The following is a 55,697-nucleotide window of genomic DNA, read 5'->3' on the forward strand; positions in this document are numbered from 1 at the left end:
TTGCGCAATCACCATTGAGCCAGCGGTAGCCAAGCCTGGTTGAGGTGCTGATCGTGGTACCAGCGACATCGGTGTTAACGATGCTGCTTTCTCCATCACGATCACCAAAGTTGGCATTGGCTAAGGCATCAAGGAAGAAGACGCTGTTCTCACCAACAGCAATCGGCAGAAACGCGCCAATACCTGCCTGGTAAGGCGTTCCAACTCCTTACAGTGCTCCTTGAAAACCCCAGCTGAAGCGCACAGCATCTTTGAGGTTGACTTCCTTCACGCCGAGATCTGCTGCACAGCCGTCCTCTTGAGCACTGACAGGCTGGAGGGGAGAGTTGGCTAGCGCTAGTGTCGCAGCGCCAGTCAGTGATAAGGAGAGACGAAGGGAGCGCTGCACTGGGATTGAACGCTTAAAAAGTTATTCAATATCTGGGATGTTTCTGGTTGTAGCTATCAGTCCACATCAACTGCGGCAACTCATCTATTTAAGGGCTTTTTCTTATTTATTTTCTCCCCCTAGAGCGGTGGCGACTTTTTGTTTTCACCCTTCACCGCTATCCATAGATTCACTCAACCACTTTAAAAACGCAGTGACCCTGTTCAACGCCAGTAGTGAGTTTGAGCACAAGCATCAAGAAAATATCCGTTTGATGCAATCAGAGATTATCTAAAACCACAATTGGAGAATGATTATCATTTTAATAATAAGCTTGATTGCACTCGGCTCTGAAAATAATTGACCGATTGACTTGGCAATGCATTTACTCTTGAAAGCCTTGGAAAGTTCCCATGCACTGGAAGATTGCCTGCACGTAATAATCGTTCAGCTGTCGATTTTCTGGCGGTATACTCCCTTGGAAGAGATCAGCAATTCATTAAATGGGGCGGTCTTATTGCTGCAGTGATCACATTGATTGCTGGCTTTACGCATTGATCCCAGCCGCCTTAAGCCCCCTTCACGGCTCCGGTTCAAAGCGCCAGTAAAAAGCCCCCGCCAAAGCAGAGGCCGCTGTGGTAAAAGCTCCTGGTCGCTCTAGGGATAATCTGAGGATGCAGAGTGGACAATTGTCCACTCTGCTTGGCGCCTTCCATCCATGAAAAAGACTGGCCACGTAAGGCAAAGCTTCTACTAAGTGCCACTGGGGTAGTCGCATGCTCAAACGACTGATGAGCAGTGCAAGAGCTAGAAGCAAGAAACACAAGATCTCAACAGGCCAGCTTTGATTGCCATGGGGTTGGGAAGTTAAGGATATTGGATAGAGATGAATAGTTAATGGCTGCTTTTGTGGCGACGATTAATCCCCTCAGAGATACTTTGGCAAGCAGCTCAGCTTTGTAAGTATTAAAAATAGCAAGAAAGAAAAGGTGCGCAATGATTAAATTCATAGCACTGAATAGCAGTGCAACAATTGCAATGCTATTTTTCAAGTATGTCGTCGAATCGATCATTAACTACTGTCTAGAATGTATAGCGGTTCGCGCAATCCTTGACGTTGCAATATTTAATCATTTCACCCCCTCTTGTTTGTCTTGTTTCCGTTTGCAATTCTATTACACCATTTTCCGGCATTCCTTTGTATACCAGAATCCCATCTATTTTAACTTCTATCTCTTCTTGGGCCCTTAAAGAAAGAAATGGAGAACTCGCCAGGACAAGAACTGCAGTACTGGAAAGGACTAATGGAAGGAGCTTTAGGTGTCGCATTGAGATCGTAATAACTGAGCATGCGGTCTAATGGAACTAATTAAATGCAGCCACTAGACCAGATGAAATCAAATCATATAGGATAACGTGTTTCCATTCAAGTGATCATTTAAAGTATGACTCTAAATTTTCATTCGAGCAAGATTACTAGAAAGAATATTCAGCATAAAATTGATAAAGTGTACGACATCAATCTAGAGTTGGCTCTGTGAAAAGCTAGCAATCCTCTCGATCAACAATTAGAGACGGATTCCACCTATAATTTCGTTCTAAGGAAGATTGCTTGATAATTAGATATCCTGGCAAATAAAAAGGTGTTTTTAGTCTGCCAGGGTGAAAAGCAGCGAATGTTTACTACCAGCTTACAGGTTTCCAATCACCGCTGAGCTGGAAGGCAGCCCATATATATGGATTACGCCAAACAACTTTAGCGTGCTGACGGAATTCCTTCTGAGTCGCTGCTAAAGCATCAGCACGGCCAACTCCAGCTTTAAGCCTTTGATAAAAACTCTGCATAAATGCAGCAGTTCCAATATCATCAACTTGCCACAAACTCAAAAGGCTGCTGCGAGCTCCAGCAACAGCAATCGCTCGCTTAAGGCCATAAACCCCCTCCCCAAATTCGATGTCTCCTTTTCCAGATTCACAAGCAGATATAACAACCATTTCTGTACCTAACCAATCAAGTTTGGCGACTTCAAGCGCCGTTAGATAACCATCATCTTTGCTATTAGTTTCAGGTTGGTTAGCACCTGCAAGAACAATCCCACTACGCAATAGTGGGTTCTCAATCTGAAGGTGCTTTTTTCTAGCTCTGTTATCGCTAATAGACTGTTCTGATCTCTGCTCATTGATATTAGCGTTTTTTTGATCAGCCAAATAATAAGCATGACTTGCTAGGTGCAAGACCTTTGGTGCAACTTGCTGCTGCACCGCTAATGCTGTTGCCTGTTCCTCAATCAACAACTTCGCATCAATCAGCTTGGCGATGGCATTACCTTCCTTTCGTGTGCCTAACAATTCTTGCCAATAGCGTGATTTAAGATCACCTGATCGCTGTTGGATTGAATCGGAGTTTGCTGAAGAAAGTGAACGAGTAGAGCCAAGCCTTTCCCTTCCATAATCAAATTTTGGATTCGCCACAACCAAAGATTCTTGAGCTACTCGATCATTGCGTTTAGCCAGATCTAAAAGCTCCCGTCCGGTGGTTAATAAGCGCAGTTGCACTGCTTCTCCAAGCAACGCATCTCCTGTTGGTGCAGACAGTGCCGCAAATGGAATTCTATTGAGTTCCCCATCAGGAGAGATAAACCAGGTTTTAGCTCCTGCTGTTCCTTGGGCTAATGGCTTAATTAGTAATTCACCAAGCTCAAGCCAAAGTTCTTGTGCATTTAACGAGCCATATTCTGAAGCACGTAAGGCGACATGAATCTTTCTCTCAAGCGATTTAGCGAGACCTAAATCAAAATGTTCTATTTCGCCATTTGGCCTAAGAAGCAGAGCCATATAACGAGTATCCGCCCACTGCTGATCAAGATCTTTTTTTCCATCGAACGGTTGATAACGTTGAAATTCAATCAACACAGAATCGTCAGGCAATACAGCAGCTACCTGATCAACTTCAACAAGACGCGGCTTTAGTTTGGGTAGTAGGCGATATAGCTGTGTCTCCAACTTCTCTTTTAGTATAATTAAACTCTTACGATGTTTCTCGCTAAGGCTTACAGATGCCAATTTTTGAGTTAGAGCACGCAAGTCATTAGCTATCTCCTGTTGAGGACCAGGCAAAGATGCAAGCTGTGCTTGTCGCTTCTCAATTTCAGCCAATAAACCCTGGCGATTCAGCCTGGAATATAAGGACAGTTTTGCTCCAGAGTCTCCACTATCTACTGCTGAGAAGACTCTTTCATAGGTATTGCCTAGAGAGTTAATAAAGCTCTGACGATCAGAAAGTGTAAGATAAGGAACCTCTCGTTGTATTAGTGTGAACTGAATCGCAAGCGTACGCCTAGTATACGAGTTAGATTTATTGGACAATCCTTGCACTCGATAAAGAGAGCTCAAATTATCAAGAGTATTTAGTGTCTCAGGGTGCAAAAAACCCAAGACATTTTCTCTGATGGCAAGAGCTCTTAGAAACAGAGGCTCCGCATTGGAATATTTATGCTGCTCGTAATAAACCTTGGCCAAGTTATTTAAGGCATTTGCGGTATTCCTGTGTAACGGTCCAAGAGACTTTAGCCATATATCTAGCGCGCGTTTAAAATACAATTCCGCCTTTCCATATCTGCCGGTGGCGTGATAAATCAAGGCCAAATTATTTAGTGGTGTAGCAATTCTTGGATGATTAGAGCCAAATATCTTTTCCCTTATTGATAGGACTCTTCCGTAGATCTGCTCTGCCTTCTCAAAAAGTCCTTGCTTGTAAAACATCAAAGCCAAGTTATTGAGACTTATTGATGTTCTTAGATGGTCAGCCCCGATGGTCTTCTCCTTAATCAAGATAGAGCGTCGATAGAGAGGCTTGGCTTTGTTGTATAAACCCTGTTTGCTATATAGAGCCGCAAGGTTGTTAATACTGGTTGAAGTCTCAGGGTGATCTGGGCCGAGAATCTTCTCTCGAATAGCCAATGCTCTCTCGTAAAGAGGTAATGCTTGCTTATACTGACCCCGCTGCTTGTACAATAAGCCAATGCTATTGAGGCTACTAGCTATATCCGGATGATTTGGATCAAGTATCTTATTTCTGATGGTCAATACATTTTCGTAATGAGTTTTTGCTTTTGCATATAATCCCTTCATCCTATATATAGAAGCCAATTCTCCAAGAGAGCTAGCAGTTTCTGCATCAACCAATCCATGCAATTTTTTATTGATTGATAGTGCCCTCAATGCTAGTGGCAATGCCTTGGAAAATAAGCCTTGAGCTTTATAAATTATTGCAAGGTTCTTAATGGTAATTGCCGTATCTGGATCATCGAGTCCTAACAATTCCTTTCGGATAGCCAATGCTCGTAGCATGTGCTTCTCTGCCTGGCTATACAGGCCTTTCTTGTAGTATATAAAAGCAAGATCATTAAGAATGCTAGCTGTGTCTAGATGTTTTACTCCTGAGATTCTCTCACTTATTGCTAAAGAACGCCGATATAGTTGCTCTGCCTTGCTATATAGACCATGAATGTCATAAGCCTTAGCCAGCGCATTGAACCTTCTTACATTGCCTGAGTGATCTTTTGCTAGTATCTTTTCCTCCATCAGTAAAATCTTCTTCGCTATTTCCGCAGACTGTTGATAATCACCAAGCTCCTTCGCCTGAATCCCATCTTCAATTAGTCGATCAACATCATCAATAGTTAAATGCAACTTGTCTGTTGTTTGTGTCTCAGCAGCAAGTACTTCTAAGTTAGATTGCGAGATCCTTGGAGCCGCTACGCTATCAATTCTTCCCGGGATTAGCAATGCTGCTGCCAGAACCAGGTATTTCATCTAGGTATTGAGGCTTTAATAACCATTGCACAAATCTCCTTGGCCATAGCTGCATAGACGAGGTGGTGAAGCTGGCACATAGCTGGAACGGGTTAGGGCGGAGTAGTGGTCTTAACCATCAAATAAGCCTTAATTAGACTCATACCTTGATCCAAAAGGGGATCGTCAAAGCCAATACGGAGAACTCAAACCGTGTAAACGATGCCTTTTATAGCTATAGGCATTGTTCGAAGGGTATGCGAAGCTGCGATCAATTGCCATTGGCATAGTCGCATGCTCAAAAGGCTTGTGAGCAGTGCAAGAACTAGAAGGAAGAAAAATAAGATCTCACCAGGCCAACAAAGACTTCCTTGGGATTGGGATGTTCGCCTCAATCAAATTCCAGAAGAGTGGCATCAAGTTGCCATCAAGTTCCGTAGGGCCGATGGCATTCAAAATTGTAATCTTCAGTTCAACATTTGATGGTTAATTGAGAAAGTATAGGCATTTATTAGAGGTGAGAAATTGATTGCTCTTACAATGCCAAGGGGCTTAGATCAAGTGAAACATCAAGCAATTGACCACCTCGCTGAGTCATGAAAAATTTTTGCGGTTTTGATCTGTCTCAAGGCAATAAAAGCAAAATTATTGACAGCCAATCCAATATTGAAGCCATCGGCTATTGATCACAAACAGATTCCTATTTTGCTCTCAGTGCAATCACTGCCTCGGCTACGGTGAGATCAAACGGAGTTGTGACTTTGATATTGGCAGGGCTGGCCTCCAACACCTGCACCGGCCATCCCAGGCGTTCATAAAGCGAGGCATCGTCAGTCACTGTCCAACCCTTGGCCTGAGCCTCAGCATGTCCTTGCTTGAGCTGCTCAACAGCAAAGCCCTGCGGAGTCTGGGCTGCCCATAGTTCCGCACGATCTGGTGTGTCCGTAATGATCCCTTGACCATCAACGCGCTTGATCGTGTCGGTAACAGGAGTTGCCGCAATCACAGCTGCGCCAGCCACCACCGCCTCAGCGCAGCGATTGATCAAAGCCGGTTCAGCTAAACATCTAGCCCCATCATGAATAAGAACATGCTGCGCAACTGAAGGCAACGCCTGTAATCCACGCTCTACAGATTCCTGCCTTGTGCTGCCCCCCTCAATCCAAACAACGGGTTTGGCTGCCTCAGACAACAACTCCATGATCATTGCTCGGTCTACAGGTTGGCCAACAATGCCAACCCAAGTGATCGAATCGGCTTCCATCACTGCATCAATCGTCCAAGCAAGAACAGGGCGTCCTGCCAGAGGCAAAAGCAATTTGTTGCGATCCGCTCCCATACGGCTTCCGCTGCCTGCAGCGACAATCAACAGATGCATATGCGCCTCCTGCCGCAAGCAGGCTGAAACCTCCTCCATACAATCAGCTCGCAACGCCTCTGCCTCTGGATCGATGCGTGTTCTCGCCCTCAGTCCGGGTCCTTTAATCCAACAGCTTCAGAGGCTTCCCGCCCTAGCAGCCGCAGCCAACCAGCTGCAAAGCAAACTGCAGCTGGCCTGCGATCCCACCCATCAAGCTTTGTGGAATCTGTTGCCAGCGATAGAAAAGGTAATCCCAATCGCCTTTGACTCCAGCCCATCCCTCGCCGACTGGACCAATCTGCTCGGATCTGTAAGAGAAGGCGACTTTCAAGTTTGCTTCAACTTCGCCCAAGGGCAACAAGTGAATTTGATGCTCTCAATGAGCCACATCCCCATCAGGATTGCCGAACAAGGCTTTGCAAGTACAGCCCTCGTTGAGCCCAGCAAAGATTGGCCTGCCCAACAATTCGACTGCTACCTCCAAGCGATTGGCCTCACTCTTGACGCCGACAGCTTCCGGCTGTTCCTGCCAGACGACAGCCTTCAGAAGGTTCGTGATCAACACCCCACTGGAGAGGGCCCCCTCCTACTGCTGGCTCCAAATGGCAACGATGGAGACTGGCCAACTCAGCAATGGTTAACGCTGCCGAATGCAATCAAAGGCAAATTACCCAATCTCAGGAGCATCACGCTGCCTTTAAAAACACCCCTAATCCATCGCGCTGCCGAAGTGGCCTGCGCCGATGTCGTACTCAGCAGCTGTCCAATCACCCAACTACTTGCCGTTTATACAGGCGTTCCCTTAGTTGCCCTAGGCACTCCAGCCGACGCCTTTCCTAAGCGAGATGAAATCCGTTGCCTGGGTGCCAGTCATGCAGACATCAACTCAATCAACCAGCAGGAGGTTCTCAACGCACTGGGCTTCCAATGAAAAGTTGGTGGCACCAATTAAGACCAAGACCGCTTGCAAGCCTGCCGTTGCGAGTGCTCGCCAAACCCTGGCTGGGGCCAATCCTGGCCCTGGCCGTGGTGATCTTTGCAGGAGCCTTGGGCTATCGCCTCACCGAAGGATGGGACTGGGGAGATTGTCTCTGGATGGTGCTCATCACCATCAGCACCATCGGTTATGGGGAGGTGGAGCCGCTCTCGCAAGCTGGGCGACTGGTCACTGTGCTGATCATTGCCGGGGGGGTGGTCGTGGTTCAGCTCACGATTCAACGGGCACTACGGCTGACAGAATCCGGCTACTTCCGCCAGCTGCGGGAGCTGAGGTTTCGCAGGGTCTTGCGGCGTATGCGTGATCACGTCATCGTCTGCGGTTACGGCCGCATCGGCCAAGAAATCGCCTCAAAACTGCAACTCGAGCAGGTCCCAGTGCTTGTCGTGGAAATAGATCCAGCCAACAAACAAGCAGCAGAAGAACAAGGCCTGAACGTTTTACAAGCTGATGCCACCTTGGATGAGACGTTGCTTGAAGCTGGCTTAGACCATTGCCGCAGCCTGGTAGCTGCTTTACCCAGCAATGCAGCAAACCTCTATGTGGTCTTAAGTGCCAAAAGCATGCGACCCCACTGTCGACTGATCTCACGGGCCGATAGTGAAGAAGCTGCCGTCAAGCTGAAACTGGCAGGTGCCAGCGTGGTGGTGAGCCCCTATGTCGCCGCAGGCCGCACTATGGCTGCCACAGCTCTGCGCCCCCTAGCTGTGGACTTCATGGATCTGTTGGCTGGATCGGAGTATGAAATCGAAGAATTTCAACTCAGCCAAGACCCACTGAAGTTCAGCAAACTGAGCCAGCGCAGCCTGGCAAAACTTCAACTGGGCCGACGCAGTGGAGCAATGGTGCTGGCCATCCGAGACGGCGAATCCTTGATGGCCAACCCTAGTGGCGAAGTCGAACTGGCCCCAGGTCAATTACTTGTCGTACTAGGCAGCAAAGCTCAACTCATCCGCTTACGTGAATTACTCGGCGAAGCATTGGACACCATCGAAAGAATGGCTAGTTGAGAAGAACTGCAATGGGTCCGTACGATCCTGCGAGAACGAATCACGCCATGACCTCTCCTACTCCCCTCACTGGCCAAACCGCCCTGATCACAGGAGCCAGTCGCGGGATCGGTCGTGCTGTAGCCCTTGCCCTCGCAGAGGCAGGCGCAGAAGTAGTCGTGAACTACTCAAGCTCAGCTGATGCAGCAGAAGAAGTGGTTAAAGCGATCACCAGCAACGGTGGCTCTGCCTATGCCATCAAAGCCAACGTGGCAGAAGAAGACGCCGTAGACCAACTGATCAAAACCGTGCTTGAACGCAGCAGCAGCCTCGATATTTTGATCAACAATGCAGGCATAACTCGCGATGGCCTGTTGATGCGAATGAAAACAGAAGACTGGCAAGCCGTGGTCAATCTCAACCTCACAGGTGTGTTTCTATGCACGCGGGCTGTTGCTCGCACGATGCTTAAGCAAAAAAGCGGCAGAATTATCAATATCACCTCCGTGGTGGGCCTGATGGGCAATGCAGGCCAAGCCAATTACGCAGCAGCCAAAGCTGGAGTGGTGGGCCTCACGAAAAGTACAGCCAAAGAATTTGCCAGCCGGGGAATCACTGTCAATGCAGTAGCCCCTGGTTTCATCACAACAGATATGACTAAAGAGTTGGATTCGGAACCGATTCTTGCCGCTATCCCCTTGGGATCCTTTGGCACCCCAGAGCAAGTCGCTGGGGCTGTGCGCTTCTTGGCAGCCGACCCTGCAGCGGCTTACATCACTGGACAAGTGCTACAAGTTGATGGCGGCATGCTGATGGGCTGAAAAGCCACTGCTGGATCAGAAGCTCATGATTCCAGCGGCTGTCCCAGTTCATCTCGCAAGCGCCGGATGCGCTGAAGCAGCCTTAAACGTCTGCTCCTGGCAGTGGCTGTCAGGAAGAGACGCAAGGGCACATACACCAAAGCCATCATTCCGGCCAAGCCGGCCATGATCACGAAAAACAGCGCCCCAGTGTCATTCATAGCTGGACCATACCCAGCCAATCCCCTGCAAGCACACCCAAAACAGCAAGGATTCGGCTTTCCCCACTTATGCCCCCTCGCCCGCAGTGAACGTCCTATGGGACATTGACGGACGGGTACCAGCAGACCATGGCCAAACTCCTCAGTTTTTCGGATGACTCCCGCAGCGCCCTTGAGCGCGGTGTCAATTCCCTAGCCGATGCCGTGCGCGTCACCATCGGCCCCCGTGGCCGCAACGTGGTGCTCGAGAAAAAATTTGGCGCCCCAGACATCGTTAATGACGGCGTCACCATCGCCAAAGAGATCGAACTTGACGATCCATTTGAAAACCTTGGTGCCAAGCTGATTCAACAGGTCGCATCCAAGACAAAAGACAAGGCAGGGGATGGCACCACAACCGCCACCGTGCTTGCCCAAGCGATGGTGCATGAAGGCTTACGCAATGTGGCCGCTGGCGCGAGTCCAATCGAACTGCGTCGTGGCATGGAAAAGGCCGTGGCCCAATTGGTAGAAGAGCTTGCCCGGCTAAGTCAAGCTGTCGGAGGTAATGCCATCCATCAGGTCGCCACTGTTAGCTCAGGGGGAGACCAGGAAGTGGGCCGAATGGTATCTGAAGCCATGGACAAAGTGAGCGCCGATGGTGTGATCACCGTTGAGGAATCGAAATCTCTCGCCACCGAACTAGAAGTCACTGAAGGCATGGCCTTCGACCGCGGTTACAGCTCCCCTTACTTTGTTACCGATGCAGACCGTCAAATCTGCGAATTTGAGAATGCCCTGCTGTTGCTCACAGACCGCAAGATCAGTTCAGTTTCCGATCTTGTGCCCATCTTGGAAAGCCTGCAGAAAAGTGGCTCCCCTCTCGTCATCATTGCTGAGGAGGTAGAGGGTGAGGCCCTTGCCACCCTGGTCGTCAACAAAAACCGAGGTGTCTTGCAGGTAGCAGCTGTTCGTGCACCATCCTTCGGAGATCGCCGCAAAGCTGCCCTGGCCGACATCGCAGTTCTAACTGGGGCAACTGTCATCAGTGAAGACCGCGCCATGACCCTTGAGAAAGTCAGCCAAGACGATCTAGGGCAGGTCCGACGAATCACAATCAGCAAAGACAACACAACCATTGTCGCCAAGGATGAGAACCGCGATGCCGTTAACGCCCGCGTGGCCTCTATCAAAAGAGAATTAGATGAAACTGACTCCGAATACGACCGAGAGAAACTCAATGAACGCATTGCCAAGCTGGCCGGTGGGGTAGCCGTCATCAAGGTTGGGGCCCCTACCGAAACGGAGCTCAAAAACCGCAAGCTGCGAATTGAGGATGCGCTCAACGCCACCCGTGCTGCAGTTGAAGAGGGGATTGTGGCAGGTGGTGGCACCACGCTCCTGCGATTAAGCAAAGGGCTGAGCAAACTTGCCGAACAGCTCAACGGCGATCAACGCACCGGCGTAGAAATTGTGCAGAGAGCACTCTCCGCACCTGCACGCCAGATTGCCATCAATGCTGGCGAGAATGGTGATGTAGTGATCTCTGAGATGCAACGCCTTGACAAGGGCTTTAATGCCATCTCCAGCACCTACGAAGACCTTTTGGAAGCAGGCATTCTCGATGCCACCAAAGTGGTGCGCCTGGCACTTCAAGACGCAGTCTCAATCGCTTCGATGATGGTGACCACAGAGGTCGTGATTGCAGACAAACCCGAGCCCCCTGCTCCAGCCGGCGATGGCGGTGGCGACCCAATGGGTGGAATGGGTGGAATGGGTGGAATGGGTGGAATGGGTGGAATGGGTGGAATGGGAATGCCAGGCATGATGTAGTCCAGCCCCAAAGCTTTTCCCTAGGGCTAGAAAAAGAACGCCGCCACAACGCATGGACAAGTCTCATGCGTTGTGCATCAGCATCTGCCTGGACAAGTCACGTCCCACAGTTCGGTTGATGCCAAAAGCTTTGGAAGTTAAGCCGCCAATGTTCGGCAATAGTTTTCCACCTGCAGGTCGACACCGGTAATCGCTGTACCGACTACCACCATGTCTGCACCTGAAGCGAGTGCTTCTAGTGCTATCTGAGGAGAATCAAGCCCGCCTTCGCAGATGAGCTTGACATCTGAATCAAGCTGCTGCCTCAACGGCCCCAATAAACACAAACCTGGAGGCCGCTTAACAGCAGTCACTTCGGTATAGCCATAAAGAGTGGTGCCTACAAAGCTGCAACCAAGCTCTGCTGCACGTAAACCATTCTCGATCGTATCGACATCTGCCATCAGAGGGGCTCCCAAATCTTCCCGAACCCGACTCACAAGCTGCTCAAGAGTGATCCCACCTGGCCGATGACGCTGCGTAGCATCGAGAGCCACGACATCTGCTCCCGCCGACCAAACAGCCTGAACCTCCTCCCATCCTGGCGTGATGTAGACAGCACTATCAGGGAAAGAACGCTTCCAAAGCCCAATAATCAAAGCGTCCGGACAACGGCGTCGAACAGCACCAATGTGTTCCGGACTTTCCAAACGCACCCCAACTGCGCCATTGCAAAGACTGGCTTCAGCCATGGCCGCAATCACCTGAGGATGACGCATAGGTGAACCCTCGGGCGCCTGAACAGAGACAATCAACCCCCGTCTGAGAGTTTCAAAAGCAGGCAAAGACATGCTCAGGATGCCTTCGACAGCTCTGCATGAGTGATTAGCGAGCAATGATGCGGCAAATGGTTTAGAGCAAAAGCAGGCGAAGGTACTACTGACAACGAGTTCAGCACCGTCGGAGCTTGCTCCGACAGAGGCTCCTGCCCTTGAACGAAAACCTCTAAAGAGGCCTGAAAATCAAAGAACCATTGCATCTGCCAAAGGCTCAGCAATGTCGTGACGCAATAGCGATACACCTGCTGGACTTCAAGCATGGCAAGCAGTGGAGTGGTGCACTAAATCAGGCGAGTTTACGGTTCAACAAAGGACGAATCATCAGGAACAAGCCAACGGTGACCACCATCAACACGGTCAAACATCCATAACCACTCACAGTCCCGTAAGGAGCATCAAGCAGAACGGCACCAAGATCAAGCGGACCGGCATAGGCAGCTCGTATGGGCTCAATCGCAAAAGTAAGAGGATTTAGGGCCGCAAGCCAGCCAAGCCAATCAGGCATAAAAGAAAGCGGCGCCAGAGCCGTGCTCGCAAACAACAAAGGCAAATTGGCCACAAAGATCACCGCAATCAATTCAATGTGACCTGGCAGAGCAAAAGCCAGGCCAAGGCTCAAGGCAGTGAACGCAAAAACCAGCAACAACAAGGTGAACAACACCAAGACCAGTCCCGTAACACCTGGCCAGCCATAACCAAGCAAGGCAGCCGTTGCCATGATCGCCAGGCTCTGAAGAAGACTTAGAGATGTGATGTAGATCACAGAAGCAAGCACGATCGAGCTGCGACTGCGCAGCGGAGCCACCAGAAGACGGTTTAAAAACCCAAATTCACGATCAAACATCACTGGCAACCCAGCATTGAGTGCACCACTGAACGCGGTGAACACAATCACACCAGCCCCTAAGAACCGCCCGTAGGTCATGCCTCCTGGCAATAAACCATCCGGAGCATTAGAGAACAAAGCACCAAACAACACCAACCAGATCAAGGGCTGAAGGATGCCAGCAATCAAGGTCGAAGGGCGTCGCAACAGCTGCAAGAAAAGTCTGCGCGTGAGGGCCAAAGTTTCCTGCACAAGATCAGCCAATGGCCCCTGCTCTGCAGCACGGGTAGTAACAGCGGCAACAGGGCTAGTCATGGAGTGACTGTCAACAGAACGAATGAGAAAAGGGTGGATTAAGGCAGATCCAACTCAATAAAACGAACGAAAGGGATCAACGCATCGCTTTTTTGCGCTCCAGCTTTGAGTCTCGTTGACCAGCTACAGCTAACTCAGCGTCCATCAGGGTTCGGCCAGTGGCCTGCAAATAAACATCATCCAAGCTCGGGCGACTGTGAGCGAGGGCAAAGACAGGCAACTGAGCCCCATCAAGTTGCTCACGCAAACGAGGCACAACCTCTTCATTCTCTACAACAAGGTTGAGGGAAAAACCCTGTACCCGATTGACCACCACCTGGCGCACACCATCCACACCTTGGAGAAGCTGCCTGACCTGCTCGGCCTCACGATCATCGCTGAATTCCTTCACACGCAGAGTCACCCGATCACCTCCAAGTTGCTGCTTGAGCTGATCAGGAGTTCCCTCTGCGATCACTCGCCCGTCATCAATGATCGCCATCCGATCAGCAAGGGCCTCAACCTCCTCAAGGTAATGACTACTAAGGAGCACGGTGGTGCCTTGGGCCCTCAACTCACGCAACAATTGCCAGATCGCTGAACGACTCTCGATGTCCAAACCAACGGTGGGCTCATCCAACACCAGCAACTGTGGTTGATGCAACAAACCTGAGGCCAGGTCTATCCGGCGACGCATGCCGCCCGAATAGGTGCCGCAACGTCGATCAATCCAATCCTGCATGCCAAGGCAATCAATCAATTCAGCAATGCGTCCATCCCTATCGCTAGAGCGCAAGTGATACAAATCCCCCTGCAACTGCAACAACTCCCGACCTGTGAGGATCTTGTCGATAGCAACCTCTTGTGCCACATAGCCCAATTCGAGCCGCACAGCACGAGGATCACTTAAAGCATCGAGGCCAGCCACGCTGACCGTGCCTGAATCAGGAGCGAGAAGGGTGCAGAGAATCCTGAGCGTGGTTGTTTTGCCTGCACCATTTGGACCAAGCAAACCATAAAGACATCCCCGAGGCACCTTGAGGCTGAGGCCTTTTAGGGCTTGAACCGTTCCATAGGACTTCTCAAGCTGCTTCAGTTCAATCATCGGCATCAAGAGGGAACGTCGTACAAGTCTTAGAAAATCTAGGCAGCTCTATAGAGCTACCAGACCCTCCTGGGGGTCTCTAGTGACTTCTGTTTAGATGAACTGCCCGCCGCTCGCCATCTGCTGCAGCAAAGACCAGGCCTGAAGATCAAAATTAGCCGCCATGGGCAAACGACTAACCACCAGAAGAAGGCAAATACCAAACATATAGAAGATCGACCAACGGAAGAGCCCCTTCGCTCGATCAACATTCTCCGGAGAAGCACCTAGCTGATGCACCATTTGCAGCAGACGAGCATTGAAAGGAATTAGCAAAAGTCCGTAGAGCAAGCCCCCCTCCGGCAAGGCCCAGACACCAAAACCGCTGAGTAGAACAGTGGCCCAGCCATAACGAGAAATGGCTCTGGCGGTGACCACAGGGCCCTTAACAACAGGAAGCATGGGTATCCCAACAGCCCTGTAGTCGTCTCGCAGCAACAGGGCCAGTGCCCAAAAATGCGCTGGGGTCCAAAGCATTACAAGGGCGAACAACCACCATCCACTAAGGCCCACATGCCCGCTGGCCGCAGCCGCACCCACGAGAGGGGGGATCGCTCCAGCAACCCCTCCGATCACAATGTTCTGGGGAGTGCGGGGCTTCAAGATCGCCGTGTAAAGCAGCACGTAACTGCACAGACCAAGCAAAGACAGGCCAGCCGCAAGACAGTTCACACCACTCACCAACAGAGCCGCTGCCGCCAAGGTGCAAGAGATGGCACCGATGAACGCCGCAGTTGGAGACAAGCGTCCTGAAGGCAAAGCCCTACCACTTGTGCGTTGCATGCGCCCATCAAGATCCTGTTCCCAAATGCAGTTGAGAACACCAGCAGCAGCAGCAGCCAGAGCCCCTCCGCCTAGGGTGCAAGCCAGCCTGAGAGAAGGTAGGGGCCAACCTTCAGATAGCGCCATCCCACCAAGGGTTGTTGCCAAAAGCAGTGGAATTAAGCGTGGTTTGGCAATCTCCAACCAAGCGGGCAGCTTGATCCGCTTGCGAGAAGGCACGATCTGCTCCCGGGTCACCCCCCCCTGGAGCATCTCTGGAGTTGAACTAACCATGACAGTGGTCTATCGAGGATGCATCACCAACGGCAGACACCGCCAAAGTTGATTCTTCCGGGTTGCGGAAGGTAAGGGCAGCGAGCAAGGCCACAAGCAGAGTTGCAACCAGCTGATGGCAAACCGTCACTGCAGGCTGGGATAGTCCAAGCTGCAAGGTAAGAAATCCAAGGCCTACCTGGGTCACAACAAGTCCTAAAGCAGATATCAAAAAAGGCCACTGGCGTCGAGGCCAGCCACCGACCAAGAGAGCAGTGCCAACAAAGATCACTACGCATGCTGCAACGGGTGTGGCAGACATACGGTGCCAATCCAGCCATTGACAGGCCTGTCCGCCATTCAGGCAACGCTGGGCCGCCCAGGCCGTGGCCATACGACCACCAAGCAGACACTGGCCTATCACTGCCAACAAGGAGGCTCCACCCATCAGGCGCCACCACAAAGGCGGTGACTCAACAGAAGAGGACAACAAGCCCTGAGCTAGAGCACTCACCGCCGCTACAAGTGTGAGAGCAAATGCCAGATGCGCCGTCACCACACCAGAAGGCAAAAGCTGCAAGACAGTCAGAGCTCCAAGAGCTCCCTGGACTAAAACTAAAATCACCAGGCCGCCGCAGACCCAGGGAAGCCAAGCGGGCAACTGAGAACGCCAAAAAAAAGCAGCCCCTAATTGCGCTAACAGGGCAATGCCCACCACAAAGGCATCAAGGCGATGAAACCACTCAAGAAAAACCTGGATATTCATCTGACGCCCAGGCAGAAGAGAGCCATAACAGAGAGGCCAATCCGGACAAGCCAACCCTGCCTCCATCACACGCGTTGCTCCTCCGATCACAACCAGCGCAATAAGGGCAACAACAAGATGAACAGCCAACTGAGCAAGACGCCAGCGAACCCTAGGCAGAGACGACATCATGCTACTATGCTACAATGAAAAAGTGTAAATCGATGGAGAGGCTTTAATCCCAAGGATCGGGCTTGTTATCTCTGAGAATGTAGCGATTGAATCATTAGATTCACCTTGTCTAGACGACTGCAACAGCACCACTGGTCGCCAAATCACCCATCCCTGACAGAAGCGCTCAGGCAAAAAAACCTAACCTCATCAGACACCTTGCAAAATAAGGATTTCTTGCAAAATTTGCGACGGCTTAATAATCACTGCATGTTGCTTTGGAGCGATCTCCATAGCCTTAAAAGATCCAAATAGATTCCGTGCCGACTCCCTTTGCCATCCTGACGCTGGCGTTGGTCATAGCCCTTGTACTTGGAGGCCTATGGATTGGCCAGAACGTCAATCTGCTCCCTATTGATGCAAGTGCGAATGCACCTGTATACGACGAACTCTTCCGAGTCCTTTTCAGCATCGGAGCAATCCTTTTTCTCGGCATTGTTGGGTTGGTTGTATTCAGCCTGATTAAGTTCCGTCGACGTCCTGGCCAATTGGATGACGGCCTCGCCATTGAAGGCAATCTCCCCCTTGAAATCTTTTGGACAGCTGTACCTGCTGTGGTCGTGCTGTTTGTTGGGCTTTACAGCTTCGACATCTACGACCGCATGGGCGGAATGGTTCCATTAGCCCATGACGCCCATGACCATCAAATGATGGACATGAAGGAACAAATCTGGGGAGGGATCGGTTCTGTTGCTGATGCCTCCAGCGCTGACAACGGCCTCGCCGCACTAGCGGTGGAAGTCACCGCAATGCAGTATGCCTTCCTGTTCCACTATCCCCAAGGCGACATCATTTCAGGCGAGTTGCACGTGCCTCTAGGCCAACCTGTGACACTGCGCATGGAATCCAAGGATGTCATCCATGCCTTCTGGGTACCCGAATTCCGCATCAAGCAAGACATCATTCCTGGTCAGCCCACTCTCTTGAACTTCACAGCAACCAAGCCAGGCCGCTATCCAATCATCTGCGCCGAACTCTGTGGTCCATACCACGGGAACATGCATTCGAAAGTGATTGTCGAAGCGCCCGGTGACTACGACACCTGGTTCAGCAACAACGCCAAAACAACGGTTTCAGAAGCATGACGGTTGCTATCTCTCCTCCTAGCAAAAAGCAATCAGATGGTCTTCAACCAACTGGCTGGTTGCGTTACTTCAGCTTCAGCCTTGACCACAAGGTCATCGGTCTGCAGTACTTGGTTTGCGGATTCATCTTCTACCTAATCGGCGGAGTGCTTGGTGGCGCCATCCGCATCGAACTAGCCAGCCCAATCGCCGACTTCATGGCCAGGGATGTCTACAACCAGGTGCTAACGCTGCACGGCACGGTGATGATCTTCCTATGGATCGTGCCGGTCGTGAACGGTGCCTTCGGAAACTATCTGATTCCGTTTTACGTGGGGGCCCGTGATATGGCCTTCCCTCGACTCAATGCCGTGGCGTTCTGGATGATCCCTCCAGCTGGCCTGCTGCTGATCAGCAGCTACTTCATTACCGGTGCTGCTCAATCCGGCTGGACGGCCTATCCACCGCTGAGTATCACCACCCCCGCCGCAGGACAGATCATATGGATTCTCAGTGTTCTCTTGCTTGGCGGTAGCTCAATCTTTGGTGGCATCAACTTCATCGCCACCATTCTCAAGCTGCGGCAGCCGGGGCTCAAGCTGATGCAACTACCCATGTACTGCTGGGCGATGCTCGGCACAAGCATCCTGGTGGTGCTCTCCACGCCAGTCCTGGCTGGAACACTGGTTCTTTTAAGTTTCGACATCGTTGCCCACACAGGATTCTTCAACCCCAGCCTGGGCGGCAACGCAGTCGTCTACCAACATCTTTTCTGGTTTTATTCCCACCCAGCTGTATACATCATGGTGCTGCCAGCCTTCGGATTGGTCAGCGAAATCCTTCCTGTTCACTGCCGCAAACCACTTTTTGGCTACACCTCAATGGTGTATTCAATCATGACCATCGTGATCCTTGGCCTCGTGGTTTGGGCACATCACATGTTCACCAGTGGAACACCTCCTTGGATGCGCCTCTTTTTCACCATTGCCACATCCTTCATTGCTGTACCCACAGGAATTAAGTTCTTCAACTGGCTGGCAACACTCTGGGGAGGGCGCATCTCTCTAAACAGTGCTGTGCTTTTCTCCTGTGGATTCATCATCAACTTTGTGCTTGGCGGCATTACTGGCGTAGCACTTGCACAAGTTCCATTCGATATTCACGTGCATGATACCTACTTTGTTGTTGCCCATTTTCATTACATCGTCTATGGAGGTTCGGTGTTTGTGATCTTTGCCTCTATTTATCACTGGTATCCAAAATTTACTGGGCGCATGCTCAATGAGTCTCTGGGGCGTTTTCATTTTCTAATCACCTTCATCGGCTTCAATCTCTGCTTTGCCCCCCAGCATTGGCTAGGCCTCAACGGCATGCCTCGCCGTGTGGCGGAATACGACCCGCAATTCACCTTGATCAATCAAATCAGCAGTGTTGGGGCATTGCTAATGGCCATCAGCACGCTGCCCTTTCTCTGGAACGTCGTGCAGAGTGCATTGAGCGGCCCCATTGCCGGAGACAACCCCTGGAGGGCGCTCACTCCTGAATGGCTCACCAGCTCCCCACCACCAGTGGAAAACTGGAGCGGCAAAGCCCCTCTGGTAACAGAGCCCTATGGCTATGGCGTACCTGGGGAGCAGCTCAACCTAGAAAAAACCAGCAACAGTGATAGTGATCTAGGGAGCAAAAGCCAATGACATCCCTTCCAACAATCGACCATGACTCTGAGCAGCAGGCTGATCTAGCAGATGAACATGCTGAGCTTGAAGAGGAACATGCTGATCACCGCATGTTCGGCCTAGCCACCTTCCTAGTGGCTGATGGCATGACCTTCGCGGGCTTTTTTGTCGCCTATCTCACCTTTCGGGCTGTCAATCCCCTGCTGCCTGATGCGGTTTATGAATTAGAGCTGCCCCTCCCGACCTTGAATACGGTGTTACTGCTGGTGAGCAGCGCCACCTTCCATCGAGCTGGACAAGCTCTGAAGCGCAACCAATCAGGCCAGTGTCAACGTTGGCTGTTCATCACTGCTGGCCTTGGGCTGGCCTTTCTCGCCAGCCAAATGGTCGAGTACTTCACACTGCCATTTGGCCTCACAGACAACCTTTACGCCAGTACCTTCTATGCCGTTACAGGCTTTCACGGGCTACACGTCACCCTAGGGACGATCATGATATTGATCGTGTGGTGGCAGGCTCGTTCACCAGGCGGTCGTGTCACCAGTGAAAACCATTTCCCCCTCGAAGCAGCTGAGCTCTATTGGCACTTCGTAGACGGCATCTGGGTGATCTTATTCATCATCTTCTACCTTCTCTAAAGCCAAGGCCCTACATCTCAATCAAGAGAAGTTCGAGCAATAACTTGCCACGGCCGGAAGAATTCGTCAGAATCAACACGAATAAACCTGGCGAAATGCTCGTCGGAAAAGAACTTCTAGACAAGGCCAGGTCACTCAGCAACCGTCCTGAGGATGAGATTGCTCGTGGCTGCGGATACGTGGGGCCAAGTGGACGTGTCTTGCGCAAGAGTTTCTATCGAGCTCTCGTGGAAGCCAAGGGTTACAAGCTTCCCTCCAGCAGTGGAGGACCAGCGGCTTCCCGCGGTCGTCAGGCCGAGTTTCGCACTCGGGTCCACGGCAATGGCAACCTGCTTATTGGGCACGCCTATACACGCAGACTCGGCCTAGAGCCTGGTCAAGAGTTCCGAATCGAAATCCACCGAGAATCAGGTGCTATCTGGTTGCTACCACTAGAAAATGAGGGTGACAAGAAGTAATTTGCCCCCTCCTTAATGCTTTGGTCTCTCCATCATCAACATCGCCTTAGAGACACCCGAAAATTAGCAATTGGCACAACTGAATAGATCTTTTTTAGCCATTTCAGGTGACAGCAGGGTGCTGGTTGTCATCGTGCAGGGTTGAGCTAAAGGCAATCAAGTCAATGCCACTAAACAGAAAGCTGATTCCCACCAATACTCCGAGTACCCACGACAGCTGCCAAAACTTCATTGTCACAATCAACAAGCCAAGAATAAAAGTGATCACCCCATTAGCAATTGCCCAGCCAGACCCAGCACGTTTTGCGTGTGCCAATCCAGTACAGAAAGCCACGACACCCTCTACCAAAAACACGATGCCAATCGCCAGGGCAAATGTCGCCACCTGAACAGCCGCTTCAGCAGGGTTCTTCATATTGGAGATCATCGATGCGCCTGCTACCAAGAACAGTGTTGATACCACTAGACGCCAAAAACAAACCCAACGGGCCATACGGGAAGAGCGAGCAAGGTTGCTAATCCAGCCAACGATGCCGCCCACCAAAAACAACACAGCAATCAAACCGGTCGTCCAACTTGCAGCGACCACCGGAAAGATCAAAGCCAACACACCAAGCACGATCAACACGATGCCTTCAGCAATCGCAAAGGCCTTGAAAGTGACCAAGGAATCCTGACGTTCATCAACGGTCATGAAATGTTCAAAATGAACAGCATCTGAACGCTATTGAGGGTCTCTTGATCCGGCCATGCTTTGTAAGATCCCTGTGCAAAAGACTTAGCGACTCAGCTCCACCCATGGCTGGCAAGCCACTCCGTTGACATCTCTTGAGCGTTCCGGTTGCTTGCCATTGGCAAATGAGGCGCTCCTGCCAAAAGACGCTCGGTGTATTTGGCCAACAGATCGGCCTCCAGGTTCACCACCGCTCCAACGTTCAACTGTTGTAAAGACGTGCTCGTCCAGGTATGAGCTATCACCGCTATCCAGAACCGGCTGCCGTCTTCAACGCATCCCGCAACAGTGAGACTGATGCCATCTAAAGCAATGCTGGCTTTTTCGCAGACATAGCGTCCGAAGGCAGGATCCTGCCAGCAGACCTCCAGATACCAGGACGTTGAGCGAGCATCCAGGGCCACCACCTCTCCAGATCCATCAACATGGCCACTGACCAGATGGCCTCCGAGACGGTCGCAGAGGCGAAGGGCTGGTTCAAGGTTCACAACCCCACCCCGATCCGCCTTGGCCCCAAGGGTGGTTCGACGAAGCGTCTCCTCACTGACATCTGCACAAAAACCATCCGCGATCAATTCAGCCACCGTCAGGCAGACCCCATCCACAGCCACACTGTCTCCCTCTGCCAGAGGTGCTAATGGGGAACAGCCTTGCACCAACACGCCCGTCGCTCGACGCTGCACCCTTCCCACCGCCTGAACTAGCCCCGTGAACATGGCAGGCCGTATGTGGCAACATCACTGGCCATAATCGGACAAAAGGGGGATGGGGGGTCAGTGGTCGAGATGAGCGTTGCCGGTCTCGCACTCGACGCGTCCAGCCGCAGCCCAATTGTGCTGCTCAGGGATCCATCCGGACGAAGACAGGTGCCGATCTGGATCGATCAAGCCCAGGCGCACAACATCATGGCCGGAATTCAGGACTCGCCTATACCAAGACCACTGAGCCACGACCTCATGGTGGCCCTGCTCAAAGCAGGAAATCTTCAACTTGAGAGGGTCATCATCCACGCGATAGAAGACAACACATTCCAGGCTGTACTCAAACTTCGGCTCAAGGCATCAGAGGAAGAACCGGAGGAAGAGAAGACTCCTGAGAAATCAACCCTGCTGCTTGAAATTGATGCTCGTCCTAGTGATGCCATCGCCCTTGCAGTCCGCACAAAAAGCAGCATCTGGATGCTCGAGGAGGTTGTAGCAGAAGCCTCAATTCCTGTAGATGCCGAGGCTGACGCAGAAGATCAGAACGAATTCCGCCGCTTCCTTGATGAAGTGAGTCCTGCGGCTCTGGTCCGTCACCTGCAAACCCGTGAAAGCGAAACAGACGAACCCTTCAATTCTCCAGATCCCGATCCCGATCCCGACCACCAGGAATGATGCCAATACGACGCCCCTTTGGTCGCGGACCGGCAGTGAGCCTGTTCACCCTGGGGACGATGAGGGCAATCGGCTCAGCCGAGCAAATGTATGGGGTTGTTAAAGCTGCCCAGGCCGCTGGCATTAACCACATCGAAACCTCCCCGGCCTATGGCCAGGCAGAAAGTTTTCTTGGTACTGCTCTGCGACAGCTGCAACAAAACCAAGCTGAACCTTCTGGAGGCTGGGTCATCACCAGCAAACTTCTGCCAGGGCTAAGCCTGAAAGAAGGGCAGTGCGAATTGCACAACCTTTTGGCGCGACTTGGACGACCCAAGCTTGAAAACCTTGCAGTTCATGGCCTAAATCGCCCTGAACACCTGGAGTGGGCCCTAAGGGGAGACGGCGCAGCGCTACTGCGTTGGGCTGAGGAAGAGGCTCTTGTTGTCCAAGTGGGATTCTCTAGCCATGGCTCATTCCCCCTCATCAAGGAAGCCTTAGCAAGCGGCCGTTTTCAATTCTGCAGCCTGCATCTGCACCTACTAGATCCCGAACGTATTCCACTGGCGTGGGAGGCCCTTGCCGCAGGCATGGGTGTCATGGCGATCTCCCCTGCTGATAAAGGAGGACGGCTTCAGGACCCAAGCCCAACCCTGGTTGAGGACTGCAGCCCACTCTCACCTCTCCAACTTGCCTATCGCTTCCTTCTGGCTGCAAAGATCAGCACCCTCAGCCTTGGTGCTGCTCAGCCAGAGGATCTGACCCTTGCTGCGCAGTTGGCCAACGCCGATGGGCCACTCAATCAACGCGAGCAAAGAGCCCTCAACCAACTTCGCCAACAAGGTGAACGCCGCCTAGGCAAAAACCGCTGCGGCCAGTGCAAAGCCTGCCTGCCCTGCCCAAATTCTGTACCCATACCAGATCTACTGCGACTACGAAATCTGGCCGTAGGCCACAACCTTCAAGCCTTTACAGAAGAGCGTTACAACCTGATCGGACGAGCAGGACACTGGTGGGAACGTCTTGATGGCAGTGCCTGCGAGCGCTGTGGCGAATGCCTACCCCGCTGCCCCCATCACCTGCCGATCCCGGATCTCCTCGCTGACACGCACCAACTCCTAGCGGCAGCTCCCAGGCGCAGGCTATGGGGTTGATTGGCTCCAACGCTGATCCAGCTCAATCTGCTGAACAGCTGTAAGCACTGGTAAGGACCAACAACGCGACCAGACCTCCTTAGATGGCAACACAATCGACTGATATGCCTTAGGAATCGCTCTTAAGGCAAGACGCAACTCTGCACGTGGCAAGGGAGGGATCCAACCACCGGCAAGTAATTGCCCCAGCAGAGGCTCCTGCCAAGACTGCTCGACCCATTGCTGTGGCAATGGCTCCCGAGTCAAGGCAGACCGTACAAGAACAGTCCAGTTCAATGGGGCTCCACTGTTGGGGAGTACAACGCTGAGCCTTGGGTCCCGACGCAGGCTGGGCAAGCAGCGCTGTAGCGGCAATACCGCGACCCGAGCTTTCCCTTGAATTAACCAGTTGAGACCCTGCCGATCATCAAAGGTGTAGGCCTGAGCACGCAGCTGCCGCAATCCATCAGCAACCTGCATCCGCTCAGCCAGAGACATCACAAGACGGGGGCTCTGGGGTAACACCACCCGCCCCTTAAGAGCCGGGTCTAACAAAACCTGCCAGCCAGACCTTGCCTGTAATACCCAAGGATCACCCTGACGAAAGAGCAACACCCAGGGGCTGACCCCGACAGGCAGAACCCGAGACTGAAGGGCTGGTCCCAGGCTCGCTTCAAAGGCCCTCGCCTGACCATCGAGCCGGTCTTGAAGTCCAGGCGCTTCGATCCGCTGCAAGGCTTTTTCGGGCAAGCTCGTCAGCCAGCCATCACCAAGAGCCAACAGGTCATTGCCCTGCTCGAGTGCGGCGGTGAAAGGGTTTCTACCTGCATCAACTTCAATCGGTTGATAGCTCCAAGGCACGGGCAAACTGCGCCGCCATTTCTTTGGCAACGTTTCCGGAGTTGCTCTCAACAAAGGGGCTGCTGAGGCACGTCCACAGCTCGCTAAGCCCATCAGCCCAGCCATCAAGCCCAGTTTTAGCAGCTCTCTTCGTCCAAGCTGCCTTTGTTCAAGCATGACGCCACTCATCGATCAGACCCTACGGGGCGGAGAAAATCTCATGAGCAAGAAGTCCCCAACAATTGGTTCATAGCTTGATCACACGCCTCCAACAGCTGCTCACAAGAAGCCCCTTGAAGCTGAGCCAATAGCGCCAGGGCTCCAGCACCAACACCTTCTTTGACATATCCAAGCTCGTAATCCTGAAGAGCTCGATGGCGACTGTCATGAAAACGCAGCCCTGTGGCCAACCCCAAAAGGCGAACACCGAAATACTCCCCTACACAATCGATCAGACACTCAAGTGCACCTGGCCTGCCATCTGAACGCTTAGCCTCCTCTGCCAGCCAAGACGTGGTACCAAGCACAAGCCCATCAACCATGTCCTGGCGCTGGGATGGTTCCATAGCTGCCAAGGCCAGAGCCAGCACGGCCACCATCTGACTGCCACCGCCAAGCATGACAGGCTGACCAGCCTCTCTTGCACCAAGTAGCAGCCCAACAGCCACGGGCTGAAAAGGATCACCTAAGGCCGCAATCACTCGCTCAGGTGGAGGGTTAAACCCCAATGCCGCCTTACTCATTCCACGATCAACCAACTCCTGTTTCAAGACCATCGGTGCCTGACGAGCACTACCACTGATCAGATCAGCAACCTGCAAGCCAAGCCCGGTGAGTACAGCCTGAGCCGTGGTCGTTCCTCCAGGGACACATTCGGCCAATACCAGAGGACGACGAAGACCTCGCCCAAGGCAAAAGCCACGCTGCCAGAGAGCCTGCACTCGCGACAGACCCATGGCCTCCCCAGTACTCAAACAAGCAGCCGGACCCATTCCCGGCGCCTCCAGACGCAGGTGGGGGAATGGTGGCGACAGGGTTAAGCCCACCGCCGCCACCAATGGGTCCACACCAATCCAACGAGCGGCAACATAACTAATTAGGGCCGGTGAGATCCCCGCAGGAAGAGGTGGAAGCGAGCACAGCCTTGGTCTATCGGGGCCCTTCAGCAGCAGTTCCGCATCTGCCACAGCTGTGTAGCGACGGGCGGCTGAGGTAGCACCTGCCGCCGAAATGCCCTCCACCTCGGCAGTACGCGTGCCAGCCAACACCAACAGTAAAGAAAACCCCAGGCCCCCATCCCGCCAGGGCATTAACCAACTCTCCTGCGCGGCTGGAGAGGCACCTGCACCAAAGGCTTTACAACCTGAAGGTAGACCTCTAGGAGGCGAACCCGGCTTGAGATTAGAGGGGATCCAGGGCAACGAGGCCATGCAGAAGTCTGGGGGGCTCGGGAATTGGTACCTGCAACCGAGGGAAAAGCCAGAAGGCCAGCGCATGAAGAACAAGCACGTAGACCAACTCTTGAAAAACCACCAAAGCAAAGGCCATCAGCTGCACATGATTGAGATCTGGGGCCAGAGGCAGATTGAGCAGGTCCACCAATCGATCAAGCAGACCTGATCCTGCTCGGGTGATCACCACCCAAAGGTTCTCACCCACCAAAAGCGACAGCACCACAACCCTTACCAGAAAACCTGCTGTTCCAATAACAACCCCACACCCCCAACTCACCCACCAGCTCAGCCCACGATGCCAACTCCAGCCAAGCCAGAACGCTAGAAGGCCATAAGGGAACAGCACCAAGGGGCCACGAACAGGCCCCATCAAGGCAATCAACAAAAGCACCGCTAGGGCGACACCCTCTAGCCCTGCCTTAGAACCGCGACGCACATGCAGCAGGGCTAAAGGCAACGGCAACGCCAGACGAAATAGGGCTCCACCAACAGGGAGGTAATAGAGCGCTACCCAGATCAGAGCTGAAGCGGCCGCAAGGTAGGAAGTCTCCATCATTCTCAGGGCCTGGCGACGGCTTATGGGTTCAGAAGCTCTCGAACCCTTGCGCAAGCCACCAAACCAAATCAAGGCTGCGCTCCCATACCGGAAGGCGGCACTCTGATCAAAGACTGATCCTTGACCCGTTCAATCGTCTCAACCTCAAAAGTCACTCCAGCCATTCGTAATGCCTGAGTGACGGCTTCTGCCGGCGCCGAAGGGTCGGCAGCGGACAACTTGATGGTGATGCGATAAGGCTGCGGGGTAACAGTGTTACCAGGCAACTCTGGCTTCTGCTCAACCTGTCTCGACGTCTGAGGATTGGCAGCTTCCGGGTTGCTCGCGTCCTGATCAGGAGCTCTTGAGTTAGATGAAGAGTTCGTGGGTTCTGGATCACTGGAAACAGGTGCGACAGGCACAGGCTCCTGCGTGGGAGCATCAAAACTGTTCGCAAGTTCCTGACCAAACGGCGTATTAGCGCAGGACTGCAACATCAACATAAGCAGCGGAACACACAGGCCGAACCAATCAGCAAGTAAGCCCCTTGCGCTCACCTTGAGCATCAAACCTCACCAGGCTTGATGACCCGAACAGCACTGGCTCGCAACCGACCTGTCTTTGTAGTAGCAGGAGGTTTACGAGTTTTTGGTTTGCTCGCGGCGGGTTTTTTGCTGGTTGTTGAAGTGCTCTTTTTGCGTCGACTTGTCTTCTTACTTAAAGCCTTGGCAGCCAATAGCTCCACTGCTACATCAAGAGAAATGTCGTCGGCGCCCTTCCCTTCAGGTAGCGAGGCATTCACCTTGCCCTGCTTGACATACAAGCCATAGGGACCGTCAAAAATCTGCACCGTCTCCTCACTCCCCTCCGGGATGCCAAGGTCTTTCAATGCAGTCCGGCCGCCCCTGCCCCGCTTGGGCATCGCTAAAAGCTCTAGTGCACGGCTAAGCCCCACCGCCAGCACGTCATCCTCCCCCTTAAGGGAGCGATAGTCCTTCTCTCCCTTGCTCTTATCCCAGACCACATATGGTCCGAAGCGACCCAAGCCCGCTTGAATTCGTCCACCATCGGGATGCTCTCCCAGTAAGCGCGGCAGACGCAGTAAGCCAAGTGCCTCATCAAGGCTGAGCTCATCAGGCTTCTTGCCTTTGGGCAAGGATGCCCGCTTCGGCTTGGGGTTGTCCTCACCCACCTGGCCTCGTTGCACATAAGGCCCGTACTGACCAAAAAGGAGGTAAACCTGATCACCGGTTTCCGGGTCTTCCCCAATCGATTCCGGGCCATCAGCTTTCTGCTTGAGAATCAGCTCGGCTTTCTCTGCATCAAGATCAGCAGGGGTGATCTCTTGAGGGAGGGTGGCCTTAAGCGATTCCTCCTCGCCGTCATCACCCACTCGTTTGGCTTCCAGATAGGCCCCAAAACGACCGATGCGCACCACACAGGGCAATCCCTCCAGGTCCACAGTGCGAGACACACTGGAGTCGATGTCACCTTCACGCTGCTGAACCTGACTCTCAAGGCCCTTTTCCCCCTTGTAGAACCCTTCGAGATAAGGCAACCACTGCACCTTGCCCGTGGAGATCTCATCAAGCGTGAATTCCATCCGAGCCGTAAAGCTGGTATCGACAAGATCGGGGAAATGCTCCTCTAGGAGAGCGGTTACAGCAAAAGCAGTGAAACTGGGAGTAAGGGAGTTGTTTTGCAATGCTGCATAACCCCGATCAACGATGGTGCCGATGATGCTGGCGTAGGTGGAGGGCCTGCCAATGCCCTCCTTCTCGAGCATCTTCACCAGTGAAGCCTCGCTATAGCGAGCCGGCGGCTGAGTCTGGTGGCCAAGGGCCTCCACATCCTGCAGCGTGGGCGAATCGTCAACCGCTAAATCAGGCAGCAAAACTTCCTGACCTTCCAACGCAGCGTCTGGATCATCACTGCCCTCCACGTAAGCGCGAAAGAAACCTGGAAAATCAATGCGCTTACCCGTGGCCCGAAACTTGGCATCAGCCACACGAAGATCAACCGCCAGCATGGTGAGTCGAGCCTCGGCCATCTGGCTGGCCACTGTTCGCTTCCAAATCAACTCATATAGGGCCATGTCGCGCCCTTCAAGTCCAGATTCACTTGGGGAACGGAAGCTTTCACCGGCTGGTCGTATCGCTTCGTGAGCCTCCTGGGCATTGCGTGACTTAGTGCTGAACTGACGTGGAGTTTTGCTCAGATAATCATCGCCATAGCGTGACCCCACGCAGCTCCGAGCAGCCTGAATGGCCTGCTCGGATAAATGCACAGAGTCAGTTCGCATATAGGTGATAAAGCCACGCTCATAAAGCCCCTGGGCACACCGCATCGTTTCCCTGGCCGAAAACCGCAACTTGCGATTTGCCTCCTGCTGCAAAGTGCTTGTCGTGAAAGGAGGCACCGGTTTACGTACCGTTGGCTTCTCTTCCACCGCCTCAACCCGCCACTGACTGCTGCGAACGGACTCGGAAAGAGTGAGCGCATCTGATTCGCCAAGCAGTCGAACATTTCTGCCAGCCTTTAAAGCGCCTGTCGTTTCATCGAAATCACTGCCGGTAGCGATCTTCTGGCCAGCAAGACTGGTGAGCTTTGCCTCAAAGTGACCACCACCTTTATCAAGTTTGGCCTTTAGATCCCAGTAGCTGCCGCTACGGAAAGCCCTACGGGCACGTTCACGCTGCACAAGCAACCGCACAGCAACGGACTGCACCCGACCGGCGGAGAGTCCCCATGCCACCTTCTTCCACAACAGAGGCGAAAGCGTGTAGCCCACCAGACGATCAAGAATCCGTCGCGTCTCCTGGGCATGGACCAGTTCCATGTCGAGATCTCTGGGCTGATCAAGAGCCTTAGCAATGGCTTCTTTGGTGATCTCGTGAAACACCATTCGCTTGACAGGCACTTTGGGAGCCAACAGCTGCAGCAAATGCCAGCTGATGCTTTCGCCCTCTCGATCTTCGTCAGTCGCCAACAACAGCTGATCAGCATCCTTCAAAGCTGCCTTCAGCTCCTTGACCACCTTCTTTTTGTCCTTCGGAACCACATAAAGAGGTTCGAAATCCGCGGTGGTGTTGACGCCAAGGTTGGCCCATTTCTGCCCCTTTTGGGCCGCAGGGATCTCACTGGCGTTGTTGGGCAAGTCGCGCACATGGCCCATGGAGGCCTCCACACGGAAGTCCTTGGGCAGAAACCCTCGAATGGTTCTCGCCTTGGTAGGGCTTTCGACAATGACCAGAGTGTTCGCCACAGACGATCTGTAACCGTTCCAATCTTTATCGCACCGGCAAGCGAGCTGCATGGTGCGTTGTTCTCAATAAGGTATAGCAAGGCAGCACAGCTACAGTCACCCAAATTGGTCTGATCGTGCACGCGTCATGCCCGAAATGGGTGTATTTCTTCTCGCCACCCAGGCCATGGCAGCTCCAGGCGAGCTGCTCAACCTTGCACTGAATGCTGGTGCGATTGCCCCTGAAGGGGCTGTTCTCGTCGCAATGCTGGCGACCCTACTTGTGGACTTAGCCGGTGAACAGGCTGCAGCCCGCTGGGTACCTCCCATTTGTTATGCCGGCCTTGGCACAGCACTCGTGCTCCTCGCCCAGCAATGGAATGCGCCTCTGGAACCCTCGTTCCTTGGAGCTTTTCTGGCTGACAACCTGGCCATTGCCTTTCGGGCCGTGGTGGCGCTCTCTACCTTGCTGTCACTACTGATCAGCTGGCGCTACGCAGAGCAGAGCGGCGCGCCAATTGGTGAATATGCCGCCATCCTTCTGGCCGCAACCCTCGGGGCAATGCTCCTTTGCGGCTCAACTGATCTTGTGAGCGTGTTCGTCTCCCTCGAGACCCTCTCCGTGGCGAGCTACCTGCTGGCTGGCTACATGAAACGAGATGCCCGTAGTTCCGAAGCAGCACTCAAATATCTGCTGGTGGGCTCCGCCGCGGCAGCAGTATTTCTCTACGGCGCCTCTCTTCTCTACGGGCTCAGCGGCACCACCAGCTTGCAGGCTATTGGCATTGCTTTACTCACCAGCCCTACTCCACTGGCCGCACTATCACTGGTCTTCGTACTTGCAACGGTGGCCTTCAAAATTGCTGCGGTGCCTTTCCACCAATGGACCCCGGATGTCTATGAAGGATCCCCAACTCCAGTGGTCGCATTCCTCTCAGTGGGATCTAAAGCTGCTGGCTTTGCTCTTGCACTGAGGTTGTTGGTTGGTTGCTTCGGTGCCTTCGACACCCAATGGAAATTGCTTTTCACCGTGCTGGCTGTGTTGAGCATGACCCTGGGCAACGTCGTCGCGCTGGCGCAGACATCAATGAAGCGAATGCTGGCTTACAGCTCCATCGGCCAGGCAGGATTCGTGATGATTGGCTTGGTGTGCGGAACCGAAGACGGCTTCGCTGCAATGGTTCTCTATATGGCGGCCTATCTATTCATGAACCTGGGAGCTTTTGCCTGCATCATCCTCTTCTCGATCCGCACGGGAAGTGATCGAATTTCTGACTATGCAGGTCTCTATCAGAAGGATCCGTTGATAACGCTGGGACTCAGCCTCTGCCTTCTTTCCTTGGGAGGAATACCTCCGATGCTCGGATTTTTTGGCAAGATCTATCTTTTCTTTGCTGGCTGGGCCGACCATCAATACCTCCTCGTCGTTGTTGGCCTAGTGACCTCCGTAGTGTCGATTTATTACTACATCTCTGTCATCAAAATGATGGTGGTCAAAGAACCAAAAGAAGCTTCCGATGTCGTGAAGTCCTATCCATCGATCCAGTGGTCGACGATTGGCATGCCTCCACTTCGAATAGCACTGGTGGGTTGCGTTGTTGTAACAGCCGTTGGTGGGATCCTTTCAAATCCTCTCTTTCAATGGGCTAATAGTGCCGTAGCCGGCACGCCGCTTCTCCAGGAAGCCATTGCTCTGGGCAGCCAACGATCCATTGGCTAATCCAACGGCAAGCAGCACACCCGTCGCCGTGCTGAGCGATGTCAGCAAGCTCTACGGACAAGGAGCTGGAACAGTAAAAGCTCTAGACCATCTCAATCTGATCGTGAATCAAGGGGATTATTTAGCCGTGATGGGTGCCAGCGGCTCTGGCAAGAGCACAGCCATGAACATTCTCGGTTGCCTGGATCGTCCCACCAGAGGTAGCTATCGGCTCAACGGGGTAGCGGTCGAAGATCTCGATGATGATGCTCTGGCGAATCTGCGCAATCAAGAACTGGGCTTTGTTTTTCAGCAGTTTCACCTACTCCCTCAGGCCACAGCCCTGGAGAACGTAATGCTGCCAATGATCTATGCCGGGGTGCCTGCTGTCCAGCGAAGAGAGCGAGCTGAACAAGCTCTCGAGCGAGTAGGTCTAAGCAAACAAATGGGAAACCGCCCCAATCAACTCTCGGGGGGTCAGCAGCAGCGGGTTGCAATTGCCCGAGCAATTATCAACCAACCGGCTCTACTGCTAGCTGATGAACCCACGGGTGCTCTCGACTCAAGAACCACAGAAGATGTTCTCAACCTTTTCGATGAGTTGCATCATCAGGGGATCACTCTGGTATTGGTCACCCACGAAAACGATGTTTCTGAAAGGGCCGACCGAATAGCGCGCTTCCACGATGGCCAAGTCGTTCGGGACTAGAGCGCTGAGTTGGCTGCTACTGATATCAGATCGATAAAGGGATGAACCAAACGAATCCCCCTAATCGCATCGGTTTATCGGGTAAAACCCATCCTCTTACCGTGGCCATAGTGGATGACGATCCCAGAGTTCGTGAGTTGCTCAAAGAGGAAATTCAAGACGAAGGTCATCACGTCTTGAGCTTTGAATCGGCCGAAAGCTTTCTTGACAACAGCTCTTTGGAGAGCATTGATTTAGTACTGCTAGACCTGATGATGCCAGGCATGAATGGGCTGGAATGCCTGCAGCAACTGCATCGACAAGCTTGTCATGACAAATTGCCGAGGATTGTTGTTGTATCCGCCCTCAGTGACCCAAGCAAACAGCGCCAAGTACTCGAGGCCGGTGCTGAAAGCTATGTGATCAAACCAGACCTCTTCGAGAGACTTCCCACCCTCCTAAATGGATCCACACCCTGTGAAGGAGGGGCCCACGAATAACCATTGATTGCACAAGGTCTGAATCCAGAGAAACTGCTTAAGTAGACACCAGGTTGATTGCATGAATGACTAACGCATCATCACCGAGAACCAGAGTCCTATTGGTGGATGATGAACCGAGGCTGACAGAACTTCTACGCCTAGAGCTTGATGTTGAGGGTTATGAGGTCAGCGTGGCGGAGGACGGGGCCTCAGGGTTGATCAAAGCTCGAAGTGATCCATCACCAAACCTAATCATTCTTGATTGGAACCTTCCTGATTTCACAGGTGTCGATATCTGTCAACGTATTCGTTCTAGTGGCATTAAGACACCAATCTTGATGCTCACAGGTCATGACGATGTTACCGATCGCGTCAAGGCACTGGATGCTGGAGTTGATGACTATCTAACCAAACCCTTCTCCATTGAAGAGCTCATGGCCAGATTACGAGCCATGCAACGCAGAGCAGAGCAATTCTCAGGAGACTCTGGCATCGAACATCTACCAGAGACAATACAAGTGGCGGACTTAAAGATGAACACCAGCACAAGGGATGTAACACGCAACGATCGCACGATTCAACTTTCCGTAAAAGAATATGAGTTACTACATTTCCTGATGATTGGAGCAGGAAAAGTTCACGAACGTGACGCCATTATGAAAGCTGTATGGGGAGAGGACTTCTTCGGAGATGACAATCTTCTAGACGTTTACATCCGCTATCTACGCCAAAAGATTGAGCGAAAAGATACTGCCACTCTGATTCACACAGTTCGCGGGGTCGGCTTCATCCTTCGTGAAGAGAAGCAGTGATTGATCAAGGCCGTTCGAGGCTCTCGATCAACTGACCGACCAACAGCGACACCGGGTCGATACCTGAAGCCATGAGTGGATTTAGATCCAAATCACCTGGATCCATCGCAACCCAACCGCCACCCTGAGGGCGTCTCAGTTCGAAGTGGAGATGTGGACCAGTGCTTAAGCCGGTACTACCAACCCGACCAATCACCTCCCCTTGACGAACCCGCTGACCCGGCCGCAGGTAAATCTCTGAGAGATGCCCATAAAGAGTGCGCCTACGAGGAGCGTCATGTTCCACTTCCACAGCGATGCCATAGCTCCCAGCTAGGCCGCTACTGACAACAGTTCCCGTTAATGCAGCCACCACAGGAGCGCCTTCTGGTGCGGCTAGGTCTTTGCCCGCATGCATCAACCAACTGCCAATCACAGGATGCAAACGCATACCGAATTCACTACTGGTAAAAGCCCCACCGATGATCGGGAAAAGAAGCTGACGATCTCCATTCCCTCGCAGGGGCTTGGGCCTCGGAGTCACCGCAAACACCGAAGCCAAGCTGAAGTCACTCCCAGAGCCTGCCAATAATGCCGAAACCGGAACCGTAAGGGGCGACAACAGCCGACCGCCAGGGCCACGGCGCAGCAAGCGGAACTGGGCACGCCCCCTGGAACGCAGAGCAACGCCACTGGCACATTCCTTGGCTGACAGAGCACCACTACGACAGGCCTGCTGCATCCGAGGCCTGTCGATCGTCAAACCCACCGCATGCCCCTCCAGCTGTCGGCGTTCCGCTGAAGTGATCACCTTGTTGCGCTCCAGCTCCTCAAGAGATTGATCAAACCTTTGCGGCGACTCAAGCTGAATAGCCTCACGCGCAGGCAATAACTGTGCTTGCCGAACCGCTGGAGCAACAGGCTCCACTGGCTTAGCAAGCACAGGCACTGAAAGCAGCCATGCAGCAGCTAACCAGCGAAACGACACCCGATCGGATCCTCAGACGAGAAAAACTATAGAAAAAGTACAACTCAGTTATGACCAGCGTGTCCAGCGCATGGTCCGAGAACCCTGGCTCAGCAAAAGCGACCCATCCAGGCCAAGTCCGATCACGTCCCAGAGTTCACCACCCTTCGGATCACGAACCTGCTTTGTCCAGAGGCGTCGCTCAGCTTCGGCGCAAACCCAATCGGCTCGACCAGCCAAATCCATGGTTCGATCCAGAGCGCAGAGCACTTCTGCCATCCAGGCCAGAGGCTGACACTGGCCGGATCGAAGCAACTCATCTAAGGCAATCCCTTCTCTGGGCACACGGTTGCAAACATTCAAGCCAAGACCAATGCGTGCCAGCCTGACGCGACTGCCACGGTGCACCAATCTCGGCAAGAGACCAGCCAATTTACGGTCCCCCACCATCAAATCGTTAGGCCACTTGATACTCACCGGCACTCCCCGCCGCTCGAGCCGTTCAGCCAGCGCCACAGCGACTGCTACTCCAAAAATACCGGCAGAGCACTGAGCATCAAACCAGGGCAAAGCGGCACTGATCCATACCCCACCGATCGGTGCCTGCCAGATCCGACCACGCTGCCCCCTCCCATGGGTCTGGCGATCAGCAAACAATGCCCGGGGCTGCTGGGCTGAAAAAGGTTGCTGCTTCAGCCAGTCAGACAACATCAACTCAGTACTTGCACAGACCGGCTGCCATCGCAACTGCCATGGCCTAGCCCCACAAGACTGCCTACGCCACAGCCGGGCAACCGCAGCAGCACCAGTCCATGACTCAGATGTGCGCATGCCACCAAGGCCACATCCGAGCAACTGCCGCCTCCAAATCTTCCACCGGATGAACCAGGGCCAGGCGCAGCCAACCATCCCCGCCGGAACCAAAACCTGATCCAGGCGTCAAGGCAACGCCAGTCTGATCCAAAAGATCTGCTGCCAAAGTCTCATCGTTGTAGTTCTGCTGTTTTGCCCAGGCTGGAATCGGCAACCAAAGATAAAGCGCCATTGAGGGACAAGGAGCATGCCAACCCAATGCGTGGAGAGCTGCCAGGGTCCTGTCTCTGCGCTCCCGGTAAACCCCAAGAATCTCTTGAGGCCAATCTTGGGCATCGGTAAGGGCGGCTATGGCGCCTCGCTGTAAAGCCAAGGATTGGTTGAAATCCACGACACCCTTGAGCTCACGAAGGGCTGTAATCAAATGTTCAGCCCCAATCGCAAAGGCCAATCGGAACCCCCCCAAGCACCAGGCCTTGGAGAAGGAGAAAAATTCAATCCCGCATTCCCTCCAACCAGGACAGCGCAACAGAGCTGGCGCCTCACCGTCCAGTGCCAAATCCACATAAGGATTGTCGTGAGCAACCACCACTTGATGACGGATGCCCCGATCCATGGCTTCCGCCAACCAGCTCTGTTCTCCTACCTGGGCTGTGGGGTTATGAGGAAAGCCAAAAACCATCATCCGCAACTGGTCCCACTGGCTGTTGCTTAAAGCCTTGAAGTCAGGTCGCCATTCCTGCTCCGGTCGTAGCAGCAGTCGTTCAATACGGGCATCGGCCAAAATCAACCCACCCCGATGTGAAGGATAAGCAGGATCCAGAATCAAGGCAGAATCCCCAGGATCCAAAACTGCCAAAGGCAGGTGGGCCGTTCCCTCCTGTGAACCGACCAACAACAACACTTCCCGATCTGCATCAACGCTGACACCGAAGCGCCTCTGACTCCACGCAGCGACAGCCTCCCGAAAGGGCCTCGTCGAAGCATGCAAGCAATAGGAAGAGCTCTCAGGTTCCCTTAGAGCAACTTCGATGGCCTCAAGTGCCACCGCTGGAGGTGATAAGTCTGTGGACCCCAGTGACAAATCCAGCAGAGGCAAACTTTGAGGGCCTGCGTTAGCCAGGCGATAAGCCTGCTTACGGCGATCATTGCGGTCAAAAACGCCACGACCCAATCTGCCTAGACGCCTTGAAGTCGCCATCAACGGAAAGCTAAAACTGTGTTTTGGTGATCGGCCACCAGATCAAATAAGTAGCCGCTAAGAACTCCGCCACTGAGACAAGACATCTTGCAGCACAATGATCTGCCAATGAGATCCATCCCCTTTCAGAGCTTGTCGATGGCGCGCTTAAGTTCCTCCAACTCAGCATCCACCTCAGCCACCTTGACAGCCTCCACCTCTGGGCCAGTGGCATCCTTACTCTCCTGAAGTGAAGACGTCTCCGCGGCGGGCAAAGCCACTGCCTCAGCCCCCCCCTCAAGACGCTGACGCAGAGCAGATAGTTCATCATCGACATCGTTTCCACCTTCCAGAGCCGCAAACTGACTCTCAAGATCAGCACCGGCGAGCTCAGCGGCAGCCTGACTACTGGCTTCCAAGGCCTGGACCTTGTCTTCCATGCGATCAAAGGCCGCCATTGCAGAGTTAGTGCCAAGATTGCCCACAGCGCTCTGTAATTGCTGCTGGGCCTTTGCCGCCTGTGCTCGGGCCTTGAGCATGTCCTTCTTGGTTCTGGCCTCGGCGATCTTGCCCTCAAGAGCCACTAAGCTCCGCTTGAGGGTCTCCACCTGCCCTTCCTGCCCCTTGAGCTGGTTGGTGAGCGCCGTAGAAGATTCCTGGAAACCCTTCCGTCGAGTAAGGGCTTCCTTAGCGAGATCCTCTTCACCCTTCTGAAGAGCCAGCTCAGCACGTTCGTACCAGGTTTTTACTTGACCCTCAGCCTGATCAGCCTGATTGCGAAGCCGCTTCTGACTGGCGATGGCCATAGCAACAGCCTGTCGCAACTTGACCAAATCGGCTTGCATATCTGCAACCGATTGATCAAGGATCTTGACGGGATCCTCGGCCTTACTCACAAGATCGTTGAGATTGGCACGTAATAAGCGGCTTAACCGGTCAAAGAAGCCCATCGAGGCATTGAAAAGACCTCTCGGAGGCTAGCGAGCTGGAGCCAAGACTCCACTTAGGCTTTTGAGATGGCCATAGCTCCCGATCAGCAACGCAAACGGCTTGGTCGAGGAGAAGTGCTGCAACAAGCGCCTCCCGCAGCCGCCACAGCCCTCTCCAGCTGCCTTGAATCCATTAAGCGTGACTGGAAGCAACAAGGCTCCATGGCTGGTCTCTGGCAAGAATGGCCCCGACTGGCAGGCCCCCTGCTTGCTCCCCACTGCCGCCCACTCAACGTTCGCCAAGGGGTTTTGATCATCGGCGCCAGCCATCCTCAGTGGAGGCAGGCCCTGCTCTATAACCGCCCCCAACTCTTGGCAGCCCTGCGTGCCGCGGGCCATGACATCAAAGATCTACGCATTCAACAACACCACCCCGGAAGCACCCCAAAGCTGGAAAGTGAAGCCAGCATCTGGGCACGACATCCCAGCAGAATTGATGTTCATGGAATGGCCGCATGTCATGCCTGCGGTAGTCCTGCCCCAGCTGGAGAAATGGCCCTCTGGGGACGATGTGGTTTCTGTAGAAGACTGCAACTTGCTGACCCGACCCAAGCGGAGACCAACGCTTAAATCCTGCTCACGCACTATGCGAGACGTCTTGCTCGCATGCTGGTCCAAAAGCAAAGGACAAGAGCCCACTTCATCAAGCCATTAAGACAACCAAAACATCAGAAACGCTCAGGTCGTGGTTGCCGCCAATCGGTATGGAAACCTTCAGCTTTGAGCTGATTCGCTCGCTTCTCAAGATTACGACGATCCAACCGCCAAACCCTATAGATCCCGAACTTGCCAAGCAGCTCAGGTTGAAGGTCCTGCCAATGCCTCCGCTGCGTTGTGCCCTTATCAATCACCACGAGAGCGGTTGAAGATCCCATGGGCCCCTCAATTGGCAGACCTGACCATCCCCTGCGCTCTTCTTCTCGTAATCGATCATCCAGGTTCACTAACGCCCCCGCAGAGCGCCCCTCATACACCACCACCTGATCGGTATAGAAGTGAAGTGAAGGTTTAATTGCGCCAACCATCACCAAGGGTTCGCGAGACTTCTGAGAAGCGACCAACAGTTGAGCAGCTTGCCTTACAGGCAGCTGGCGCACCTGGTCACCCAACGCCCACATCGGTAAGAACGAAAACAATTGGAAAGCAACCAGTGGCCCTTGAAGGGCCAGCAATCGCCCAGGCCGTGGCCGCCAAGCCAACCAGATCCCAAGTAGCACCGAAAGGCTGAAAAAAACTGCTGCCCTGAGTACAAGACGACTAGCAAGCAGTTCTGCCGCAAGAGTGGGCATCTCCGGGTCATAAATCCATTCAACCCAGAACGGTGAAGCCCAAAGCCCTGCCGCTAACAATCCCGCCAAAACAACTGATCCGCCCCATGCCCAGACAAGACCTGGTCGCTGTTGGGGCGAAACACTTGCGGCCAATCCAATCAACAACGCGGCCGCCGGTGTCGCAGGCAACCAATAACTTGGCAATTTTGTGGCAGCGCAAGTGAATAGCAGCAACACAGCCAGCAGCCAACAGGCCGCAAAACTCTGCAGAGATCCCTCAGGCTCTGTCTGGCAAAGCGCACCGCCCCTCCTGACTGGAACGAAGGCCTGCAACAGCCCAAGGATCAGCAAGGGGGTAAATGGCAGGGACGCAACCACCAAGACAGGTCCAAAAAACCACCAAGGCTGCAGATGACTATTGACTACTGATGTGAAGCGTTGAAGATTGTGATAGCCGAAGAAGCTATCCCAAAAGGGTTGTCCCTCCACAAGTAATTCCGCCACATACCAAGGCAGGCTGATCAGGGCAGTAATCAACAAACCAGGCAGAGGGCGCAACCGCTGCCAAAGGGTTGCCAGATTCCACTGCAGCAAAGCAAAGAGAACAAGCACCATGCCGGTCAGCACGACAGCCGCTGGTCCTTTGGTCAGCACTGCTAAACCCAAAACAAGCCAGGCCAACCACCATGGCTGGGTAAGCGGGGCGGCAAAGCGGCGCCATTGCAGAAGCAAACTCACCCCCAAGGTGCTGCAAAACAAGGCATCGCTAACAGCAACCCGACTCCAGAGCAGGACCAGTGGCGAAAGAGCAAAGGCCAAGGCCACCGCAACACCTGTTCGGCGTGGGCAAGCGTCATCCTTCTGGGGCCAACACATCACAGTGTCACCAAGGGCCAGCATCATCAAGACAGATGCAAGCGCAGAAGGAAGACGTGCCGCCCATGTCCCTAGTGGGTCCCAAACCTGATGGCCGGGCAAGGCATAAACCAACCCCATTAGCCAATACACCAGAGGAGGCTTGTCGAAGCGAGGCAGACCATTAACCCTCGGCGTCAGCCAATCTCCTGTGGTACTCATGGCACGACCTGCCGCGGCAAAGAGAGGCGGGGTTTCATCAACCAAACCAGACTCTCCTAACTGCCAAAGGCAGAGAGCTACCCCAAACGCCAGGATCAGCAGCAGACCTCGACGCCGTTGAAGAGGAGACAGCAACACCGTCGCAGCAAACGTCAGCACCATGTGGTGATGGTGGCATCCCTGGCTATGTTCCTGAACAGACCCAATACCTTCTGAAGTGCCATAAGGGCAGGCCAGCAGAGTGGACCATCTCCATCCAAGCGCAAGGAACGAAATAACATCAGCCGATTTTGCCCGGCAACACATCCGAGTCAGCTTCAGCCGGTTCCCATAGTCGACGACGCTGACTCACAACAAGCACCGAAAGCAGGACCAAAGCCACCCCGAACCATTGCAGAGGCTGAAGCCGTTCTCCTAGCCAAAAGCCACCAGCAGCAAGGGCAAACACCGGTGTCAGGAATGCCAGGGTGCTAAAGCTTGTGAGCTCCTCCCGATTGACGAGCCAAAAGAACAATCCATAGGCCAGGGCACTGCCAAACAAGCTGGCGTAGGCCATCAATCCCCAATCAAAGCCAGTCCAATCAGGCCACAAGGGCCATGTGCGATCAAAACCGTGCCAGAGCAGTAACGGCAAGCTGCCTAACACCATGTGCCAACCAGTGACCGCAACGGGATCACTGCTCCGGCAGGCATACCGACTCAGCACTGTGCCTAAGGCCATGGCGATCGCTGCTGCGAGCATCCAGACTTCCCCTTGCTCCAACAAACTGGAACCAGACGCCTGTTCGCCTAGCAACCACCAATGGCGCAACAAATCCGGCGGGGCACCAAGGCAGATAATCCCGACCAGACCGAACATCAAACCCATCCAGCCAACTGGGTTAATGGACTCTCCAAAGAGGCTGCGTGCCAGCAGAGCTACCAGCAATGGCTGGGAGTCAATCAGAACAGATCCCATCCCTGCTCCGGTGTAGGCCAAGCCCTTGACCAGGAACATTTGGAAAAGACATGCATCAACAACCGTAAAGACCAGGAACCAAATCCTGTCAGTTGAGGCGATAGCCCAGTGACGTCCCAACGACGGCAAGGCCAGCAGGATGACAACTCCTGCTGGGAAAAGGCGCAGACAAGCGACGAGAAGCGGTCCGCCCGAAATCACCAGAGGTGTCATCGCAGCCATGGCCGTACCCCAAAGGGCAAAGGGCAGGACCATCAACAGCCAGTGCCGTATTGACAACATGAAGGCAGCAAGCAGGTTCCTTTTTAAGATCCAATCTTCTACGAAGAAATTGAATGGGCTGGCTCTGGCGACGCAAATCTCGCCGAAGGATCGCGCACATCACCATTGAAGGAGCAATCAGCGGTGCAACGCGCGAGCGGGTGCTGAAAGCGATCAAGGAAGTTGAAGAGAGAGAGTTTCCCGCTCTTTTGCTGCGCATCGACAGCCCAGGAGGAACTGTCGGTGACAGTCAGGAAATCCATGCGGCCCTGCTCAGGCTTAGAGAAAAGGGTTGTCATGTCGTGGCGAGCTTCGGCAATGTATCCGCCTCCGGCGGTGTGTATGTCGGGGTAGCGGCAGAAAAAATTGTTGCCAATCCCGGCACGATCACTGGCTCAATCGGGGTCATCTTGCGGGGCAACAACCTCTCCAAATTGCTGGAGCGTATCGGCATCCGCTTCGAGACAGTAAAAAGCGGCACCTACAAGGACATTCTCTCGCCTGATCGCGCACTCACAGCAGAGGAGCGTCAGCTACTGCAATCACTGATCGATAGCAGCTATGAGCAATTTGTGAACGCGGTAGCAGAAGGCCGCCATCTCAGTGCCGCAGAGGTGCGCAACTTCGCCGATGGCCGCGTATTCAGCGGAGCTCAGGCCCATGAGCTCGGACTCGTCGATGAGCTGGGAGATGAGGAACATGCTCGAAAACTTGCGGCCAAGCTGGCGGACCTTGATGAAGCCAACACCCAAACGCTCAAACTGGGCCGCCCCAAAAAACGGCTAGCGGGATTTCTACCAGGCAGCAAACTCCTATCCAAGCTTGCCGAACTTCTCAACCTTGAGCTTGGCAACAATGGTCAGGTGCTCTGGCTCTTTCTGCCATGACCACTGCCATCCCTTATGGAAGCCTCCACTTACACGGGCTCAGAGGTGCCACAACAAGCTCTGCTAACACGACTAAAGCCATCGAGGCAGCCGTCAGCGAGCTCGTGAAAGCGCTAATGCAACGCAATCGACTCAAGCCTGCTGAAATCGTGTCTATCACGTTCTCTGTAACGGCAGACCTAAACGCTTGTTTCCCTGCAGCGATCGCGCGCCGTCAAGCAGGATGGGAGTCGATAGCACTGCTGGACTGCCAGCAAATGTATGTCGAGGGGGATCTGAAACGCTGCATCCGCATGCTTGCCCATGCCTGGCTGCCCTCAGATCAGCCCCCTCAACATCCCTACCTTGGCGAAACCTCGCTACTGCGTCCAGATCGATCCTGAATCACTTGGCGCACCAAAAGCTGCCAACTACTAGGCCGTCCTAGTCGTTGTGATTCATAGAGGAGAGCAAAGGAGAATCCATGTACTTTTTAGTGCTGGTGGTTAGCAACACACCCGCTTTGATCTCATGATTAAGCAGCTTTTCAGGTTTTGTATTCCAGGCACCCTTGCGATAGGAGGCCTCACTGCCGGTTTGATCGGTTCCAGTGTGATGGTTGAAAGCATCACACCGCCAAAGGCTCGAGCCCAGGCAACACCAGCGCTACTTGAATTTCGCTGGGAGAACTCTAAAGACTATAAAAAGCTCTATTACTGGCAAAGCTCAACCATCAGGCGTGACCGAGCAACCTATTACCTGATGCTGAAACCCAAGGACCGCAAAACTGCGATCCTCAAGCTAAGCATCACTGTTCCTGATTATTTCGATGCAAAGATCAAACCGAACAAGCTGAACCTTTGCCTTGTCCATCTAGGGGGGATGCTCTCACGCACCCGCTGCAAAGAAGAGGTTCCTGCGATTTTCGAAGTCTCTGAAGACCAAACAAGCATTGAAGTCTTCCCGGAAACCCCCATCCCTACAGAAGGCACCTATGCGGTGGTCATGAAAATCTTTAACCCCGACCAACGTGGGATGTTCCAGTTCAATGCCCTTGCCCAGGCTCCTGGAGATGTGCCAATGGGCGGCTACCTTGGCAGCTGGCTAATTGACATCAACTGAACTGATAAGTTGGTCGACTGACAAAAGGCTGTACGCAGTTCTCCTTCAATGACAAAAAGAACCTTTGGTGGAACCAGCCGCAAGCGAAAGCGCGTCTCCGGATTTCGTGTCCGCATGAGAACTCACACTGGTCGAAGAGTGATCCGCAGCCGCCGAAAACGTGGCCGCACTCGTCTCGCTGTCTAATCCATAGAACTGCGGGGCAATCACTCAAATCACGCCACTTCCTCAGGAAACCAACCTCCAATGGTGCTGCCAGCATCAATGCGATTAAGGGGAAGTCGATGTTTTGAACGCCTTCAGAAGTGGGGCTATCGCTTTTATGGAACTTCAATGGTGCTCCGTGTCATAGAAGCAGATCCCCAACTGCTCAAAGCACCCCATCGACACCACAACTCCACGGCATGCCGTTGTGCCGTTGTGATCAGCAGCAAGGTGAGCAAACGGGCCGTCATTCGCAACCGTCTGCGTCGACTTCTGCACGATCATCTAAGAAGCAGGCTTGAGGTTGCACCCGAGCATGCCAATCATTGGGTGCTGATCAGCCTCAAGCCAGTCGCCTCCGCAATAGAATCGTCACCATTGCTAGAAGAATGCGACAGATTGCTCCATCAAGCAGGTTTGTTGTCATGATCACAACCTCAGAAGAGGTCTTCTATGAGGGAGGCCCCGCTCAAAGCGATCTCATCATCAACCTATTGATGGGGCTCACACTGATTGGCCTTCCGTTCACTATTGGAGCGGTGATTCGAGCGTTGTGGTTGCGCTTTCGCATTACCAATCGGCGAGTTTCGGTGACGGGGGGATGGCTGGGACGCGATAAGACACAAGTCGTGTATAGCCAAATCAAAGAGGTGCGCTCAGTGCCCCGCGGCCTGGGCTCCTGGGGCGACATGGTACTGGTACTCAACGATGGTTCAAGACTTGAGATGCGCTCTTTACCTAGCTTCAGAGAAACCGAGAAATACATCAATGCGCGGATTAGTGCCCGCAGGGCCAAAGGTTCTCCCCAGGATCTAAAAGGCTTTGCGGCTTAAATAGCCCCCAGCGTGTAATCCAGCCATATAGGTGCTGATGCACACTGGCATCACTGTTCCATCCACCCTCAGCAATCGATCGTGATCGGGTACATCTCCGACAACATTCTGCTCCCGATCCTGGATTTCTTCTACGGATTAGTGCCGAGCTATGGCCTCGCCATCGTCGCCCTCACAGTGGTCATCCGATTGGCACTGTTCCCCTTAAGTGCTGGATCCATTCGTAGCGCTCGTCGCATGCGGATCGCCCAGCCGGCCATGAAGAAGCGCCAGGATGAAATCAAGAGCCGTTATGCCAAAGACCCTCAGAAGCAACAGGAGGAGCTTGGGAAAGTCATGAAGGAGTTCGGCAACCCCCTCTCAGGGTGCCTGCCCCTATTGGTACAGATGCCAATTCTCTTCGCCCTGTTTGCAACCCTTAGAGGATCACCTTTTGCTGATGTGCCTTACTTGGTGAACCTCAAGGTGCTGCCTAGCGACCAAATTGCAGCCATTGAGCCCAAGCCATTTACCAGTAGCAAGCATTCCATTTTTATCAGTGAAACCAAACACTTCCCAGTCCTTGCGTCTCTGCCAAGCGGCACAAAATTAGGAGTAGGAGACAAGGCCCAAATCAAGCTGCAAACGCTCACTGGCGAAAGCTTCACAAGCAGACTTTCTGGCGTAGAAGGTGGAACCAAGTTCACGCCAACCTGGAGCGTTACCAAGGGGGATGATCTTGTCAAGGTGTCTGCCGATGGCACGATCCAGGCTTTGTCTGAAGGCGATGCCACCGTTCAAGGCAAAATTCCTGGCCTTGCTGCCCAAAGTGGCTTTCTATTCATTAAGGCCCTTGGTCAAGTTGGTTTCTACGTCGATGGGGAAATCAACTGGGATATCGCAATCCTGGTCGGTGGTTTCGGCTTGACGCTTTTGGTCTCGCAAATACTTTCCGGCAGGGGGCTACCTGCGAACCCACAACAATCAACAGCCAACAAGATCACTCCAGTGATGATCACTGGCATGTTTTTGTTCTTTCCACTACCAGCAGGTGTATTGCTGTACATGGTGATCGCAAACATCTTTCAAGCAGGTCAGACTTTTCTGCTTAGTCGTGAAGCCCTACCTGAGAACCTGCAAAAAATCCTCAATGAACAGCAGTCCAAACCTGCGTTGGCAACAGCAGCCATAGGTGAATCAGATCGCCTTCCCTTTGAACCTAAAAAACGTAAATGATCCCAGGGCTCCAACCCATTTCATTGCAAGACCTAAAAGCCTTAGCTGCTCCTCGGCACTGGTCTATCGAGGGACATCTTGACGAGATGTCCTCTCTTACCCCATTGAGAGGCAACATCAGCGCCGAGCATCAAGGCAGCATTCTTGAAGTGAAAGGGAAATTCCAAACCATCGTCACCCTCTGCTGTGATCGATGCCTAAGCGAATTCAATCAAAACCTCGCCTGTAATACCGAAGAACTGATCTGGCTAAAGGGGACTGGTCCAAACCCAAACGAACTGAATGGCTCGAGCCATTCAGATGATGTGGATGCACTGATGGAGTGCCTTGACCCTCTTGGCAGCTTTGACCCAGAACGTTGGGTTTTCGAACAACTGAGTCTGCAAATGCCTTTAGTCAAGCGTTGTGGGGCCGATTGTCCCGGTCCAGCTCAGCTGCAGCCCTCAACTAAAACCACTGCCGTTAAACCTGAGGGAACTGATCTCGATCCACGCTGGGCAGCATTACAAAAACTCAACTCGCTATGACGAGCTGGGATAACCACCTGGATCTGCTGATCAGAGCCAGAACACCTCTCCTTTGGATTCGCAGCAGCGAAGAGGAGCGTGTTGAAGTGCTGCTTGAGCAAGCCGCAAAACGACTACAGCCCCGTCGCCTTGCCAGCTGGGATTTTATTGGCGGCCTTAAAGGCGTGCTTAACGAAGAAGGGCTGGGGGCACGTCAACCGATGGCCGTCCTGCAATGGCTGCAACAACTTGAAGCCAGTAGTCCAACCCTATTGCTAGTCAAAGATTTCTATCACTTCTGCGAAGACGCTGGTATCGCTCGCATGTTGCGCAACTTATCGGTTCACTTGCGCCATCAACCCCACACTGTGGTTCTCTGCTCAGGGCCATGGACTCCGCCCAGCGATCTTGATGATTCCCTGACCATTCTCGATCTACCGCTGCCGCAGGAACCAGAACTGCGAACACTGCTGGAGAACATTGCCCAAGCAAGCGGCTCCCCCCTTTCAGCAGACGTTTTAGAAGAGCTCACCCACGCTTGCAGCGGCCTCAGCGAAATGAGGGTGCGTCAGGTAGCAGCCCGTGCCCTAGCCCAGCGGGGCAAACTAGGTTGGGCAGATCTGGCCGAAGTCCTTGAGGAAAAACGTCAGACCGTTGCCCGCAGTGAGGTTCTTGAGTATTGCGTTACAGAAGCCTCGCTTGCCGACATAGGAGGACTGGATAGTCTTAAGGGTTGGCTGGAGCAACGCCATCAGGCATTCTCCGACGAAGCTCGTCACTTTGGCTTGCCACTGCCCCGCGGTGTTCTACTGATCGGCCCCCAAGGCACAGGCAAATCGCTCACCGCCAAGGCCATCGCCCACAACTGGTCGATGCCACTGCTTCGCCTCGATGTAGGCCGCCTATTTGCCGGGCTAGTGGGTGCTAGCGAGGCACGTACCAGAGAGACGATCCAGCGGGCAGAAGCCATGTCTCCATGCGTTCTCTGGATCGATGAGATCGACAAAGGTTTTGGTGGCGATGCCCGAAGTGATGGCGGCACCAGTCAACGTGTCCTTGCCAACGTGCTCACCTGGATGGCGGAGAAAACCTCCGCGGTGTTTGTAGTCGCTACGGCTAATGGCGTAGAACGCCTACCTGGAGAGCTCCTCCGAAAAGGTCGTTTCGACGAAATCTTTTTGCTTGACCTGCCATTCAGCGAGGAACGCCGCAACATCCTTGAGCTACATATTCAGCGACGAAGACCGAACTTAAACCTGCCCCTGGCTGCGGTAATCGATCGCAGCGAAGGCTTCTCAGGTGCCGAACTCGAACAGACTGTGATTGAGGCCATGCACTTGGCCTTCGCCGAACGCCGAGAACTTGGAGAGACCGACCTGATTCTTGCTGCCAGCCAACTGGTGCCGCTCTCCCGCACAGCCCGAGAACAACTCAACGCCCTCAAGGAATGGGCCGCTAGCGGAAGAGCCCGAGCAGCATCTTCTGTTGCTTCCAATCTTGCAGGCTGAATAGGCGTAACCAAACAGGATTCAATTGCTGGGCCAACAACACTTAGGCTGCCCGCGCTGACATCAAAACCCTCGTGCTTGACCAGCGACTGGTGCGGGACAACCCCGACCTGATTGTTAACGAACTGGGCCGAAGGGGCATGACGTTAGACCTAACGGGCCTACAACTGATCGCCCAGCAACAAAGAAATCTCGAGGAACAGCGCAGCAGCCTCCAGGCAGAAGGGAATCGCATCGGCAAGGAAGTCGGTCAACGTATCCAGAAGGGAAGCGACCCAAAAGCCAGCGTCGTGGCAGAACTAAGACAGCAAGGCAACCTCATCAAGCAAAAGGTGGCCGTTTTAGAAGACGAAGAGAAACAACTATCAGCCCGATTGCGAGAGCAACTGCTGAGCTTGCCAAACCTGCCCTCCCCTGATTGTCCGGAAGGACGCGACGAGAACGACAACCAGGAAAGACACTGTTGGGGCAATCCACGTGAAGGGGAAGGCCTTCTGGAGCACTGGTCAATTGCCGAGCGGCTCAACCTTTTCGAAACAGAACGCTCTGTACGGATTGCCCAAAGTCGCTTCGTCACCCTGATGGGTCAGGGTGCGCGACTGGAACGAGCACTCATCAACTTCATGCTCGACCTCCACACCGCAAAGGGATATCGAGAAGTCATGCCTCCGGTACTGGTGAATACCGCCAGCCTTACGGGCTCTGGCCAGCTGCCAAAATTCGCCGAAGAAAGCTTCCGCTGCGCTGAAGACGACCTCTGGCTAACACCAACTGCAGAGGTGCCGGTGACATCTCTACACCGCGATGAAATCATCCCCGCTGACCAACTGCCACTGCGATACGCCGCTTACAGTCCATGCTTTCGCCGCGAAGCTGGAAGCTATGGACGAGACACCCGGGGCCTGATCCGGCTGCATCAATTCAACAAGGTGGAGCTCTATTGGTTCGTCCATCCAGACCATTCGCAGGCTGCCCACGCTCAGATCACAGCCGATGCCGAAGCCGTGCTGCAGGCCTTGGAATTGCCCTACCGCGTCATTGAACTTTGCACAGGTGATCTAGGGTTTTCTTCCTCACGCACCTACGACCTCGAAGTCTGGCTACCAGGAGCAGGCGCCTTCCGGGAAATTTCAAGTTGCAGTATCTGTGGAGACTTCCAAGCACGGCGATCTGCTATTCGCACCAAAGACGGAAAAGGTACCCGACTTATCCACACACTCAATGGCAGTGGCCTGGCGGTAGGACGCACCATGGCGGCCCTTCTAGAAACAGGCCAGCAATCTGATGGGAGTGTCCTACTCCCCAAGGCACTTGTGCCTTATTTCGGCAAAGATCGACTAGAGCCAGAATGAACCCATTACTAGAAGCTGAATGAACGTTCTTGCGGCGCTGACGGTTCTAGCCCTGCTGATCATCATTCATGAAGCTGGGCACTTTCTAGCTGCCACTGCTCAGGGAATCCGTGTGAATGGATTTTCGATCGGGTTTGGACCGGCGCTGATCAAACGGCAACGAAAAGGCGTCACCTATGCGCTGCGAGTTCTGCCTTTAGGGGGCTTCGTTTCATTTCCAGATGACGACGAAAACAGCGAAATCCCCCCTGATGATCCCGACCTACTACGCAACCGGCCGATCAGACAACGAGCCTTGGTGATCTGTGCAGGGGTCATGGCCAATCTGCTGCTGGCATGGCTGGTGCTGATGGGCCAAGCGGTCATGATCGGGCTCCCAAGCCAACCGGATCCAGGCGTAATCGTTGTAGCCGTTCAACCTGGAGAAGCCGCGGCTGCATCAGGGCTAGCCGCTGGCGATCGAATCCTCAGCGTGGATGGCAACGAGCTAGGGCGAGGTCAAGAAGCGATCCAGGCCCTGGTGAGTCAAATCAAAGACTCACCAGGGAGCAAACTTCACCTGGACAGAGTCCGTTCGGGTCAACGCAGCAAGATTGTGCTCACCCCAGCGGAGCAACAAGGCAATGGCAGGGTGGGCGCCCAATTGCAGGCCAACGTCACAGGCAAAACCCGCCGGCCCCACGGCCCCGGAGAGGTTCTGAACCATGTTGACAGCCAATTCATTTCCCTACTCAGTCGAACCGTTAAGGGCTATTCAGGACTCATCACCGATTTCGGAACGACAGCCCAACAAGTCAGTGGCCCTGTAAAGATTGTCGAGATGGGTGCCCAGCTGTCCAGTCAGGGTAGTTCTGGCCTAGTGCTCTTCGCGGCATTGCTTTCGATCAATCTCGCCGTACTCAATGCCATTCCGCTCCCCCTGCTTGATGGCGGCCAACTGTTGCTACTGCTATTAGAAGGCGTGCGTGGGCGGCCAATTCCAGAGCGCATCCAGATGGCTTTCATGCAATCAGGCTTTTTTTTATTGGTAGGTCTCAGTGTGGTGTTGATCGTTCGCGACACCACTCAACTATCGGTGGTGCAACAGCTGATCGGTCACTGATCTGCCCTATATGCAGAAGCCTGAACAGCTGAAACCTGGGCAAGCAAAACAATGGCAGCAGTTGGAAGGTAAAGTGCGTTATCGACCCTCGCGCTTCAAAACTGCCGCATGGCTAAAAAGTCAATGATCGCCCGTGATGTAAAGCGCAAGAAGATTGTTGAGCGCTACGCAGCCAAGAGAGCGGCTCTAATGGCAGCATTCAATGCAGCCAAGGATCCAATGCAACGTCTTGAGATCCACCGCAAGATTCAAGCTCTCCCGCGCAACAGTGCTCCAAACCGCATCCGCAATCGTTGCTGGGCCACAGGAAAGCCACGCGGCTTCTATCGCGACTTCGGGCTATGCCGCAACCAGCTGAGAGAACGGGCACACAAGGGAGAACTTCCTGGTGTCGTCAAGTCCAGCTGGTAACTCTCAAACCATTTCTGCATCTAATAGGAGTGGAGAGCTCTTAGTAATTCGCAAGAGGGATTGAAGTCATCCATCCCTCTTTTTTATTGCTTAGCAACTGAACCAACAGGAATCAATTCCAAAATTCCATGAAAGTTGACTCGGCAAAGTGCCAGTATGGTGCTTGACAAAAAAAACATAAGAGAACGTGCAAGGTCAGACACAGTCGATCTCCTTTGATGGTCGGGAGATTCGGCTGACCACAGGGCGATATGCCCCCCAGGCCGGTGGTTCCGTGATGATGGAATGCGGCGACACCGCCGTCCTGGTAACCGCCACCAGATCGACAGGCCGCGAAGGCATCGATTTTCTTCCCCTGATTTGCGACTACGAGGAGCGGCTCTATGCAGCTGGCCGCATTCCTGGCAGTTTCATGCGACGTGAAGGTCGCCCGCCAGAGAGAGCCACACTGATCGCTCGTCTAATCGACCGCCCCATGCGGCCCTTATTCCCTAGCTGGATGAGGGACGACCTACAGATCGTGGCAACATGCCTCTCCCTCGATGAACGGGTTCCAGCAGATGTGCTGGCCGTTACGGGAGCTTCCATGGCCACCTTGCTAGCAGGCATCCCCTTCCAGGGTCCAATGGCTGCAGTGAGGGTAGGGCTTCTCGGTGATGATTTCGTTCTGAATCCCAGCTATCGAGAAATCGAACGTGGCGATCTCGATCTCGTGGTGGCTGGCACCCCAGATGGAGTTGTGATGGTTGAAGCCGGTGCAAACCAGCTGCCAGAAGGGGACGTCATCGAAGCCATCGACTTTGGCTATGAAGCCGTCTGCGAATTAATCAAGGCACAGCAATCCATCCTCAAGGATGCAGGGATTAAGCAGGTACTGCCGGAACCCCCCACTCAAGACACCAAGCTGTCGACTTATCTGGAAAAAAATTGCAGCAAGAGCATCGGAGAAGTGCTTAAGCAATTTGAACAAACCAAAGCTGAACGCGATAGCAAGCTGGATGCCATCAAAGCGAAAACAGCTGAAGCCATTGACAGCCTCAAAGAAGACGATGCCGTTCGCAAGTCAGTGAATGCCAACAGCAAAGTCTTGAGCAATAACTTCAAGGCGCTCACTAAAAAATTGATGCGTGAGCAGATCATCAAACAAGGCAAACGCGTCGATGGTCGCAAGCTCGATGAGGTCCGCACGATCAGTTCCGCCGCAGGCGTGCTGCCAAAACGCGTGCACGGATCCGGACTCTTCCAACGCGGACTAACCCAGGTGCTGTCCACCGCCACCCTGGGCACACCCAGCGATGCCCAGGAGATGGATGACCTCAACCCTGGACCTGAGAAGACCTATCTACACCACTACAACTTTCCCCCCTATTCCGTTGGCGAGACACGTCCAATGCGATCCCCCGGCCGCCGTGAGGTAGGCCATGGTTCCCTCGCTGAACGCGCCATCATTCCAGTGCTGCCTCCCAAGGACACTTTCCCTTACGTGCTCCGGGTGGTGAGCGAAGTCCTCAGCTCCAATGGGTCCACCTCGATGGGCTCGGTCTGCGGCAGCACCCTGGCCCTCATGGATGCAGGTGTTCCGCTGAAGGCTCCAGTAAGCGGAGCCGCCATGGGCTTGATCAAGGAAGATGCTGAGATTCGCATCCTCACTGACATCCAAGGAATCGAGGACTTCCTCGGTGATATGGACTTCAAGGTGGCTGGAACAAAAGATGGCATCACGGCCCTGCAAATGGACATGAAGATCACCGGCCTTCCGGTAAAAACCATTGCAGAAGCTGTCAATCAGGCCCGCCCTGCCAGGATCCATATCCTCGAGAAGATGCTGGAAGCCATTGACGCTCCCAGGACTAGCCTCTCTCCCCATGCCCCGCGCCTGCTGAGTTTCAGAATCGATCCAGAACTGATCGGCACAGTGATTGGCCCAGGTGGTCGCACAATCAAGGGCATCACAGAACGCACCAACACCAAGATCGACATAGAAGACGGTGGCATCGTCACGATTGCTTCTCATGACGGGGCTGCTGCAGAGGCAGCTCAACGCATCATCGAAGGACTCACCCGCAAAGTAAACGAGGGGGAGGTTTTCAGCGGAACCATCACAAGGATCATTCCGATCGGGGCTTTCGTAGAGATCCTTCCCGGCAAAGAGGGCATGATCCATATCTCCCAGCTGTCAGAGGCTCGCGTGGAGAAGGTCGACGACGTCGTGAAAGTAGGGGATGAGGTGACAGTACGAATACGAGAAATTGACAATCGTGGCCGTATCAACCTCACACTCAGAGGCGTCCCTCAAAACGGCGAAGAGACTCAGTCAGAGCCAGCTCCAACTCCTGTAGCCCCTCTCAACTGAGGGGCCTGAAGGGCTATTAGGTCAATTCAAACCTGAAAGCCTGGGTCGATCTCTTGCATAGCCCGCGCCGCTGCTTCACAAAGCTGGGCGTGGGCGAGGCCATGACTGGCGATCAAACATCCGGCCTGACGTACATCACCGCTGTTGTAAGCAAGCTGGCGTCCATCAGCATGAGTGAAACATCCCCCTGCAGCCATCAGCACCGCCTCTGGAGCCGCCATATCCCAGTCTTTTGGAGCACTACGACCTGAAAGAGAGACATACAGATCTGTTTCTCCGCGCAGAATCGTGGTCACCTTGCACCCCACACTGCCCACAGCCTTGCTACCACCAAGAGCAAGGCTCTCTAGCAGCTGTTCAAGCCTGTTGTCGCGGTGGTTGCGACTCGCTACCAGCATCAACTCACCAAAAGCCTTGCGCTGACTAAAACGCACCGGCGAACGTTGTCCCTGCCGGTCTTCGCACCAGGCACCAGAACCGATCACACCAAACCAAAGCTCCTCGGCTTCTGGCAGGAGTACCACGCCAAGCACTGGTCGTTGACCATGCACCAAGGCAAGATGCACGGCGTATTCACCTGTGCCCTGCAAGAAGTCCTTTGTGCCATCCAAGGGGTCAAGGATCCACAACCATTCCGCAGCTAAGGGTTCGCCTGCAGTGAGTTGCTCCTTTGCCGTCTCCTCACTCAATAGAGTCCAATCTGCCAAGGGAAAATTCGCTTCTAAGCCATCCAAAAGCCAACTGTTCACCGCAAGGTCAGCGGCAGAGACAGGCCCCTCACCACCATCGTCAACACTCAGAGCCTTAGAAAATCCATGCGGTGGCTGTTCTCCCCGGGCATAGGCCAGCAGGATGTCTGCAGCACCCCAGCTCAATCGCCTCAATTGCTGCAACAAAACCTCCAGGTCCACACCAGCAGGGAGAAGAGGTGCGTTCGGCATCATGAATAGACACGTGCAAGCCTCATTTTGAGTCAGCGAGAGGAACCAGCACCAGGGGTGCTCTATGTGGTTGGGACGCCCATTGGTCACCTCGGAGATCTCTCCCCCAGAGCACGCTCTGTGCTCACGAATGTCTCGGCCATCGCCTGTGAAGACACACGCCATAGCGGCCATCTACTCAACAGCCTGGGCGCGCAGAGTCAACGCTTCAGCTTCCACCAACACAACACCAAAGCTCGCCTCCCCCAACTACTTCAACTGCTCAGCGAAGGGCAAAGCCTGGCTTTAATCAGTGATGCCGGGCTGCCGGGCATCAGCGATCCCGGCGAACAACTCGTCGCAGCCGCTAGGGCAGCGGGGCACCAGGTGATCTGTATTCCCGGCCCCTGTGCAGCAACAACAGCCTTAGTGAGCAGCGGACTTCCATGTGGCCGCTTTTGTTTTGAAGGTTTTCTACCCTCCAGAGGCAAGGAACGGCGGCAGCAGCTGGCAGCGGTCGCCAGCGAGACCCGAACAACCATTCTTTACGAAGCGCCACACCGGCTGGTGCAACTGCTGAAAGAATTGGCGCAACTTTGCGGGGATGAGCGGCCCTTACAGGTGGCCAGGGAACTCACCAAACGCCATGAACAACAAGTAGGGCCAACGATCGCAGCAGCCCTACAGCATTTTCTTGAACACAAGCCTCTAGGGGAATGCACTCTTGTCCTAGGAGGTGCTCCAATTGCAATACCAGATCAGCAAAGTGACGCGCATTGGCGAGCGGAATTGGCAGCATTGATGGCCAGTGGAGCAAGTGCAAGTGATGCCGCTCGACAACTCGCTCAACAATCAGGACAATCCAGAAGGGTTCTCTATGCCCTGCTACACCAAATGGTAGAAAACGAGAGCGAGTGAATTCCTAGAAACGGCAAACTAAGGGAACCATCGAAAACACATCATGCTGCTGCGGCTTCGACTGCTAACAACCAGTCTTGTCAGCGGCGGCTTGCTCCTGGTCGTGCTCTGCCTGGGAGCCCAAAATCTCACTGATCGCCACAGTCTCAGGCTGGGTGATGCCAAAAGCGCAGAGCTCCCCACAGGTTTTCTGGTAGGGATGTCAATCGTCGTAGGTGTCATTAGTGGCGGCACTACCGCCGCACTGCTTCTGCCCAAGCCAAGATCCTGAACGCCTCATAAGCGAATCAAGAACCGTTCAGATCTATGGGGCTTGAACATCAAGGGCAATCAGTGAACCCTCCAGCACCAAACGGGTGATGCCGCGAGCCAACAGATAGGAGGTGGTGAGCTCAAAAACACTTGTATCAGGCACCTTGATCACCCTTTGACTACGTCCACACTGACGTTTGGCAGAACGGGGATTCGCAAACAAACAAAGAGCCCGTCTGTCCTGATCATCATCGGCTAGCAAACCCAACTCTGAGAACTCCTTCAACGGGCGCGCATCAAGTTCAACTGTCTTGTCGACAAGCATATAAACACTGCTAGGTAACAAGCCAGGCAAGAGAGGCTCACATTTCACCTTTGGACGATCATTGAAAGCAACAGAATCTGCGACTAAAGGAACCAGCTCGCAAAACACCTCGGACCCAGGCAGATCTCCCATATCCGCCTCGAGATGGTCATCTTGGCTGGAGTCCTCTTCCGGATCATCACCAAAGTCATCGGCATCATCGAGAGCAAGAACACCTGCAGCTTCGTCGTCCAACGCGAGCTCATCCACCTTCCCCTCTTCAAGATTCCCCTCATCAAGCGAATTCAGCGTCGATGAACTCGACTCTGATGGATCATTAACGGTTGCTTCTCCAACAGCAGAGAGAGTCTTAGAGATGGCACCACGCTGGGCACGAGAGGCCTTCACCGCGACGTAGTCCTTCTCTGAAAGCAGCGTTTTAACGGTGCGAGTGACAGTATTAGGACTGCAGCCGTAAGCCTTGGCAAGGCTTGCTGTGGCATCACCTGCCCTGTAACGCTCCACAAGCTCAGATTTCTGGCTGTCGCTGAGCCGGCTGGCCGCCATCGGATGCAAGTTCGCAGCCTCTAACCATAGAAGGCCAACTCGATGTTGACTGCCACAATGCTCTGGTGCTCCCTTAGCTCAGCTGGATAGAGCAACTGCCTTCTAAGCAGTCGGTCGTGTGTTCGAATCACACAGGGGGCGTGAGTTATATCGGGGGTTCTCATCGCCATGCCTGGCGTCAGTCTGCTTTTGCAGCTGACGGCCCCTGGCGAAACAGCGCCAGAAAGATCCACCTACTTGAGGCCATCCGGCGAGCTCATAAGTTGAAGCGTCGGAGGAGGATATGAGCCGGAAGTCTCCAAAATTTCTCTCCCGTGAACAAGACGCTCTTCTGAGGACAGAGCTGCTGCGCTTGACTGCAGAGCTCCATCCGATCACCGTCCGCGGTCTCTACTCCCAAGCGGTCGTGTCTGCACTGCTGGATTACATCAGCCAGCACAGCATGGGGCAGCAGGGTCAACTACAACCTTCTTCAAGAATCTGCGTAAGGCAGCAGTCATGCCATGGGAATGGGTGGTAGATGAA

Annotated in this window: 59 protein-coding genes, 1 tRNA gene and 1 pseudogene (1 of these 61 running past the window's edge); 34 read left to right on the plus strand and 27 right to left on the minus strand. The window is 53.6% G+C overall.

Features of this window, described 5'->3' with window-relative positions; all coding sequences use genetic code 11:
• The 5 genes and pseudogenes from EV12_RS07490 to ispD all read right to left on the minus strand — a co-directional run.
• A pseudogene (locus EV12_RS07490) lies at window positions 1-388 on the minus strand (carbamoyl-phosphate synthase); the annotation flags it as partial.
• 559 nt (window positions 389-947) lie between these two features.
• Complete coding sequence (locus EV12_RS07495) at window positions 948-1,193, minus strand: hypothetical protein (protein WP_036914067.1); 246 nt, start codon at window positions 1,191-1,193, stop codon at window positions 948-950.
• Window positions 1,194-1,197: 4 nt separating this feature from the next.
• Complete coding sequence (locus tag EV12_RS07500; RefSeq protein ID WP_036914070.1) at window positions 1,198-1,440, minus strand: hypothetical protein; 243 nt, start codon at window positions 1,438-1,440, stop codon at window positions 1,198-1,200.
• Window positions 1,441-2,050: 610 nt separating this feature from the next.
• The gene (locus EV12_RS07510) at window positions 2,051-5,182 is read right to left on the minus strand and encodes a CHAT domain-containing tetratricopeptide repeat protein (protein ID WP_036914076.1); all 3,132 of its coding nucleotides are present in this window, start codon (window positions 5,180-5,182) and stop codon (window positions 2,051-2,053) included.
• A gap of 679 nt (window positions 5,183-5,861) precedes the next feature.
• Entirely contained in the window at window positions 5,862-6,539 is a 678-nt protein-coding gene (gene ispD, locus EV12_RS07520; protein WP_036914288.1) for a 2-C-methyl-D-erythritol 4-phosphate cytidylyltransferase, read from the minus strand.
• 73 nt (window positions 6,540-6,612) lie between these two features.
• Here ispD and EV12_RS07525 point away from each other — a divergent pair, with 73 nt between their 5' ends.
• Genes EV12_RS07525 through fabG form a run of 3 tightly spaced genes read left to right on the plus strand, consistent with a single transcriptional unit; the run spans window position 6,613 to window position 9,328 of the window.
• Window positions 6,613-7,452, plus strand: coding sequence for a glycosyltransferase family 9 protein (locus tag EV12_RS07525; RefSeq protein WP_036914080.1), 840 nt, complete (start codon window positions 6,613-6,615; stop codon window positions 7,450-7,452).
• Window positions 7,449-8,528, plus strand: coding sequence for a potassium channel family protein (locus tag EV12_RS07530; RefSeq protein ID WP_036914083.1), 1,080 nt, complete (start codon window positions 7,449-7,451; stop codon window positions 8,526-8,528). The genes EV12_RS07525 and EV12_RS07530 overlap by 4 nt, the downstream gene beginning before the upstream one ends.
• Before the next feature lie 47 nt (window positions 8,529-8,575).
• On the plus strand, window positions 8,576-9,328 hold the full coding sequence (gene fabG / locus EV12_RS07535) for a 3-oxoacyl-[acyl-carrier-protein] reductase (RefSeq protein WP_036914085.1): 753 nt from the start codon (window positions 8,576-8,578) through the stop codon (window positions 9,326-9,328).
• A gap of 23 nt (window positions 9,329-9,351) precedes the next feature.
• Here fabG and EV12_RS13700 read toward each other — a convergent pair whose 3' ends face one another.
• Window positions 9,352-9,528 (minus strand): hypothetical protein, encoded by a 177-nt coding sequence (locus EV12_RS13700; protein ID WP_152562307.1) that lies wholly within the window; start codon window positions 9,526-9,528, stop codon window positions 9,352-9,354.
• 129 nt (window positions 9,529-9,657) lie between these two features.
• On the opposite strand from EV12_RS13700, the gene groL reads away from it, so the two are divergent.
• Window positions 9,658-11,340 (plus strand): chaperonin GroEL, encoded by a 1,683-nt coding sequence (gene groL / locus EV12_RS07540; RefSeq protein WP_036914087.1) that lies wholly within the window; start codon window positions 9,658-9,660, stop codon window positions 11,338-11,340.
• Between the two features lie 137 nt (window positions 11,341-11,477).
• Here the strand turns inward: groL and EV12_RS07545 are convergent, their stop codons facing one another.
• From EV12_RS07545 to EV12_RS07570, 6 genes are all read right to left on the minus strand, one after another.
• A complete protein-coding gene (locus EV12_RS07545; RefSeq protein ID WP_036914089.1) occupies window positions 11,478-12,170 on the minus strand; it encodes an N-acetylmannosamine-6-phosphate 2-epimerase in 693 nt (230 codons plus the stop codon).
• A 2-nt stretch (window positions 12,171-12,172) separates the two neighbouring features.
• Entirely contained in the window at window positions 12,173-12,418 is a 246-nt protein-coding gene (locus EV12_RS07550; protein ID WP_036914091.1) for a hypothetical protein, read from the minus strand.
• A gap of 26 nt (window positions 12,419-12,444) precedes the next feature.
• Window positions 12,445-13,299, minus strand: a complete 855-nt coding sequence (locus EV12_RS07555) for an ABC transporter permease (protein ID WP_036914093.1) — start codon at window positions 13,297-13,299, stop codon at window positions 12,445-12,447.
• Between the two features lie 76 nt (window positions 13,300-13,375).
• Entirely contained in the window at window positions 13,376-14,389 is a 1,014-nt protein-coding gene (locus EV12_RS07560) for a daunorubicin resistance protein DrrA family ABC transporter ATP-binding protein (RefSeq protein ID WP_036914095.1), read from the minus strand.
• Window positions 14,390-14,476: 87 nt separating this feature from the next.
• Complete coding sequence (locus EV12_RS07565) at window positions 14,477-15,478, minus strand: heme o synthase (RefSeq protein ID WP_036914098.1); 1,002 nt, start codon at window positions 15,476-15,478, stop codon at window positions 14,477-14,479.
• Window positions 15,471-16,394, minus strand: coding sequence for a COX15/CtaA family protein (locus EV12_RS07570; protein ID WP_036914100.1), 924 nt, complete (start codon window positions 16,392-16,394; stop codon window positions 15,471-15,473). Before EV12_RS07570 ends, EV12_RS07565 begins: the two co-directional genes overlap by 8 nt.
• 299 nt (window positions 16,395-16,693) lie before the next feature.
• On the opposite strand from EV12_RS07570, the gene EV12_RS07575 reads away from it, so the two are divergent.
• The 4 genes from EV12_RS07575 to EV12_RS07590 all read left to right on the plus strand — a co-directional run bounded on the left by EV12_RS07575 (window position 16,694) and on the right by EV12_RS07590 (window position 20,269).
• On the plus strand, window positions 16,694-17,518 hold the full coding sequence (locus tag EV12_RS07575; RefSeq protein ID WP_036914103.1) for a cytochrome c oxidase subunit II: 825 nt from the start codon (window positions 16,694-16,696) through the stop codon (window positions 17,516-17,518).
• Complete coding sequence (ctaD, locus tag EV12_RS07580) at window positions 17,515-19,191, plus strand: cytochrome c oxidase subunit I (RefSeq protein ID WP_036914105.1); 1,677 nt, start codon at window positions 17,515-17,517, stop codon at window positions 19,189-19,191. The genes EV12_RS07575 and ctaD overlap by 4 nt, the downstream gene beginning before the upstream one ends.
• Window positions 19,188-19,811: a cytochrome c oxidase subunit 3 gene (locus tag EV12_RS07585; RefSeq protein WP_036914108.1), complete on the plus strand. Its 624-nt coding sequence runs from the start codon at window positions 19,188-19,190 to the stop codon at window positions 19,809-19,811. Before ctaD ends, EV12_RS07585 begins: the two co-directional genes overlap by 4 nt.
• A gap of 95 nt (window positions 19,812-19,906) precedes the next feature.
• The gene (locus EV12_RS07590) at window positions 19,907-20,269 is read left to right on the plus strand and encodes an AbrB family transcriptional regulator (protein ID WP_011825310.1); all 363 of its coding nucleotides are present in this window, start codon (window positions 19,907-19,909) and stop codon (window positions 20,267-20,269) included.
• A 103-nt stretch (window positions 20,270-20,372) separates the two neighbouring features.
• Here EV12_RS07590 and EV12_RS07595 read toward each other — a convergent pair whose 3' ends face one another.
• Window positions 20,373-20,963: an HdeD family acid-resistance protein gene (locus EV12_RS07595; RefSeq protein WP_036914112.1), complete on the minus strand. Its 591-nt coding sequence runs from the start codon at window positions 20,961-20,963 to the stop codon at window positions 20,373-20,375.
• A gap of 92 nt (window positions 20,964-21,055) precedes the next feature.
• A complete protein-coding gene (locus EV12_RS07600; RefSeq protein WP_036914115.1) occupies window positions 21,056-21,718 on the minus strand; it encodes a riboflavin synthase in 663 nt (220 codons plus the stop codon).
• 69 nt (window positions 21,719-21,787) lie between these two features.
• On the opposite strand from EV12_RS07600, the gene EV12_RS07605 reads away from it, so the two are divergent.
• Window positions 21,788-22,378, plus strand: a complete 591-nt coding sequence (locus tag EV12_RS07605) for a bifunctional nuclease family protein (protein ID WP_241466495.1) — start codon at window positions 21,788-21,790, stop codon at window positions 22,376-22,378.
• On the plus strand, window positions 22,375-23,511 hold the full coding sequence (locus EV12_RS07610; RefSeq protein WP_036914118.1) for an aldo/keto reductase: 1,137 nt from the start codon (window positions 22,375-22,377) through the stop codon (window positions 23,509-23,511). The genes EV12_RS07605 and EV12_RS07610 overlap by 4 nt, the downstream gene beginning before the upstream one ends.
• Here EV12_RS07610 and EV12_RS07615 read toward each other — a convergent pair.
• From EV12_RS07615 to topA, 5 genes are all read right to left on the minus strand, one after another.
• On the minus strand, window positions 23,500-24,519 hold the full coding sequence (locus EV12_RS07615) for an ABC transporter substrate-binding protein (protein ID WP_036914121.1): 1,020 nt from the start codon (window positions 24,517-24,519) through the stop codon (window positions 23,500-23,502). The genes EV12_RS07610 and EV12_RS07615 overlap by 12 nt on opposite strands.
• Before the next feature lie 29 nt (window positions 24,520-24,548).
• A complete protein-coding gene (locus EV12_RS07620) occupies window positions 24,549-25,760 on the minus strand; it encodes a nicotinate-nucleotide--dimethylbenzimidazole phosphoribosyltransferase (protein WP_036914122.1) in 1,212 nt (403 codons plus the stop codon).
• Window positions 25,732-26,340, minus strand: coding sequence for a DUF2232 domain-containing protein (locus tag EV12_RS07625; protein WP_052039460.1), 609 nt, complete (start codon window positions 26,338-26,340; stop codon window positions 25,732-25,734). The genes EV12_RS07620 and EV12_RS07625 overlap by 29 nt, the downstream gene beginning before the upstream one ends.
• A 68-nt stretch (window positions 26,341-26,408) precedes the next feature.
• On the minus strand, window positions 26,409-26,885 hold the full coding sequence (locus EV12_RS07630) for a hypothetical protein (protein ID WP_036914124.1): 477 nt from the start codon (window positions 26,883-26,885) through the stop codon (window positions 26,409-26,411).
• Window positions 26,885-29,584, minus strand: coding sequence for a type I DNA topoisomerase (gene topA / locus EV12_RS07635; RefSeq protein WP_036914127.1), 2,700 nt, complete (start codon window positions 29,582-29,584; stop codon window positions 26,885-26,887). The genes EV12_RS07630 and topA overlap by 1 nt, the downstream gene beginning before the upstream one ends.
• Before the next feature lie 127 nt (window positions 29,585-29,711).
• On the opposite strand from topA, the gene EV12_RS07640 reads away from it, so the two are divergent.
• The 4 genes from EV12_RS07640 (at window position 29,712) to EV12_RS07655 (ending at window position 33,244) form a co-directional block, all read left to right on the plus strand.
• Window positions 29,712-31,283, plus strand: coding sequence for an NAD(P)H-quinone oxidoreductase subunit N (locus EV12_RS07640; RefSeq protein ID WP_036914129.1), 1,572 nt, complete (start codon window positions 29,712-29,714; stop codon window positions 31,281-31,283).
• A complete protein-coding gene (locus EV12_RS07645) occupies window positions 31,276-31,971 on the plus strand; it encodes an ABC transporter ATP-binding protein (protein ID WP_036914295.1) in 696 nt (231 codons plus the stop codon). Before EV12_RS07640 ends, EV12_RS07645 begins: the two co-directional genes overlap by 8 nt.
• 41 nt (window positions 31,972-32,012) lie before the next feature.
• Window positions 32,013-32,450: a response regulator gene (locus EV12_RS07650; RefSeq protein ID WP_036914132.1), complete on the plus strand. Its 438-nt coding sequence runs from the start codon at window positions 32,013-32,015 to the stop codon at window positions 32,448-32,450.
• A 65-nt stretch (window positions 32,451-32,515) separates the two neighbouring features.
• Window positions 32,516-33,244 (plus strand): response regulator transcription factor, encoded by a 729-nt coding sequence (locus tag EV12_RS07655; protein ID WP_036914134.1) that lies wholly within the window; start codon window positions 32,516-32,518, stop codon window positions 33,242-33,244.
• A 4-nt stretch (window positions 33,245-33,248) separates the two neighbouring features.
• Here the strand turns inward: EV12_RS07655 and EV12_RS07660 are convergent, their stop codons facing one another.
• The 4 genes from EV12_RS07660 to EV12_RS07675 form a co-directional block, all read right to left on the minus strand.
• The gene (locus EV12_RS07660) at window positions 33,249-34,211 is read right to left on the minus strand and encodes a M23 family metallopeptidase (RefSeq protein WP_036914136.1); all 963 of its coding nucleotides are present in this window, start codon (window positions 34,209-34,211) and stop codon (window positions 33,249-33,251) included.
• Between the two features lie 48 nt (window positions 34,212-34,259).
• Complete coding sequence (locus tag EV12_RS07665; RefSeq protein ID WP_036914138.1) at window positions 34,260-35,021, minus strand: biotin--[acetyl-CoA-carboxylase] ligase; 762 nt, start codon at window positions 35,019-35,021, stop codon at window positions 34,260-34,262.
• Window positions 35,008-36,204, minus strand: a complete 1,197-nt coding sequence (locus EV12_RS07670; RefSeq protein WP_036914140.1) for an aminotransferase class I/II-fold pyridoxal phosphate-dependent enzyme — start codon at window positions 36,202-36,204, stop codon at window positions 35,008-35,010. The genes EV12_RS07665 and EV12_RS07670 overlap by 14 nt, the downstream gene beginning before the upstream one ends.
• Window positions 36,205-36,329: 125 nt before the next feature.
• Entirely contained in the window at window positions 36,330-37,133 is an 804-nt protein-coding gene (locus EV12_RS07675; RefSeq protein ID WP_036914143.1) for a PspA/IM30 family protein, read from the minus strand.
• 66 nt (window positions 37,134-37,199) lie between these two features.
• On the opposite strand from EV12_RS07675, the gene EV12_RS07680 reads away from it, so the two are divergent.
• Window positions 37,200-37,742, plus strand: a complete 543-nt coding sequence (locus EV12_RS07680) for a DUF721 domain-containing protein (RefSeq protein ID WP_036914146.1) — start codon at window positions 37,200-37,202, stop codon at window positions 37,740-37,742.
• A gap of 98 nt (window positions 37,743-37,840) precedes the next feature.
• Here the strand turns inward: EV12_RS07680 and EV12_RS07685 are convergent, their stop codons facing one another.
• A complete protein-coding gene (locus EV12_RS07685; RefSeq protein ID WP_036914149.1) occupies window positions 37,841-39,682 on the minus strand; it encodes an ArnT family glycosyltransferase in 1,842 nt (613 codons plus the stop codon).
• 118 nt (window positions 39,683-39,800) lie between these two features.
• Complete coding sequence (locus tag EV12_RS07690; protein ID WP_036914152.1) at window positions 39,801-40,760, minus strand: DMT family transporter; 960 nt, start codon at window positions 40,758-40,760, stop codon at window positions 39,801-39,803.
• Window positions 40,761-40,813: 53 nt separating this feature from the next.
• Between EV12_RS07690 and sppA the strand changes: the two genes are divergently transcribed.
• The 13 genes from sppA (at window position 40,814) to EV12_RS07750 (ending at window position 52,211) form a co-directional block, all read left to right on the plus strand.
• Window positions 40,814-41,626 carry a signal peptide peptidase SppA gene (gene sppA / locus EV12_RS07695; RefSeq protein WP_036914155.1) on the plus strand — a complete coding sequence of 271 codons (813 nt, stop codon included), beginning with the start codon at window positions 40,814-40,816 and terminating at the stop codon, window positions 41,624-41,626.
• Complete coding sequence (gene aroH / locus EV12_RS07700; RefSeq protein ID WP_036914158.1) at window positions 41,623-42,009, plus strand: chorismate mutase; 387 nt, start codon at window positions 41,623-41,625, stop codon at window positions 42,007-42,009. The genes sppA and aroH overlap by 4 nt, the downstream gene beginning before the upstream one ends.
• Window positions 42,010-42,136: 127 nt before the next feature.
• Window positions 42,137-42,727 carry a DUF2808 domain-containing protein gene (locus EV12_RS07705; RefSeq protein WP_052039453.1) on the plus strand — a complete coding sequence of 197 codons (591 nt, stop codon included), beginning with the start codon at window positions 42,137-42,139 and terminating at the stop codon, window positions 42,725-42,727.
• Window positions 42,728-42,775: 48 nt separating this feature from the next.
• Entirely contained in the window at window positions 42,776-42,913 is a 138-nt protein-coding gene (rpmH, locus tag EV12_RS13220; protein ID WP_011825283.1) for a 50S ribosomal protein L34, read from the plus strand.
• Window positions 42,914-42,973: 60 nt separating this feature from the next.
• Entirely contained in the window at window positions 42,974-43,360 is a 387-nt protein-coding gene (locus EV12_RS07710) for a ribonuclease P protein component (RefSeq protein ID WP_036914160.1), read from the plus strand.
• A complete protein-coding gene (locus tag EV12_RS07715) occupies window positions 43,357-43,764 on the plus strand; it encodes a PH domain-containing protein (RefSeq protein WP_011130738.1) in 408 nt (135 codons plus the stop codon). The genes EV12_RS07710 and EV12_RS07715 overlap by 4 nt, the downstream gene beginning before the upstream one ends.
• Before the next feature lie 81 nt (window positions 43,765-43,845).
• Window positions 43,846-44,979, plus strand: a complete 1,134-nt coding sequence (yidC, locus tag EV12_RS07720) for a membrane protein insertase YidC (RefSeq protein ID WP_036914163.1) — start codon at window positions 43,846-43,848, stop codon at window positions 44,977-44,979.
• Window positions 44,976-45,506, plus strand: a complete 531-nt coding sequence (locus EV12_RS07725) for a YceD family protein (protein WP_036914166.1) — start codon at window positions 44,976-44,978, stop codon at window positions 45,504-45,506. The genes yidC and EV12_RS07725 overlap by 4 nt, the downstream gene beginning before the upstream one ends.
• Window positions 45,503-46,993, plus strand: a complete 1,491-nt coding sequence (locus EV12_RS07730; RefSeq protein WP_036914169.1) for an AAA family ATPase — start codon at window positions 45,503-45,505, stop codon at window positions 46,991-46,993. Before EV12_RS07725 ends, EV12_RS07730 begins: the two co-directional genes overlap by 4 nt.
• Before the next feature lie 74 nt (window positions 46,994-47,067).
• Complete coding sequence (serS, locus tag EV12_RS07735; RefSeq protein WP_036914172.1) at window positions 47,068-48,345, plus strand: serine--tRNA ligase; 1,278 nt, start codon at window positions 47,068-47,070, stop codon at window positions 48,343-48,345.
• A gap of 19 nt (window positions 48,346-48,364) precedes the next feature.
• Window positions 48,365-49,447 (plus strand): RIP metalloprotease RseP, encoded by a 1,083-nt coding sequence (gene rseP / locus EV12_RS07740; RefSeq protein WP_036914175.1) that lies wholly within the window; start codon window positions 48,365-48,367, stop codon window positions 49,445-49,447.
• 108 nt (window positions 49,448-49,555) lie between these two features.
• A complete protein-coding gene (rpsN, locus tag EV12_RS07745; RefSeq protein ID WP_036914179.1) occupies window positions 49,556-49,858 on the plus strand; it encodes a 30S ribosomal protein S14 in 303 nt (100 codons plus the stop codon).
• A 187-nt stretch (window positions 49,859-50,045) separates the two neighbouring features.
• A complete protein-coding gene (locus EV12_RS07750) occupies window positions 50,046-52,211 on the plus strand; it encodes a polyribonucleotide nucleotidyltransferase (RefSeq protein ID WP_036914182.1) in 2,166 nt (721 codons plus the stop codon).
• A 26-nt stretch (window positions 52,212-52,237) separates the two neighbouring features.
• Here EV12_RS07750 and EV12_RS07755 read toward each other — a convergent pair whose 3' ends face one another.
• On the minus strand, window positions 52,238-53,155 hold the full coding sequence (locus tag EV12_RS07755) for a 3'(2'),5'-bisphosphate nucleotidase CysQ family protein (RefSeq protein ID WP_036914184.1): 918 nt from the start codon (window positions 53,153-53,155) through the stop codon (window positions 52,238-52,240).
• A 24-nt stretch (window positions 53,156-53,179) separates the two neighbouring features.
• Here EV12_RS07755 and rsmI point away from each other — a divergent pair, with 24 nt between their 5' ends.
• Window positions 53,180-54,049 (plus strand): 16S rRNA (cytidine(1402)-2'-O)-methyltransferase, encoded by an 870-nt coding sequence (gene rsmI, locus EV12_RS07760; protein WP_036914186.1) that lies wholly within the window; start codon window positions 53,180-53,182, stop codon window positions 54,047-54,049.
• A 43-nt stretch (window positions 54,050-54,092) separates the two neighbouring features.
• On the plus strand, window positions 54,093-54,320 hold the full coding sequence (locus EV12_RS07765) for a hypothetical protein (protein ID WP_036914188.1): 228 nt from the start codon (window positions 54,093-54,095) through the stop codon (window positions 54,318-54,320).
• Window positions 54,321-54,353: 33 nt separating this feature from the next.
• Here the strand turns inward: EV12_RS07765 and EV12_RS07770 are convergent, their stop codons facing one another.
• Window positions 54,354-55,172, minus strand: a complete 819-nt coding sequence (locus EV12_RS07770) for a hypothetical protein (RefSeq protein WP_036914300.1) — start codon at window positions 55,170-55,172, stop codon at window positions 54,354-54,356.
• A 67-nt stretch (window positions 55,173-55,239) separates the two neighbouring features.
• Between EV12_RS07770 and EV12_RS07775 the strand changes: the two genes are divergently transcribed.
• The 4 genes from EV12_RS07775 to EV12_RS07785 all read left to right on the plus strand — a co-directional run.
• Window positions 55,240-55,313: transfer RNA gene (locus tag EV12_RS07775), tRNA-Arg, on the plus strand.
• The gene (locus EV12_RS14190; protein ID WP_193742181.1) at window positions 55,289-55,459 is read left to right on the plus strand and encodes a hypothetical protein; all 171 of its coding nucleotides are present in this window, start codon (window positions 55,289-55,291) and stop codon (window positions 55,457-55,459) included. The genes EV12_RS07775 and EV12_RS14190 overlap by 25 nt, the downstream gene beginning before the upstream one ends.
• Entirely contained in the window at window positions 55,456-55,692 is a 237-nt protein-coding gene (locus tag EV12_RS13705; protein ID WP_152562306.1) for a hypothetical protein, read from the plus strand. The genes EV12_RS14190 and EV12_RS13705 overlap by 4 nt, the downstream gene beginning before the upstream one ends.
• Window positions 55,671-55,697 carry the start of a hypothetical protein gene (locus tag EV12_RS07785; RefSeq protein ID WP_036914192.1) on the plus strand. Its footprint extends 234 nt past the window's final position, so 27 of the gene's 261 nt are visible here — the first part of the coding sequence; its start codon is at window positions 55,671-55,673; the stop codon falls past the right edge of the window. The genes EV12_RS13705 and EV12_RS07785 overlap by 22 nt, the downstream gene beginning before the upstream one ends.

This window comes from Prochlorococcus sp. MIT 0701, assembly GCF_000760295.1.
In the GTDB taxonomy this organism is placed as follows: Bacteria; Cyanobacteriota; Cyanobacteriia; order PCC-6307; family Cyanobiaceae; genus Prochlorococcus.

What these genes read in the sequence shown, in the direction of transcription:
- EV12_RS07500 (WP_036914070.1), bottom strand. Translation starts at nt 1,440, where the DNA reads ATGATCGATTCGACGACATACTTGAAAAATAGCATTGCAATTGTTGCA.
- EV12_RS07510 (WP_036914076.1), bottom strand. Translation starts at nt 5,182, where the DNA reads ATGAAATACCTGGTTCTGGCAGCAGCATTGCTAATCCCGGGAAGAATT.
- ispD (WP_036914288.1), bottom strand. Translation starts at nt 6,539, where the DNA reads ATGCATCTGTTGATTGTCGCTGCAGGCAGCGGAAGCCGTATGGGAGCG.
- EV12_RS07525 (WP_036914080.1), top strand. Translation starts at nt 6,613, where the DNA reads ATGCGTGTTCTCGCCCTCAGTCCGGGTCCTTTAATCCAACAGCTTCAG.
- EV12_RS07530 (WP_036914083.1), top strand. Translation starts at nt 7,449, where the DNA reads ATGAAAAGTTGGTGGCACCAATTAAGACCAAGACCGCTTGCAAGCCTG.
- fabG (WP_036914085.1), top strand. Translation starts at nt 8,576, where the DNA reads ATGACCTCTCCTACTCCCCTCACTGGCCAAACCGCCCTGATCACAGGA.
- EV12_RS13700 (WP_152562307.1), bottom strand. Translation starts at nt 9,528, where the DNA reads ATGAATGACACTGGGGCGCTGTTTTTCGTGATCATGGCCGGCTTGGCC.
- groL (WP_036914087.1), top strand. Translation starts at nt 9,658, where the DNA reads ATGGCCAAACTCCTCAGTTTTTCGGATGACTCCCGCAGCGCCCTTGAG.
- EV12_RS07545 (WP_036914089.1), bottom strand. Translation starts at nt 12,170, where the DNA reads ATGTCTTTGCCTGCTTTTGAAACTCTCAGACGGGGGTTGATTGTCTCT.
- EV12_RS07550 (WP_036914091.1), bottom strand. Translation starts at nt 12,418, where the DNA reads ATGCTTGAAGTCCAGCAGGTGTATCGCTATTGCGTCACGACATTGCTG.
- EV12_RS07555 (WP_036914093.1), bottom strand. Translation starts at nt 13,299, where the DNA reads ATGACTAGCCCTGTTGCCGCTGTTACTACCCGTGCTGCAGAGCAGGGG.
- EV12_RS07560 (WP_036914095.1), bottom strand. Translation starts at nt 14,389, where the DNA reads ATGCCGATGATTGAACTGAAGCAGCTTGAGAAGTCCTATGGAACGGTT.
- EV12_RS07565 (WP_036914098.1), bottom strand. Translation starts at nt 15,478, where the DNA reads ATGGTTAGTTCAACTCCAGAGATGCTCCAGGGGGGGGTGACCCGGGAG.
- EV12_RS07570 (WP_036914100.1), bottom strand. Translation starts at nt 16,394, where the DNA reads ATGATGTCGTCTCTGCCTAGGGTTCGCTGGCGTCTTGCTCAGTTGGCT.
- ctaD (WP_036914105.1), top strand. Translation starts at nt 17,515, where the DNA reads ATGACGGTTGCTATCTCTCCTCCTAGCAAAAAGCAATCAGATGGTCTT.
- EV12_RS07585 (WP_036914108.1), top strand. Translation starts at nt 19,188, where the DNA reads ATGACATCCCTTCCAACAATCGACCATGACTCTGAGCAGCAGGCTGAT.
- EV12_RS07590 (WP_011825310.1), top strand. Translation starts at nt 19,907, where the DNA reads ATGCTCGTCGGAAAAGAACTTCTAGACAAGGCCAGGTCACTCAGCAAC.
- EV12_RS07595 (WP_036914112.1), bottom strand. Translation starts at nt 20,963, where the DNA reads ATGACCGTTGATGAACGTCAGGATTCCTTGGTCACTTTCAAGGCCTTT.
- EV12_RS07600 (WP_036914115.1), bottom strand. Translation starts at nt 21,718, where the DNA reads ATGTTCACGGGGCTAGTTCAGGCGGTGGGAAGGGTGCAGCGTCGAGCG.
- EV12_RS07605 (WP_241466495.1), top strand. Translation starts at nt 21,788, where the DNA reads ATGAGCGTTGCCGGTCTCGCACTCGACGCGTCCAGCCGCAGCCCAATT.
- EV12_RS07610 (WP_036914118.1), top strand. Translation starts at nt 22,375, where the DNA reads ATGATGCCAATACGACGCCCCTTTGGTCGCGGACCGGCAGTGAGCCTG.
- EV12_RS07615 (WP_036914121.1), bottom strand. Translation starts at nt 24,519, where the DNA reads ATGAGTGGCGTCATGCTTGAACAAAGGCAGCTTGGACGAAGAGAGCTG.
- EV12_RS07620 (WP_036914122.1), bottom strand. Translation starts at nt 25,760, where the DNA reads ATGGCCTCGTTGCCCTGGATCCCCTCTAATCTCAAGCCGGGTTCGCCT.
- EV12_RS07625 (WP_052039460.1), bottom strand. Translation starts at nt 26,340, where the DNA reads ATGATGGAGACTTCCTACCTTGCGGCCGCTTCAGCTCTGATCTGGGTA.
- EV12_RS07630 (WP_036914124.1), bottom strand. Translation starts at nt 26,885, where the DNA reads ATGCTCAAGGTGAGCGCAAGGGGCTTACTTGCTGATTGGTTCGGCCTG.
- EV12_RS07640 (WP_036914129.1), top strand. Translation starts at nt 29,712, where the DNA reads ATGCCCGAAATGGGTGTATTTCTTCTCGCCACCCAGGCCATGGCAGCT.
- EV12_RS07650 (WP_036914132.1), top strand. Translation starts at nt 32,013, where the DNA reads ATGAACCAAACGAATCCCCCTAATCGCATCGGTTTATCGGGTAAAACC.
- EV12_RS07655 (WP_036914134.1), top strand. Translation starts at nt 32,516, where the DNA reads ATGACTAACGCATCATCACCGAGAACCAGAGTCCTATTGGTGGATGAT.
- EV12_RS07665 (WP_036914138.1), bottom strand. Translation starts at nt 35,021, where the DNA reads ATGCGCACATCTGAGTCATGGACTGGTGCTGCTGCGGTTGCCCGGCTG.
- EV12_RS07670 (WP_036914140.1), bottom strand. Translation starts at nt 36,204, where the DNA reads ATGGCGACTTCAAGGCGTCTAGGCAGATTGGGTCGTGGCGTTTTTGAC.
- EV12_RS07675 (WP_036914143.1), bottom strand. Translation starts at nt 37,133, where the DNA reads ATGGGCTTCTTTGACCGGTTAAGCCGCTTATTACGTGCCAATCTCAAC.
- EV12_RS07680 (WP_036914146.1), top strand. Translation starts at nt 37,200, where the DNA reads ATGGCCATAGCTCCCGATCAGCAACGCAAACGGCTTGGTCGAGGAGAA.
- EV12_RS07685 (WP_036914149.1), bottom strand. Translation starts at nt 39,682, where the DNA reads ATGGTGCTGACGTTTGCTGCGACGGTGTTGCTGTCTCCTCTTCAACGG.
- EV12_RS07690 (WP_036914152.1), bottom strand. Translation starts at nt 40,760, where the DNA reads ATGTTGTCAATACGGCACTGGCTGTTGATGGTCCTGCCCTTTGCCCTT.
- sppA (WP_036914155.1), top strand. Translation starts at nt 40,814, where the DNA reads ATGGGCTGGCTCTGGCGACGCAAATCTCGCCGAAGGATCGCGCACATC.
- aroH (WP_036914158.1), top strand. Translation starts at nt 41,623, where the DNA reads ATGACCACTGCCATCCCTTATGGAAGCCTCCACTTACACGGGCTCAGA.
- EV12_RS07705 (WP_052039453.1), top strand. Translation starts at nt 42,137, where the DNA reads ATGATTAAGCAGCTTTTCAGGTTTTGTATTCCAGGCACCCTTGCGATA.
- rpmH (WP_011825283.1), top strand. Translation starts at nt 42,776, where the DNA reads ATGACAAAAAGAACCTTTGGTGGAACCAGCCGCAAGCGAAAGCGCGTC.
- EV12_RS07710 (WP_036914160.1), top strand. Translation starts at nt 42,974, where the DNA reads ATGGTGCTGCCAGCATCAATGCGATTAAGGGGAAGTCGATGTTTTGAA.
- EV12_RS07715 (WP_011130738.1), top strand. Translation starts at nt 43,357, where the DNA reads ATGATCACAACCTCAGAAGAGGTCTTCTATGAGGGAGGCCCCGCTCAA.
- EV12_RS07725 (WP_036914166.1), top strand. Translation starts at nt 44,976, where the DNA reads ATGATCCCAGGGCTCCAACCCATTTCATTGCAAGACCTAAAAGCCTTA.
- EV12_RS07730 (WP_036914169.1), top strand. Translation starts at nt 45,503, where the DNA reads ATGACGAGCTGGGATAACCACCTGGATCTGCTGATCAGAGCCAGAACA.
- rseP (WP_036914175.1), top strand. Translation starts at nt 48,365, where the DNA reads ATGAACGTTCTTGCGGCGCTGACGGTTCTAGCCCTGCTGATCATCATT.
- rpsN (WP_036914179.1), top strand. Translation starts at nt 49,556, where the DNA reads ATGGCTAAAAAGTCAATGATCGCCCGTGATGTAAAGCGCAAGAAGATT.
- EV12_RS07755 (WP_036914184.1), bottom strand. Translation starts at nt 53,155, where the DNA reads ATGATGCCGAACGCACCTCTTCTCCCTGCTGGTGTGGACCTGGAGGTT.
- EV12_RS07765 (WP_036914188.1), top strand. Translation starts at nt 54,093, where the DNA reads ATGCTGCTGCGGCTTCGACTGCTAACAACCAGTCTTGTCAGCGGCGGC.
- EV12_RS07770 (WP_036914300.1), bottom strand. Translation starts at nt 55,172, where the DNA reads ATGGCGGCCAGCCGGCTCAGCGACAGCCAGAAATCTGAGCTTGTGGAG.
- EV12_RS13705 (WP_152562306.1), top strand. Translation starts at nt 55,456, where the DNA reads ATGAGCCGGAAGTCTCCAAAATTTCTCTCCCGTGAACAAGACGCTCTT.